The organism is Kistimonas asteriae (assembly GCF_018263925.1).
In the GTDB taxonomy this organism is placed as follows: domain Bacteria; phylum Pseudomonadota; class Gammaproteobacteria; order Pseudomonadales; family Endozoicomonadaceae; genus Kistimonas; species Kistimonas asteriae.
This window is the reverse complement of sequence record NZ_JAEVHF010000014.1, coordinates 57,672-115,342: the sequence shown is the minus strand read 5'-3', so window position 1 is coordinate 115,342 and position 57,671 is coordinate 57,672. Positions and strand designations below refer to the sequence as shown.

Below are 57,671 nucleotides of genomic sequence, written 5' to 3'. Positions count from 1 at the left end.
TCCAGATCTTGCTCAGAGCTGGAAAATGCCAGGTTACCTACAAACAGCTTGTTCTGTTGCATGTTGATTCATCTCCGATGACGTTATTGCTACTACTTTACTGTTACCTTAAACATCGAACGCCACAAAGAGACTCTGCGTTTTCGGGCATCAGTTAAGGGACACTTAATTGAGAGGCGAGTCTAAACTGTTTTATGTCTGGCGTACAATACATTAATCGTCAAATTCGGGAAAAGAATGTAAGGGAATCCGCGCATAAAATGGACGTATTTAGCGGGGATTTCCCTGTTATTTGATTCAATTAAACTGTATTTTACTTATTCAAATAAAATCAGGCTCTGGTGGGTATAGGGCAGGGTGAATAAAGGGTATCAGCGCCAGAATCAGGGCCTGTTCATAAACGCTGCTGCGGGTTAAGCGGTGCCCAGTCAGTAGGCCGATAGCGCCACCTTTCTGTTTTATATTGTGTTCATTGAACATGGCATCCATCGCTTCGCCCAGTTCAGCCCCTTTCTTAATCCTTTGTAACGCTTCCGGTGGTAGTGGCAGGCTGGCGGAGCGAGCTTCACCTCGCTGGTTTACGCTTTCGATGACCATCCAGGCAAAGGTCAGCGGACTTTCTATACCAGCTTCCAGTCCAACCCAGAAATCGGCGTCTGGCTGTTGGCGTCTGGCATTGGTGACCCGGTTGCGTGCACCGGTCAGGGTCTCATCACCGGACAGGGGTTGGTCGGCAACGCCGCTGTCGATGGCAATGCCTTCAAACACCATCTCTTCATGCATAAAGACCTGTGTGAAGGCTTGTTGGACGGCATTGATTTTGGCCGGATTGGTGGAGGCAATGATTACCTTGCGCATCATAAACGAGCGTTTTTCCTTGATATGATTTCTGTCAGAGCCAATCGTTCAACATGACACCGATACTGAGGCGATTGACGCTGGCGTTATAGTCGATCAGGCTCTCGCCGTAGCCATTGAAATATTGTACATAACCCCTGATCCGTGGCGTTAGCGGGAAAGACCAGCCAAGCTCCATGGCGCCCTTGTTATCGCTGCGCAGATTGTTCCTTACCATGACGCTGAGCTTATGCACGCCCAGGGTGTAGAACATCTGAACATCGCCATAGCCGAGGTATTTCTCTATATCAGGGTTGTCGTCACCGCGTGGATCATCAGGGGAGTCCTTGCTGCTCTCGGGAATCCGCCACCAGGGGTTGACTGAGAAATAGAAGTTGTCGTGCTCAAAGACAAAGTTCGCAAACAACCGGTTCCAGCTGCGAGACAGGCTGCCGCTGCGGCCGTTGGACTGATGGTTAATCCCGGCTTGAATCATGCTGAGCTTTAGGCCAAGGACATCGTAATCCGTATTGAAACTGAAAAACGCTTCGGGCTCATGGTTGGTATCCCGGAATGGGCTGGAGTGATCCTTGTTATAGGCCTGCCACCAGGAAACCCCGGTATAGGCAAAATACAGATCGCCATGTCCATTGAATACGCCCTGGGCGACCGGCACCTTGAGGCTGAGCTGGAATTTGACCTCGGTACTGTCGAAATCATCCTCGCTGGCATCAAAGGGCTTGCTGTTCGGGTTGCTGTTGTAGGAAATAGGCAGGAAATAGTTTTGCCGGTGAGGCGTCAGGACAAACAGTTTGTTCTGGGTGCGCTCCTCCTGCTGGACACGCTGTTCCAGCAGTGAATCAGTGTTCTCATCGCTGGCTGCGGAGGTGATGTCAGAGCCTGCAGAGGGCGCGTCAAGGTCGGGCAGGGCATCCACAGTTTGAGGTGGTCGGCAGCGTGCCTGAAGTTGTGCCACGGTAGTGTCCGGTGAAGCGTCATGGAGAGCTTCCAGCAGGCAGGTCTGATACTCCGATGCCCAGAGTGATTGGGGCGTTAAAACAGACAGAAGGCCTGCCGTCATGATGGATGGCAGTGATGCATTTTGCAGACAAGGAAAATCAGGCATACGGCTATGATGTCCTGAAGCGGTGTTATTTGGTGCTATGGTATAGCCCAAGTTGCCTCACGGCTACGGAAAATGCTTGTTTTTATGGGAATTTTCGGTGTTTTAGAACGTTAGGGTCAGACCTTGGTCTAATAGATGGCGGTGTCTTTGGGCCGTATCGACGAAGGTCGAATGGTGATTGTTGACCATTCCGGTATCCTGATAATCATGGAAAAACCGGAAGGAGGTGATTGCCATGACATGCCATTGCAATCTGTATGTGATGAATAATGCGTCACCGTGTGTCAACCGGTTGATGAATACCGTTCAGGTGCAGCCGTTTCTTGAAGAGTTTCCGGGATTTATGAGTGGCCGTGCCGTGTTGGCGATGGCACTTGCTGCAAACTTTTTGGTTAATAGTCGCTTGTACCGAAAAAAATACCGGGCGAGGTCCATGAGTCGTCGAGTGTGCAAGCCCGGTAGGCCTGAATTACTTTGGTTCAGGCGTAGAAAACCCGTTCGTTTGATAAAAAAGCGCAAAGCCTATATCTAACATAGTCATTGCTATTGTCATTCACCGTATTACTTTTTTTGCGTCGTCATAATAAAGGTCAGACGGGCATAAAGGCTGTAGCGGCTTTTTCATTCATAGAATCACCAGTTCCACTAATAACCAATTCACCACGATTTAGCACTGCAAACTGGTCCGCCAGAGGTCCCGGGCAAATTCAAAAAACTGTGCGACCGAACGATTACCATGTTGCCTCTACCCCTTAAAGGGTAATGACAGACTGAATGCCCTTGATGATGTATGGCTGAATACCTTCCGTGGGCTCACCCGGAATGAGTAGTTCTGGCCGGCAGGTCAGTGCCCGGCACATCGCTAATTGCTGCTGGTCACCGGATAAGTCCCCACCCCAGTGATGGTTTTCAACAGGCTCGCCGTCCGGAAGGATCCCTCGTTCGTTATGTCTACCGATGGCGTATCGACTAGCAGAAGCTCTGTTTGCTGTAATAACCGTATGCCGATTTTCAGCCGGATCAGATTCTGGACTTCTTCGATGCGTTGTGTATCAGCGGTGTCTAGGGGATGAAGCTGTGATGTAAAGGGAGAGCGGCGGCCTAACAGCGCCAGCTCCAGACTCTCCCGGACCGACAGCGATTCAATCACCGACGGTTTCTGGAATTTACGCCAGATCCCGAGCTGTGTGACTTCTGCCTCATCATGGCGGGTTCGTTTGATATCGCCTCGGAAAAGTAGTGTGCCGGTATCCGCCAGGCTTCTTCATCTATCAAATAAAGGGGGATTGTTCGGTAATATACCGGTTATTTGTGAGGGAATTACGTTGTCACCGAGAGATGAATGCTGATTCTGGCACTTCAACAGGGCGTGAAACCGTATAAATTCACCCGTTTTTAATTGCCATCGCCCCCTTGTCATGGATATTATGTGCACGAGTCTTGATAATTCGTGAGATAAATGAAACACGCAGAACTGGATTTTCGTTTTGTCAGACATCTTCTATCCAGCTTGAACGAGATCGGCCCTTATCAGTTTTATATTGATGCCCGGGATAAAAAGAGTTTTGAAATTAATCTCGCCGGATCGATGGTTGTTGTTGAAGATGCTGAGTCCGCTTTGATTTCCCTGATGTTCGCTACCAAGCGACTGGGATTAGCTGATGATGTCAAACGCATTATGAATGGTTACCGAAACCGTCAGGGACATTCGTTGTCACTTTCGGATATCAGTGGCCTGGAGCGTTTGTTGCGCATTGCCCCTGCGGGAGAACAGGCTGAAATCTCTCCGGTGTGGGAGCAGAAGCCGCAGCGCCGTCGGTCTCATCACCATGGCAAGCGTCAGCCGTATCGTGGCAACAAGGCAGCGGACGAGAAAAAGAGTAGCCCCAAATTTAATGATGTTGATAAACAACTGGCTGATGCATTAGGTCAGTTCGGTTAAGGGTAATTAATCGTCAGCGTCGGATTCGATTCGTTGAATCCTGAAAGATCATTAACGAATACAATAACGGCAAATATTCCCTTTTCCACCAGGCAGCTATATTTCAGGTTAAGCCTTGATTGATTGCTGCGGGTGCGAATGAATGCAATGGCCGGATTATTATAATTTCTGGGGCAGTCTCAGTGAGCAAACCTTCTGGATAGGGCAGATTGTCGCTGTCCTGTTGCTGATGGGATTTGCTGGCTGGTATGTCCATCGCCTGTTTGGCGCGCTTGAGAAACGGTTTGCCCGCTCACGGGTTGGCTGGGACAGCGCCATGCTCCTGGCAGCCCGATCGCCCGCCCGTTGGTTAATCTGGATTGTCGGCATTACCTGGATCCTCCAGATTATCAACCACGCCTGGCCAATTCCGTTGTTGGATGCCGTCAGAACTTTCCGTCGAACGGTCGTGATCCTGTTGATTGCCTGGTTTCTGCTGGGTTTTGTTAGGCAGCTAAGAGTCAGTGTGCCGATAGACAGCCAGCTTGCCCGTGCCGGTGTTGTTGAGGCCGGTGTACGTATGGCGCAGCTGGCGATTGTGATTATTACCTTTTTAGTGATTCTCCAGACCCACGGTTACAGTATCGCCAGTATTCTTGCCTTTGGTGGCATCGGCGGTATCGCCATTGGTTTGGCTGCGAAGGATATGCTGGCCAACGTATTTGGCGGATTGATGCTCCATCTGGACCGGCCTTTCCATATCGGGGAGCGTATTCGGTTTGTTAATGGTTCCGTTGAAGGTGCGGTGGAGGCTATTGGCTGGCGGCAGACCCGTATTCGAACACCGGACCGTAAACCGGTGTATGTTCCCAACTCCCTGTTTACCAGTCATGCGGTAGAGAACTTTTCCCGGATGGATAACCGGCGAATTCAGGTGACGATTGGCCTTCGTTATGATGACCTTAATAAACTGGAAATCATTGCTACTGAGATTGAAGATTATCTCAAGCAGCATCCCGGTATTGATGATCGTAGAATCTTGCAGGTGTCATTCAGTCAATATGGCGAATCGACCATTGATCTGTTAATTGATTGTTTTACCCGAACGACGGCATTGGTTGAGTATCGTGCCATTAAACAGCAGGTCTTATTGAAAGCTGGCCAGTTTGTTCACCAGGCTGGTGCTGATTTTGCTTTTCCCACTCGAACGATTGAAGGTTTAATGACTGAAAAGCCAATGCTTCCAGAATAAAAGAGGCAACGGTTTGTTTTCCTGGCATGAAAAAGCCGCAGTATCAATTGCGGCTTTTTCATTATTTATCACTGCAAACTTTCGAGAAAGGTGATTGAAGGGGCAAAAAAGGCGCAACCGGTCACGGCCTGGGTGTAGTTCATCAGGTGATCGTAATGACCATGGCCGTCTGCGTGAATCATCTGCTCTAGCATCAGGTCAAATGGTTTTGGGCTTTTACCATAGGCAATGAAGAACAGACCGCATTCACTGCTATCACCGTAAGGCAGGCTGTGGCGCAGAATTTCCAGGCTTTTGCCGTTTTCCTTGATGCTGACCCGCTTGATATGCGCGGTCGGCGCCTTCTGCTCGCTGGTGAATTCAATATTATCGGTCTTGGTGCGGCCGATGATCTGTTCCTGCTGGTCAACCGGTGTGGCTTCCCAATCACCCATGTTATGGATGTAGCGCTGGCAGTTGATATAGCTACCGCCGGTAAACGCCTGGTCTTCATCGCTGATCAGTGCCACCTCCGCACGACCGTCGCCCTGAGGGTTTTCAGTGCCATCGACAAAGCCGGTCATGTCACGGGAATCCCGGTAGCGGAAACCGTGGACTTCTTCCTCAACCAATACGCTGTCGCCCAGTTCACCCATGATCTGACGGCTCAGGTCAAAGTTGACATCCTTGCCCTCGGAGCGGATATGCACGAGGATATCTCCCGGTGTGGACGGTGCCTGACGCAGGCCGTGTTTATGGGCTTTGAAAGGCGCCAGAAGTTCCGGGCGAGGGGCTTCAGGAAACAGGGTATCCCAGGCATGGGCGCCGAAGCTGACCGTGCTGACCAGTTGGCTGTCAGGCTGCTGTGTCGCCATCTCGGCCGTCATCGCGGGGATAGCCGCTACAGTGCGACGGATGGTCGCGATGCTGTCAGCGTCATTGTTAATCAGCAGGGTGATGAAGGTAGCGTTGGTGTTGGCTTCCGGCAAAATGCCTGTTTGGGGTGTTGTCATTCGCGCAATCCGCAACTTTAAGAGACGAAAGTCCAATACTTTACCTGATTCCACCGGTCATTGAATTGTCGCGGCTCAACAGGAGTTCAAAAAAGTGAAAAAAACCGACTGGATCTGGAATGGCGAGGCCGATGGTCAGTCACCGGTTTTGATTCTGGCCCATGGCGCCGGGGCTGCGATGGACAGTGATTTTATGAATACCATGGCGGAACGCCTGGCAGAGCAGAGGATTTGTGTCGTCCGGTTTGAGTTTCCCTACATGCAGGAGCGCCGTAAAACCGGGAAAAAGCGGCCGCCTGATCGTCAACCGGTGCTGTTGCAAGCCTGGCGAGATGTGATTGCTCTGGTCAGGGAGACGGCTGGTGTCGAAAATGTTTTTATCGGCGGCAAGTCCATGGGGGGACGGATGGCAACCCTGCTGGCAGCAGAGATGTCTGAAACAGATTTGTCTGGTGTCGTTTGTCTGGGTTACCCGTTTCATGCACCGGGCAAAATGGACAAACCACGTATTGAGCATTTGATGGTATTCCCTGTGCCGCTTCGCATTATCCAGGGTGACCGTGACGCCATGGGCAACCGGGAAACGGTTCAGGGTTATGGATTGCCCCGCCAGCTCGATATTCAATGGTTGCCGGATGGCAATCATGACCTGAAGCCACGCAAGGCGTCTGGTCATACCCATGATGAACACCTGGTAATGGCCGCGGAAAAGGTTGCTGAATTTATTCGAAGCCAGTAGGCTGTGGCGCCTTTTCTGGACGCTAAAGCCGCTGTTTCTGACATGTCATTGAATCATCTTCTGCTTTACTGCCGCCCGGGTTTCGAGTCTGACTGCGCCAATGAGATCCAGTCTGTCTCCGCCCGGCTGGGTATTTTTGGTTATGTGAAGACCCGCGAAAATGCCGGGTATGTTACGTTTATTTCCCACGAGCCTGACGGTGCCTTGCAGATTCAGAAGAAACAGCGTTTCTCAGGACTGGTTTTTACCAGGCAGTGGGTGGCCGCTGGTGAAATGATTGCGGATCTTCCAATGAAGGATCGGGTGGGAGCGTTGACAGCGGTGCTGGCCGATTTTCCACAGTGCGGTGAAGTCCGTCTGGAGACTGCGGATACCAACGATGCCAAGGAACTTTCGGTATTCTGTCGTAAGTTTGCCCATCCCCTGCGGCAGGGATTACGCAAGGCAGGACTTCTGACCAAAACCGAGGATTCCCGTAAACCCTGTCTGCATCTCTTTTTTATTGACTCCTGTAACCTTTACGCAGGTATTTCCCGCCCCGGGAATAACAGCCCCTGGCCCATGGGTATCCCACGGCTGAAGTTTCCGAAAGAAGCTCCCAGTCGTTCGACCCTGAAGCTGGAAGAGGCATTTCATGTCTTTGTGCCGCGGGACGAATGGGATACCCGACTCGCGCCGGGCATGAAAGCGGTTGACCTGGGGGCGGCGCCTGGCGGGTGGACCTGGCAGCTGGTCAATCGCCATATGTTTGTGACGGCGGTGGATAATGGTCCCATGCATCGCGATCTGATGGAGTCCGGACTGGTCAAGCATCTGCAGGAAGACGGATTTATGTTCCAGCCCGCCAAGCCGGTTGACTGGATGGTCTGCGATATTGTCGATAAACCCTCACGTACAGCGGGTCGAATGGCCGATTGGTTGGTCAATGGCTGGTGTCGTGAGGCGATCTTTAATCTGAAGCTCCCCATGAAGCAGCGTTTTAGTGCGGTGGAAGCCGCGGTAGACAAGATTCAGTCACGCATGGCTGAGGCAGAACGGCGTTGTTCGCTCAATATAAAGCAGCTTTACCATGATCGTGAGGAAGTGACCGTACACGCAAAGTTAGAACTATAGTACATGTACCATGGTTCTAACTTTATGATAGTAAAGGATTTTTTTGGTTTTGGTTGATTGCGAAACTGTGACGGAGTCGTTATTGTGAGCGGGCAGTTAACAATAACAATAAGAACGGCAAGCAATAATCATGAAATCACAGAGCGCAGTTCATGCGATCTGGTTCCTTCTGCTATCCATGTATGCAGCGGTTTTGCACGCAGCACTGGCGCCTATTCAGGATGATGAGTTGTCTGATATTACCGGGCAGGCGTTCATCAAGATGGAAACTGATCAGATTGGCAGCACGGAGTATACCCGGGTCAACCTCGGGGTCAGCGTTGCCACCCAAACCAATATCGATAAATTAACCCTTGGGCAGTATGACCGTGCTGGTGAAGTGGCAGGGTCTGCGGATATCGATATTGATCACTTCTCCCTGGGCACTGTCGACGACAATGGCAATGTGGTGCCTTTCTATATCAAGGATCCCTATCTCGAGTTTGCCTATGAAGGTGACAAGATGGTGGGTTTCCGGATTGGTTTCAACGAGGCCAAAGGCGATCTCGGCGGTACCATTAATACATTGACCGGTAATGTGCCGGTTTTGATTGAAGGTACGGCTGAACCCATCCTGGATAAAGCCAATGGCTGGCAAAAGTTTTTGCTTGGTATCGCAGGTGTCACCGATAGCACAGTACTACGTGCTAACGCACAGTTGGTGACGGAAAGCGGCGAAGCCGATCCTGTCAGGGCAACACACGTCGGTATGGAAAATGGCCAGACGCTGGACCATGTTTCCGGTGGCGGCGGTGGCTGGACGGATGCACTGTTGGGACTGTTTGGGTCCGACGATTGTGAAGTTACAGGTCTGGCGACGTGTTTTGCGTTGTCGGATTATAAAGCGCTCTATATTGGCCAGGAAAACGTTGCCAATCCGACTGCGTCAGAGTTACCGGATCTTGCCTCTATTGATGGCGCTGCCAAGGGCATGTTCATCTCCGTTCAGTTTGAAGATGGCGTGGCCTGGCGTGATCTGGAAGATCCGGCCAAAACCATCAATACGGTGCTGGGAGCCTTTATGAATATCCCGGAAACCGATGGTACGCCCTCTATTGTCGTTGATTTCAATGAAGCTTTTAATGGTACGGCATCCAAGGATACCTGTGCCGGCTCGGCCATGGTGGGTTGCTGATGGAGAAAAGGATGCTCATAAACAGGAACAGGCAGTCCATTCTCATTGGATTGCTCATTGGCTCATTATGGTCGTTTTATGTCAATGCGGACGTTGAGCCATTAGCTGATGATGATCTGGCTTCTGTGGACGCACGGGGTATCGGTATCGCACTGGAAGATTTTATTTATGATGCTTCCAGCGCCACGGTCACTATTACCGATATTGGCGGTACTGACAAAATTGAGGTGAAGGAACTTTATATCAAAGGTGCCGGCAGTCATCAGGGTGCCAATGATGTTTCGGCCAATATAGGATCATTGGATAATCCTATCAGTCTGGATATCGAACAATTGGGGCCTTACCAGGCGCTTGCGTTACGTTTTCCTGAGAGTGCGTTGCCTTCATCGTCTGCCGATATCGGGGTGAAATACCAGTTCACGGTAACGGGGGGGCGTGTTGATACCCTTGATGTTGACGCCACCGGTTTTGATATGGACGACAGCGTCCTGCGCTTATGGGGAGACGGCAATGAAACGGTAGGTGATGCGCGTATCAAGGTGTCGGCAGATACACTGGATATCAATACCTGCGATAATACGATCAACTGTCCTGATCAGGCGACCCGCGATGATCACACCGTTTACATTACAGGTATCCGGGCGGATCTTAACTTGGGCTACAGCGATGTGCAGCCGGTCAATTTCAGTGTTACGCCGGACGGACAGTTTCAGATCAGTGCACCAGCCGTCGGAGAAGGTATCAATAAGGCGGTCAACGACAACCGTTATAACCTGGATACATCCTCAGCTGATTACCGACAGCAGACGATTGACCGCTATTATCAGGAACTGCCGAAGTCCAGTATCACCATTGATAACCTGACGGCCGGCGGCAGTCGTCCTTCAGCGGGGGCGGTACCGATGGGTGGCGTCAATCTCGGGTCTTCATCCCTTGAAGGCATTCGAATCCAATACTTGCAGATGACATCCCATGACCTTCCCTGACTGGCTAAAGCCACTGCCTGGTTTAATGGCGATCATGGCGACACTGCCCCTGTATGCTGAAATGGTGCCGCTCTCCGAAGAAACCCTCAGTGCAATGGATGGGCAGAGTGGACTGGCATTGTCGGGTTCCTTTGATCTGAACACTGCCGGTGGGCCGCTTTGGGATGTTGAGCGTAACCCTGATGGTTCGGTCATTCTGGACAATGGTGAAGCGAAATGTTCAGTGAACGACGGGCGCTGTGGAGCCCGCTTTACCCTGCAGGCCACCGAGGAGGGGGGCTGGTTTGTGCTGGATAACCTGAAAGGCGGCATTGAGTTTGGTGAGTCGGTACCCGGTGGCCAGCCGTTGGAAATTCGTGTTGAAGAACGTGATAACAATGCCGGTGAGACCCAATCGGTTATTGCCGTCAAAATGAGCAATGTTCTGCGATACAGCGATCTGAATTTTACGGTGGCAACTGCCGATGGCCCGGAGTCAACGGCGAACCAAACCAACATTTATTCACTGCAGATTGATGGTGATGTGATTGGCAGGGGCAATATTCTGATATTCCCAACCGATTAGTGGTCTGCCTGAACGTTGAATCGAACAATAACAAAAGAAAGCGTAAGCATGACACAACGACAGGACGTGTTATTCACAGGGTGCATACTGTTGCTGCTGACAGTCAGTGGTATCAAACCCGTTTCGGCTGAACTCCGGGCACTGGACGACGATGGCATGTCGGCAGTAACCGGGCAGTCGGGCATCACTATCGAGATCACTCAGACGGATAGTGTGACATCTGCGCCAGCGGTCAGCATTGATCAGCTGACATGGAGCGCTGCTGATCAGGTGGCGGGCAGTAGCCTCTCACTTGATGGCATCACCGTCGACAAAATCAATGGCTCGGATCCTGATTTGAATACGGTGGTCGAGATTGATGTCACCGAGGAGACGGGGTTGAACATTGGCATTCGCCAAAACCACCGACGTCTGACGGTTGATGAGGTCAGGCTCGCGTCGTCGTATGAAGACAATCAATCGTATTCCGGCAAAGGGTTTGGGGGATGGCAGTTTGACTATGCCCTGGATGCCGATTTGGCGCTTTCTGCGACAGGCCCGGGTCTTCGTTTGAAAGGCGGTCTGCAGTTCAAGGATGGCACCGTTATTTACAGGGATACGGGGGATGGTGCGTTGCATCTGGAAGGTGTTGCAATGGAACTGAATGCCAGAGGCAGTGATGCCGGGCTTGATTTTGTTGTGCTGGAAGACGGTAGCGGTGATTTTATCCGTATAGCCATGAATGACCTGTATTCGACATTTTCAGTGGAAGGTATCCGGCATACCACAACCAGTGGCGGTCTCAGTGACAGTGTGGGTGCGCTTTCCGGGGCGTTTGGTCTGGCAGGTATTCTGGATATACGACCCGGTGGTGCCAATCCCGGCACGGGGATGACATTGGTGCCGGATCTCAGGATCAACTGTGCCGATGAATGTCTCAGTGCTGTGGATACCTCCCATACGTATTCCCTTTACTATTTTGATGGTGATAGTTCGGATACATCCAACCCATACTTGGGACTGGCGGATTTTTATGGTCGGCTGGCTTCGCCCGGTATTACGTTGGATCTGGTCAAAAATCGTGTTTCAGGCGGTAGGGGAGATTATCTTCAACTCGGATTTACCGGGATGGATGTCACCTTTGGTGCTGACAACCTCTACATTGGCAGTGATGCAACCAGCCTTGGTGAAATCTACGGTCAGACGCAGTTTGGCCCCAGTCTGTTGAAGCTGTATGCCGGAGGTGCGGATGGCGCCAGTGGTGTCACTATGGACGTGGACTGGACACTGACGGACGGTAATATCCGCTATGCCGATGATGGTAATTATGTCTGGTTAACCGGGCTGACGGCTGCTGTTCAGGGAACGGCGGCTGTGGATGTTGTGTCTGCTGCGAATGGTTATCTTGCTGACGGTATCCGTATTGGTCTGGAGGATTTTCAGGGGGGGTATCAATTCAAGGGATTATATGTCTCGGATCAATCGGCGTTGCCTGATGAATCCGTACTGAGCCAGGAACGGCAGGGAGGTGTGGAATTACTGTATGCGCTGGGATTGTATCAGGCGCTTTCATTTTCGGAGCTGGATGGTGCGCTCTACCTCAGTGGGGGTGGGGCATCCGGCCAGGGTCTCACGATCAATGCTGACTTTGTGATCAATGGCGCGACCGGTGGTCTGTTGATTGACTATGACCGTACGGGTTGCGGGCAGGGTTGTGGGATCTGGTCGTCGGATGCCACGCTGGTCAGCCATGTACGCAATATGACGTTTGATGTGGAAGACCAGCCGGCCGACGTCAATATGCAGCTATTGGATGACAGTGGCAGGTTGTGGTCTCTGGCTCGCAAGGCGGTGGTGATCCGCAGCCTGAATTATGGCTATAAGGCGATTGGCAATGTTCATATTGGTCATGCGGCAGTACTGGGGGGCTCGACCAGTCTCGGGGGGCTGAGAATTGACAGCAATATTCGCTCAACCCTTGCTCTGGCCAGTGGTGGTGATCCCACGCGCGGCAATCAGGGCGTTACGGTTTTCCTGAAGAATGAATACCTTGCTGCGGATGGTAATGGGCAAAATGCTATCCGCTGGACGGCGGACAGTGGCGATGAGAACACGGCGGATGATGATCGTTATCTGGAGTTTGTTGGCCTGGAAACGGATCCGGACAATGTGTCCGGTGATGGCTATGGCCTGCAGACAACCTTGAACATTGACGTACAGAACAACAGCAGTGATCAGCTGGGTTTTGCTGTTAACGCCATGAGTCAGGCGCAACACCTGCGCCTTGATGGCATCAATGTCGGCCAGAATCCGATCATGCGTGAAGCCAATCTTTATAACATGCGGGTTCAGGCCAATATGATTGCGACGCCGGTGCCCTGAGCAGGGCATTTGCAGGTTCGCTTTTCAGAACCTGCCTGCATAAAAGACGGATTGCATATTGTTAGTGCTTCTTTAGTATGGCGGCGATAACACGCAGTTAACGGTTTCGGGGGCTCCTTGAACGTCAGTTATCGTCGGGTCTGGCACTTTGCCTGGCCGGTCACTCTTTCCAATATTACCGTACCGATGCTGGGGCTGGTGGATTCCGCGGTCCTTGGGCATTTGCCGTCTACGACGTATCTTGGCGCGGTTGCGATTGGCGCCAGTCTGTTTACGTTTGTCTTCTGGGCGTTCGGTTTTCTGCGGATGGGAACCACGGGGCTGGTGGCGAAAGCGTCTGGTGAAGACGATAGCCAGAGAGTCCGCGATATTCTGGTTCAGTCCCTGGTGCTGGCGGGGGGGATTGGTTTTATCTTGATACTGCTGGCGCGCCCAATTCTTTCTGCAGCGATTCCTTTTTATCAGCCAGGGCCGCTGATTACGTCTGAGCTGGAAACCTATTTCCTGACACGTTCTCTCTCTGCACCTGCGGTACTCGCGAATTATGCCATCCTGGGGTGGTTGCTGGGTGTGCAGATGGCGCGGGCGCCGCTGATTCTGCTGACCTTTGCCAATGCCATCAATATCGTGCTGGACCTGTTTCTGGTACTGGGCCTGGGTATGAAAACGGGCGGTGTGGCGCTGGCGACGGTTGTGGCCGATTACAGCACACTGATGCTGGGTCTTTACCTGGTCGCAGGACAGCTAAGGACATTGCCCGGCTGCTTCCGCTTCCGTGAGGTGATCCGTTTTGATGCCATGCAGAGTTTGTTGCTGGTCAACCGGCAGTTGTTCGTCAGAACGCTCTGTCTATTGTTCACCTTTGCGACATTCACGGCATGGGGTTCACGGTTAGGGGATGATACCCTGGCAGCCAACGCACTGTTGCTTAACTTCCTGATGCTGATTTCCAATGCCCTGGATGGTTTTGCCTTTGCGGCGGAAGCGCTAGTGGGGAAAGCCTGTGGTCAGCGCAACCGGTCAACGTTCCAGTCGGTCGTCATGGCGACAGGCGTCTGTTCGGTCATCATGGCGTTCGGCTGTTTTCTGGTATTCCTGCTATTTGGGCAGAATATCCTGGGTCTGCTGACGGATATTGACGGACTTGATAAGATGGCCGCCGAATACCTTCCCTGGCTGATCGCCATGCCGCTGGTAGGGGTACTCTGCTTCTGGCTGGACGGTGTCTATATTGGTATGGGCAAGACCGGTCTGATGCAGAACCTGATGGTACTGTCGACAGGCTTGATCTTTATTCCGGCCTGGTACCTGACCCGTGAATCCGGTAATCACGGCCTGTGGTTTGCCTTTACGTTGTTTATGGCGGCAAGAAGTGTCGGCATGGCGGCAGTGTTTGTCCCGGTGTACCGGAACTACTGCCGCACACTGGGGGAACCGGTCAGCGCTTCAGTACGGTGATTTTCTCATCGAAGACGAGCATGGGGTCCAGTTTTGCCTGCAACGCCTTGCGGTGTTCGGATCTGAGCCATTGCCGCCAGGTGTGCTCGTTGTCCCAGAGACTGAAGGTGACCCGGTGGTTGGGGTTGTTGCAGTCTTTCAGTGACTCACAGCCGAGAAAGCCCGGAGCTTTTTCGACCAGAGGGGTCGACTGCTGGAGTATGTCGTCGTAATGGGGGCCGAATCCTTCGGCGATGGTGCGATCAATAATGACTTTGATCATGAGCCGCTTTCCCTGTTTCTGTACGGACTGATAACCTGTATTTTTATCTTAGTATGACCGGTTCATGTATGCACCGGTGTTTAATGATTGACTGCTCATCCAGTGTGTCGCGACACTGTGACCGTGTGATGACAGATGCTGTTGATGGATACGAATGATTGAATCAAGCATTGCCCCGACTGACCTGGTGATTGACCATGTTCTTGATACCACTGGCCTGATCTGCCCGGAGCCGGTCATGATGCTGCATGGCAAGGTGCGGGATATGGGCGAAGGGGATGTGGTGGAAGTGATTGCCACTGATCCGTCAACCCAGCGGGATATTCCCAAGTTCTGCGCCTTTCTGTCCCATGAGCTGATTGGCAATGAAGCGCGGGAGAAAAAGTTTTACTATTACATCCGCAAGGGTGGCGGTGAATCCTGATCGCAACCATTCTCGGCCATAAGGCTTGTAGCCAGAGATAAATCGTAGGGGGAAGGTGCGATGCAGCGTCCGGTTGTCAGTATTCAATATTGTTCTCAGTGTCAATGGTTATTGCGTTCCGCCTGGTTGGCCCAGGAACTGCTGAGTACGTTTACTACTGATTTGGGTGAAGTCCGTTTAATTCCCGGGACCGGTGGCATTTTCCAGATTGATGTGGATGGTCATCTGGTCTGGGAACGTAAAGCCGATGGCGGGTTTCCCGAAGCAAAAATATTGAAACAGCGTGTCAGGGATTGTGTGGATCCTCATCGAGATCTTGGACATAGTGATAAATAACAAAGCAAAAAAGACCTGCTTATTGTGAAAGGGGCAATGACATAGTGTCTGCTCCTTTCTGGCCGTCGCTCGCATAGTCATGATCGGCGGCGTTTTTTCTGTCAGGTTTAATAAGGTTGATGAAGCGAGATAGGAATCTCGATCAAGCAGTCTTTTTTCCTGACGTGATAATTCAATCAAATCAATCTCTCGATAATTATTGTGCCTGCATTGCGGTGGGATAGAACCCCGTGCGCGTATTCTTTGCTCTTTTTAACCTGAAATAATTCCAGATCTTTTCATGGAAAAAATAGGCTACGGTATTGCAGGTCGGTTCGATCAAAGCGACGAGTCCACCAATCGCAAGGCTTCCTGTCAGAAGATAGACAATAGTGAAACCAATAAAAAAATGGATGGCAGCAAACGTGAGGGTCTTGGTCATGGGGCCAATCTCGTTATTCAGGGATTGGATAAATGATATTGATTCTTATTTGTCTGATTAAGTTAATCTATCCTATCGAACCCATTAGGGTTTTTAATGGGCTGGGTGAGCCAGCCCATATGTCAAGCGGTATCAGATCCAGCTGGATTTCTTTTTGGGTTTCAGTAATGGCCCAAACAGGCCAAGCAGAACACCGATCAGCAGGGTCAGGGCGCCATAGAGGTACCAGCGCTGATGCGTGCTATCCGAGAGTTGCTGGTTTTCCACCTGCAGGGTATTGAGTTGTGCTTTCAGCTGCTCATTGTTCACGACCAGTGTCTTGTTGCGGTTGTCGATTTCCAGGCTGTTGGCGGACACTTCCCGAATACGGGTCAGCTCCTGTTCCAGCTTTCGGACTTTCTGGGTGCTGCTGTTGAGCTTGTCCGTCAGTTCCCGGTTGCTGGTTTCAAACGCGCCCAGCTGCTTACGGTATTCGGTGTCTTGTGACACCAGTTTCCCGTTTTCTTTCTGAATCCGTTCCAGCTGGTCTTTGGCGGGTTCTTCTTTCAGCAAGTATTGAACAGGGATATAGCCTTCGTTACCGGTACGGGTACGAACCTTGGCGTACTCTTCACCATTATCGGCGCTCGCTTCTTCGAGGATTTCCAATGCCGTACCGGTTTTTAGACCACGGTGAAGAATCCGGTACTCGTTTCCGGGACCGGCCCGAAGGGGGACATACAGGGTATCGGAGATGTATCGGGTTTCGGCCTGAACGACGCTGGCGGTCATGATGGCCATTAAAAAAGGAATCAGTCTTTTCAAGGCTGTGCTCTCTATCGGGCTGCCAAAAGTTGGAACTATGACATAAATCTGGGCAGTAAAACCACAACACGTCGATAGTGATAATACGTGCTGCGGCTTTACTGCTGCAGTGGCTTGGCGCAGGGTCTGCTTACAAAACGACCTTGAACGGTTTTACGGTCACTTGTGCGTAGACGCCCGCTTCAATATAAGGGTCGGCGTCAGCCCAGGCCTGCGCGGCCTCAAGGCTGTCGAATTCAGCGATGACCAGGCTGCCGGTGAAACCGGCATCGCCTGGTTCGGCTGCATCAATAGCTGGGTGTGGCCCTGCTGTCAGCAGGCGGCCTTCGGCGCGCAGGGCTTCCAGCCGGGCGAGGTGAGCCGGTCGTGCTGTCTTGCGCAGCGCCAGGCTGTTTTCAATATCTTCACTGATAATGGCGTAATACATCGTGTACTCCGGTTAACACAGGGCGGCAGCTTTCGTTGTTCAGGAAAGGCTGGCGTTTGTGTCAGGTGGTCTTGTCCGTGTCTTCCTGTTTGATATAGCGGGCCAGAAAGAGAAACTGGATGATCACAAAGGCAAACGTCAGGCCGAGGCTGCCGAATACCTTGAAATCTACCCAGATGGTCTCAAAGGTAAAGGCCACGTAGAGGTTTGCTGCACCCAGCAGAATAAAGAATATGGCCCAGCTGGTGTTGAGGCGTGTCCAGATGGCATCGGGCAGGCTCATGGCATGATCCAGCATGCGTCGGATCAGCGGCTTCTGACCAATGAACTGGCTGGCCAGGAACGCCAGGCCGAATATCCAGTTCACGATGGGCGCCTTCCATTTCAGGTAGGCCTCTTCATGGAACGCCAGGGTCAGCGAACCAAACAGCAATACGGCAACGAGTGTGATCAGCTGGCTCTTTTCCAGGCTTTTCTGCTTCAGGTAGAGCAGGCCATAGACAATGACCGTGGCAACAATCAGCATCATGGTGGCGCTGAAGATACCACCGAACTCAAATTCATGGCCTGCCAGGCTGACGGGGCGGGGATCAATCTTGTAGACAATGAAAAAAATCAGCAATGGCAGGAAATCGATAAACTGCTTCATAGGTGAATTGGCTCGTCCTGTTTCTGGTCTGTTACCATGCATTGCTGCTACGTTGTTGAACTTGTAGCGGCAAGGTTGGATCAAAAGATCTAGTTTACTGGGTGTCTTCGTCAGGATAAAGAACACAGATGTATAGTCGTGCTGACCTGCATTGTCATACTACCGCCTCGGACGGTGTGCTTTCACCGGGGCAGCTGCTGGCTCGCGCCCGGGAACAGGGGGTGGATCTGCTGGCAGTGACAGATCATGACACGGTGGACGGTGTCAGGCATCTGCTGTCTCTGGATGAGGATCCCGGATTAACGCTGGTTGCAGGTACAGAGCTATCCTGCCTCTGGGGAAACCTGGAAATTCATGTGGTTGGGTTGGGGTTTCAGCTGTCCGAGCCGGGCGTTGATGAGTGTCTGATGCGTCAGCATCAGGCCCGCAGGCAGCGTTGTGAGCGAATTGCTGAAAAGGTGGCTAAGCGGCTGCCGGGCATTACGGCAGACCAGATCCTGGCCGGCGCAATGGCGTTGGCCAGAGATGCCCAGCTTGCCAGTGGTACCGATTTTGTGCCCGGTCCCGATGCGCTGCAAATAGGTCGCCCCCATTTTGCCGACTGGATGGTGCAGGAAGAGATCGTCCCTCACCGTGAGGCGGCGTTCAAGAAATACCTTGGTAACAAGCACATGGGTAACGCAAAGTCCCACTGGCCTCACATCACAACGGTGGTTGACTGGATTCGCAGCTGGGGCGGTGTACCGGTACTGGCGCATCCTGGAAAGTACAAGCTGAGTGGGATGAAGTTACAGGCACTGGTTGAAGATTTTGCCAAAGCGGGCGGTCTTGCCATGGAAGTGGTCGGTTGTCTGCAGCCATGGGGTGAGCGAGACAAATTGGCCCAGTTGTGCGGTAAATACCATTTGGCAGCCTCGCTGGGTAGCGACTTCCATGGTCCCTGGTCAGACCGGATTGAGCTGGGCCGACTGGGACCGATTCCTGAGGGCTGCCAGCCGGTCTGGGAACTTTTTGATGACAGAGTCTTACCGGTTGCCTCCTGAGTTGGCATATAATCGCGGTTCACCTTCCAATGATTGAAGCCTAGCCGTGAGCCAGTTTTTTCAGATTCACCCAGACAATCCCCAGGCACGCCTGATTCGTCAGGCCGTTGATATCGTGCGCTCCGGTGGCGTCATTGTGTACCCCACGGATTCCGCCTATGCCCTGGGTTGCCGTATCGGGGAAAAAAAAGCCATTGAGCGCATTCGTCGCATCCGGCAGCTATCGGACCGGCATAACTTTACGCTGGTCTGTCGTGACCTGTCCGAATTGGCGAACTATGCCAAGGTGGAAAACAGTGCGTACCGCTTTCTGAAAAGCAAGACCCCGGGGGCCTGGACCTTCATCCTGAAGGCGACCAGCCAGGTGCCGAGGCTGGTGCTGCATCCCAAGCGTCGTACCATCGGTATCCGGGTGCCGGACAGCGCCATTGCCCAGGCATTGCTGGCCGAGCTGGGGGAGCCGCTGGTCAGCACTACACTGATCCTGCCGGGGGATGATTATCCCATGATTGATCCCTATGAAATCCGGCAGGTGCTGGAGCATCAGGTTGATCTGGTCATTGATGGCGGCTTTTGCGGCATGGAGGCGACCAGCGTGGTCAGCCTGGTGGAGGAGACACCGGAGATCCTGCGTCATGGCAAGGAAGATACAACAGAGCTGGTGGACTGACGCCCTGTTCTGCGGCGTTCCGGCATACCCGGAACTTTCAAAACCGGATACACTCTGACGTTATTAGAACTGACTGAAAAAAACGGACTTCCTGGAGATCCTCTTGAGCGCCACAGACCCCGGTTCGCGGGTATTATCAGGCATGCGGCCGACCGGACAGCTGCACCTCGGCCATTATCACGGTGTGTTGAAAAGCTGGCTGACCCTTCAGCATCAGTATGACTGCTTCTTTTTTGTGGCGGACTGGCACGCCCTGACAACGCACTACGACAATCCTGGTGATATCGAGAGCCATGTGCTGGAAATGGTGGTGGACTGGCTGGCGGTGGGCGTCAATCCCGGGCAGGCCACGCTGTTTGTTCAGTCAAAGGTGCCGGAACATGCGGAGTTGCATCTCCTCTTATCCATGATGACACCTTTGTCATGGCTGGAGCGTGTGCCCAGCTATAAAGATCAGCAGGAAAAACTGCGTGAGCGGGATCTGTCAACCTATGGTTTTCTGGGATACCCGTTGCTGCAGAGTGCGGATATTCTCATCTACCGCGCCGGGCTGGTGCCGGTTGGCGCTGACCAGGAAGCCCATGTTGAAATTACCCGGGAAATTGCGCGGCGTTTCAATCATATTTACGGGCGGGAGCCGGGGTTTGAAACCATCGCAGAGCAGGCTATCGGCAAGATGGGGCGCAAGCAGGGTAAAATGTATCGCAGTCTTCGCAAGGCGTACCTTGAAAACGGCGATCATGAGGCGTTGGAAACCGCTCAGGCATTGTTGAAAGAGCAGCAGAATATCACACTGGGTGACCAGGAACGCCTGCTGGGTTATCTTGAAGGGACCGGCAAGATGATTCTGCCTGAGGCTCAGGCTCTGTTGACGCCCATGGCGAAGATGCCGGGACTGGACGGCCAGAAAATGTCGAAGTCCTGCGGTAACACCCTCGGCCTCCGTGATGACAGCGATACGGTGGCGGAAAAAATTCGTCGTATGCCGACCGATCCTGCCCGGGTTCGGCGCAATGATCCGGGTGAGCCGGAACATTGTCCGGTATGGAATTTCCATAAAGCCTATTCTGATGAGAAAACCCGTGAATGGGTGCAGTCCGGTTGCCGCAATGCAGGGATTGGTTGTGTTGATTGCAAACAGCCGGTCATTGAACAGGTGATCAGTGAGGTCGAGCCGATTCGCCTCAGGATTGCAGATCTGGAAGACAACCTGGATGAAGTTCAGGGCATTATTGCCGAAGGGAACGAGCGCGCCCGTGATGAAGCGCAGGATACCCTCAAGGATGTACGCGAGGCTATGGGACTGGCTTACCGTTAGGATATGAGTATGGATGCGGACATTATTGATCAATCGGCGACACCGGATGAACCTGTGACGGAAACGCCCGCAGAAACCGTCGAAGGTGCGCTTGAGCAAAGTGTGCGTCTGGCGGTTTTCCGTGGCGAGGTTCTCAGCAAGCTGCCGGATGATCTGTATATTCCGCCGGAAGCCCTGGAAGTCTTTCTGGAAGCCTTCGAGGGGCCGCTGGATCTTCTGCTCTACCTGATCAAACGTAATAACGTCGATATTCTGGAAATGCCGGTGGCGGATATTACCCGGCAATACATGAGTTATGTGGAGCTGATGCAGGCGAACCAGTTTGAGCTGGCGGCAGAATACTTGGTGATGGCGGCAACGCTGGCGGAAATCAAATCCCGTATGCTGTTGCCTCGCCAGACGCAGGTCGATGATGAAGAAGAGGATCCCCGGGCTGAATTGATTCGTCGCCTGCAGGAATATGAGCGCTTCAAGGTTGCCGCGGAAGACCTGGGTAGTCTCCCGCGTCAGGGGCGGGATTTTTACCTGGCCAGCGCAGAGCCACCCAGGCTGGAGGCGCAGAAGATTCATCCGGATGTGGACCTTCGTGAAGTCTTGCTGGCGTTATCGGAAGTGCTGGGCAGGGCTGATATGTTTGAAGACCATCATATTGAGCGCGAAGCACTCTCCACCCGCGAACGGATGGCCCAGGTATTAAGCCAACTGCGTTCGGATGGTTTTACCCCGTTTGTTGCCCTCTTTACCGTGTCGGAAGGGCGATTGGGTGTGGTTGTCACATTTTTGGCTATTATGGAATTAATAAAAGAATCTCTGGTCGAGCTGGTTCAGACCGAGCCCTTTGGTCCCATTCATGTCAAGGCACGCACGGAATGAGTAACGAAGAGCCATCGGTAAAGCTGATTCTGGAAGGCGCCCTGCTGGCGGCAGGTAAGCCCATGAATCTGGAGCAGCTTGCCCAGTTGTTTGATGAGCATAAGCGTCCGGACAAGCCCACCCTCAAGGCGGCGCTGGAAGCCATTGCCGCCGATTGTGAGGGGCGGGGGTTCGAATTGAAGGAAGTGGCCAGTGGTTGGCGCTTCCAGGTGCGTCAGGCGCTGAGTCCGTGGGTCGGGCGGCTCTGGGAAGAAAAACCCCAGCGTTACACCCGGGCGATGCTGGAAACCCTGGCGCTGGTTGCCTATCGGCAGCCGATCACCCGGGGTGAAATCGAAGATATCCGCGGTGTCAGCGTCAGTTCCAATATCATGCGTACCTTGCAGGAACGGGACTGGGTGCGTATTGTGGGCCATCGCGATGTGCCTGGCCGACCGGCGATGTTTGCAACGACACGGCAGTTTCTGGATTACTTCAATCTGCAGAATCTTGATGAATTGCCACCGCTCAGTGAAATCCGCAACCTGGATGCAATGGCCGCTTCGCTGGAGGGTGATGTTGCAGCGCTGCCTGAAACCGTACAGCAGGCATTGCAGGGGCTGGATACGGAAGGCGGTGGCTCTGAAGAATCCGTCAGCACTGAACAGGCAAGTAAGCCCGAATCCCTGGTGGCAGTGGCCCAGCAGTTTCAGGAAGAAAGCGAGCAAAACGTTGTGCGGTTATTTGCCGAGTTGGATGATCTTGAAGATGGCCTGAAGACCACCTTCACCGATTTTAACCCCCGCGATCAGGATGATGTGCGTAACGATGCTGAAGGGATTGAAACCGATGAAGCAGTTCGTGTTGAGATAACCTATGATACACACGACAGCGGTGATGAAATTCAGTCATTTGATGAGCCAGAGCAGGATGAAGAAGACTCTTCTTCCATTGCTGATCTGCGGGACTGACACCTATTAACCATGAAAGAAAATTGACCGGGGTTTTCGGCCTGATGCCGGAACCCCGGTCTTGTTTTTGACAGCAGTAATGATTATGACAGATATCAAAGAGATCGAGTCACCTGTTGAAGGTGAGCGCCTGCAGAAGTTGCTGGCTCGCCAGGGGCTGGGCTCACGGCGTGAAATTGAAGGCTGGATTGCGAATGGCCGTGTCACCGTCAATGGTGATAAGGCGACGCTGGGTGTGCGTGTATTCGGTGCGGAGGATATCCGTGTGGATGGCCGCCAGGTGAAATGCCAGACGACGCAAACGCGTCGTGTATTGGCCTATAACAAACTGGAAGGCGAGGTGTGTACGCGCCAGGGAACGGATAATCGCCCGACGGTGTTTGACCGTTTACCCAAGCTGAAAGGTGAACGCTGGGTCAATGTTGGCCGGCTGGATATCAATACGTCCGGTTTGCTGCTGTTCACAACGGACGGCGAACTGGCTAATCGCCTGATGCATCCTTCTCACCAGATTGAGCGTGAATATGCCGTGCGTGTATTCGGAGATGTCTCCCAGGACAATATCAGTAATATGTTTCGTGGTGTAGAGCTGGAAGATGGCCTGGCCCGATTCACTGATATTGTCGATAGTGGGGGCGAGGGTAGAAATCACTGGTTTCATGTCTGCCTGCTAGAAGGGCGTAACCGGGAGGTGCGTCGGTTGTGGGAATCCCAGGAGCTGGCGGTTAACCGGTTGAAACGGGTGCGTTATGGTAGTGTCATTATTCCTGATCACCTGAAGCAGGGGCAGTGGGTAGAGCTCGATCAGACGACAGTGGATGCGCTTGCGGCATTGGTAGGATTGGATTCGGTTCCCGTGAATGTCAACAGCAGTCGTGAAGAGGCAGTGCGAATGAAACGCTTGCAGGGTAAGCGTATTGCGCCCGTGGCGCGAAAGAAAAACCGCAATCCCAGGGCCGCATCCGGCGTTCGCTAACGGCTTTATAAAATCATACTGCCGCTTATGCCATGCGGCAGTATGACCTCTATCAAGACAGTGTCAATGATCAAAGGTAGGCGGCTGCCCGCATCTCGAAGATCAACTTCTCTGCAGCACAGACAAAATCAAAGCGTGCCTGAATGCAGGTTTCCAGGTCTGCCTGGGTGATGTGAGTGCTGACGGTGCAGGGATCGCTTTCAATACTCTGTGCCAGCGTCTGCAGCTTGACCAGCCTTGCTTCCGCCTCTTGCTGACTGCCGGCTTTGATGGTCAGTTCCGTGGCGGTATCTTCTTCCTGGATCAGGGTGCCGATATCCATGCAGTTGCAGGCGGTGGTGTTTACTTCAGTCATGGTGTTTCCGATCTATCACATTCAGGGTGGCAGTCTAGAGGGTCTGTTTCTGGGCAGTGCATGACCTGGATCAACGAAACACCTGAAGACTGATGAGTCTTGTATCGTATTACATTCCAGGGGCTGGTCGGATTGGTAGAAATGGCTACAGATTTAGCAATACCGTAAGGCAGGAGTGTGTTGACGTGTGCGGCAGCTTTCTGCGTTAAGATTTACTCTGACGCTACATTCTGCAGAGCACCGTACAGGTTTTTCCATTCCACTAAAGGGTCACTGAAATCCTGTATCAGGTGATCCGGCATCGCATCAAGCCGTTCCAGCATATTGCTGTATTCGTCCCGAAAGTATCGGCAGACCGTGTTGCTCAGTGAAATGTTATGCAGGCAGAGGTTGCCATAATCATCAATGCGATGGGCTGCCGCTGAATATTCAGCATGATAGCTGTAAGGGTGCTCAGGATTCTTCTCATCAGAAAAAGCAATGAGAGGTATGAACAACAATGCGGACAGAAGCGCTTTCCAGAACATCTTTACATCCCTGTACAGCTATGCAATTAGACTGCAGTTTGCATGTTTTCTTAAAGCTTTAGCTCACTCCTAGTTTAGTTCAGAATCAGGAATAGCTTTTGAAAAGGCTGTAACGTTTAATTGAGTGACAAAATTCTAACGTAGAGTCAGAGATCGCAATTTGGGACAAAGATCACTGACAGAAACGTGGTATTCAGCTGGCTGCTCAGATTCTGGGAGTAAGAGCGGGTCAGTGTGGTCTTGTTCTTGCAAATTGGAATCTTCTGAATCCGTACTGTGTGTAAAAGCCTGCGTCAGGATTGTCAGGCTGGCTAAAAAAGCGGGAGCTTCGAATATCGCCACAAGACCAGCTAGAGGAGGGCCACCAACCATGCCGGCTAATAGGATGAGGCTTGATGCGATAAGCAAAGTGGCAACTGCGATTCCTACGGCAATCGCTGTTTTTCTTTTTTCCATGTTATAGGAATCATATCCTTCTTTCAGGGCTGGGAGCACACCTTCATCATGGCTTTTTGGCAAGGCAATACGAAGTTGATAAATGCCTATGCCTATGCCTGCGACTGCACCGATCATTAACCCCGGTAGTGCTGCTGCAATACTGACGAGAAACCCGGCAAAATAACCAATACCGCAAAAAATTGCGCTAGCAATCTTGTTGTTACCACCAAGATCATGCCCCAGTTGGCCGAGCTTAATTATCGGAGTACTTACGGCTATTTCGAACCCTGAAGCTGCTGATAGGACAATGTGCATGAGTATATGGGGTACAATGACCAGAGTGGCCGATACGATGCGCCTTCCGAACGAGCGTGAGCTGTGTGTTTTTAAATTTGGCGTTTTCGTCACGTCAATGGGATGTGTAGATCGATCAAAGCTCAATGTATATGCCATGTCACTGCTTCTTTAGAATCTGTTTTACTTCTCGTTATATATATGGACCGTAGGCAGGCGTTATAGTTCGAGTTTGAATCTCATAGAGCCATGAGAATATGAGGTTTCAGGAGTGCTGAATGACTCCTGAAACTGCTCTAACTATTTGTTAAACAAGGATATTCATGACGAACATGGAAAGAAATGCATTAATCAGGCAGATGGCAAAGAGAATGGGAAATCGGCGAGCGTCGGTGCCGATAACGCCAAGAATCCGGCCTGCATACTGGATCAATGAACCCATCAGGTAGATCGCTGGTGCCAGGATGGCCAAATGAGTACCGTTCAGGATGCCATCGGAAAACAGGCCGACTGCTACGCCTATCCCACCGCCCATGGACATGAAGGCGCCCATGAGTACAGCCGCGGCCTCGCCAGGAAGGCCTACCAGCGCCATGACAGGGCCAAACAGCGCGCCCATCAGTTCCATGGCGCTGGTCACGTTCAGGGCCTTGATGATGACAAAAGCCATCATGATATTGGGGATGGTGCTGGACGTGGCGATGCCCCAGCCCTTGCGTGCGCCTTCGACGAAGACGTCAGTAATCATCGGTTTCTTAGCCTGTTCAGCCATGAGCGACGTCTCCCTTGATGTTCGTGTGATCAGTGGGTTTCTTCTTGCCTTCGGTCAGGGTGATGTACAGACGCATCAGGTTGGCGCCAAAGACTTTAAATACCAGCATGACCATGAAGCAGAGACCGATGGACGCGGGAACCGCAAGCTCCCCGTTGGCGTCAGTCAGGGTGAACAAAATGGCACCGGAACTGAAGAAGTTGACGATCATTGCACCTGCCGAGAATTGGAAGGCTGTGAACACGTCAGCTTCTTTGGCGGTCAGGTCCTTGTTATCGATCAGGGACTTGGTCATGGACGCGCCGGCATCGGTGCTCTGCAGGCTGGCGATCAATGCCAGACCGGTATTGCCGGGAATACCCATTAGCGGCTTGAGCAGTGGGGTCATCAGACGACGGGCGGCCTTAAGGGCACCATAGTGCTCAAGAATGTTGACCATGGCCAGTGCGAACATGACTGTTGGCACAAGACTCAGGGCAAACATGAAACCATCCCGGGCGCCACTGCCACCGGCACCGCGGAAGGTGGAGCCCGCAGTGGTCACCACGCCTTCGGCATTTTCAGATACGCCAGATACCAGCTTGCCAAACGATCCGTTCAGGGTTGTGAAGTCGAAGACTCCCCACCACTCGTTGGATTTCATCAATCCGGAAAAGAAAACGACAGCGAATGCCAGTGCGACGTAGCCGCCCCATGACACCTTGTCCTGAGAGCCCTCAGTGTTACTCATTAACGATTACCCTGTGTAGATCAATACGGGTCAGCCGGGATATTCAAGAGGGAATATGGGCCTGGTACCTGCTGCACGGGCGAACCTTGGTCTCTGTCACTGCAGCCGGTCAGGCGGTCCAGGTGGTGAGATACATCGGATCGTCGGGCAACGGGGCAGGCTGGCTGCAGGTGGGGGATGATAATAAAAAGACATCAAGTTGCTGTTGACTTGTGTCAAGCCTGTTATTGGCTGCTGTTTGTTTTTGACTCAATCCGGAGCTGCCCCTTGACGCCGTTCATGCGTTGATTTTAGGTCAGCACTCAGCACTCAGCACTCAGCACTCAGCACTCAGCACTCAGCACTCAGCACTCAGCACTCAGCACTCAGCACTCAGCACTCAGCATTGACACAAAGTGTTTTTTGAAAGTTTGAGAATACGTGCAATAACTTCGCGTTTCTCAGCTACCAGGAATTCGACTGCTTCATCAGTGGAATCCCCGGTAGTTGAGTTGGCGGTTTTAGTGGAATTCAACTATTCAGGAGTGAATGACGGGGACTATTTTTTGATATTCATAAATTTTGTCTATTTCCATGCCTTTGCCGATGTATTCCAGAGCCTCGGTTAGATCCCTGCCTGTTATGCCTGAGAGCTTTGGGTTGCTGCTATATTGGTCGAGATGCTTTTTTCCAATAATGATTATTTTTAGGTTTTCTATGTCATCCAGAGCGTCTAGTAAAAGGCCGGTAAGCTGCGGCATCCCCCCACCAGGAGCGCAGCAGAGTATGTATGGGCAATGCAGAATTTGTTGTTCATTCAGGCGTTGAAGTTGTTCTTTAAAGAGTTTGATCGCGTCAATGTCAAGGGCGAAATAAGTTGTTTTGATCTTATTCGCTTGGAGTATGGCTGAAATGCATGCATCAGTTGCAACGATGGCAATGCCTTTGTTATGCAATTCATCAGCGAGTAAACCCTTGCCTGCATGAATTTCAAGGATAAAGGGCGGTAAGGGATTTGATCTCAGGTGTTCTGCGAATTTTTCAATAAGATTCTTGTCCATTGCTACTGTAGATCTTGCCATAATCCGTAGAGGCAAATCGGTTTCTATACATTGCAGTGTTGGCCGGGCTGTAAGTAATTCGTACCATTTCCATTGTTCTTTGCAGAGTTTTAACATCTTTTGGGATGGGAATTTTTCAGGCAGAGTGTCTTGCTCAATAGCATTCAGAAGGTCTAATGTTCTGGTAATGGCTTCATGTGTTTCAGATTGGCAGGGCACGGTTGTTATTTTTGTTTGTAATAACGATTTTAGCTGGGTTAATTTTTCAGGGTTTAGCGCGGAGCAGCATGCGTTGAAACCGACGTCAGCTTGAAAAAACGGTGTATTAAAACAAGACCTAAAACAAGGTGTCATTTGTAACTGACAACAGGCAGATTCAAGAATTGACCTTGTTGACTCTTTGTTGCTTGCTGATTGCAGGAGGTGATTTATTTCACGGAATACTTGAGCAGTGTTTTCTTTATGTTGTTTGAGTGCGTTAAGTTGGGATATTAAGGTCTCATCGATTTTTCTTAGTTTGAATGCTGCAATGTCAGGCATGTCGCTGGCGGTGCTAGAGTCCTGAACCTGAATGACGGGGCCAAGTGTGTCTGGATGGCTAATCATTATAGTGCGTTGTGCTTCAGGTTTTAGAGAAACACTGGAATGCAATGTTTCTCCGGTTAGATATGATTGTTCTGGGTTGGCAGTCCTGATGCCCGTTTTCGGTAATGTTTCTGGCTGATGGGCAGGGAAGAAGGAGGCCTGGGGCAAAGTTTGCTTGCGATGAGTGCTGGGAGATTCCATACATTATTACTCCTTAATTACTGATTTATTTTTGCAATGAATAACGTTGCGAGAATTAGAGTAAATGCTTTCTGCATAGTTCAAAAACTGAACGATGTTGCGTGAGCTTCCCTCTGCTTTGTTAGCGGTCTTGGCAAATCCGCCAGATCAGGTTACAAAGGGCTTTGTCAATCTGAAGTACTTGTTGAACCAATCCGGACAGGAATGAAGGTTTATGACCAGTGAGCAGTCTGCACTCAAAAGCAATGTCCACCTGATGGGGGAGTTGCTGGGCCATACCATCAAGGCCCATTTGGGTGATGAGTTTCTTGACCGGATCGAGCAGATCCGCCACTTGTCCAAATCCGGTCGTGAAGGCAATGAGGCTGATCATGCCAAGTTGGTGAGCCTGCTGAAAAACCTTGACGATAGTCAGCTGGTCCCGGTCACACGTGCCTTTACCCAGTTTCTAAATCTCGCGAATATCGCTGAACAGTTCCACACCGTTTCCCGTCAGTGTGAGCAGGATGTCTGTGTACCGGACACACTGGACGACCTCTTTGTTCGCCTCAAGGCTCGACAGTTCACACCGGAACAGATTCGCGACAGCGTAGCGGCAATGACCATCGAGCTGGTGCTTACCGCCCACCCTACAGAAGTGACTCGCAGAACCGTTATTCAGAAGCACTCTGAAATTACCGAGTGCCTGACCCAAATGGAGCATTCGGATCTGTTACCCAGGGAGCGTGAACGCCTGGTCAATCGCCTTGAACAGTTGATCAGTCAGATTTGGCACACCGAGGAAATACGTAGCCATCGCCCAACACCTGTTGATGAAGCCAAGTGGGGGTATGCCACGGTAGAGCACTCACTCTGGCATGCGCTACCCGAGTTTGTAAGGCAGCTTGATGAGCGACTGTATCAACATACCGGGTACCACCTGCCTCAGGATGCCATGCCGGTTCGGTTCGCCTCCTGGATGGGCGGTGATCGTGACGGGAATCCGAACGTTACGGCGGCCGTTACTCGTGAAGTGTTATTGCTGAGTCGCTGGATGGCGGCGGATATGTTTCTCCGGGAGCTACAGCCGTTGATCAGTGAACTGTCCATGGCCGAGTGTTCGTCGGAGTTGAGTTATCAGGCCCGTGGCAGTCATGAACCTTATCGCTTGGTGCTGAAGGAATTACGGGAAGGCCTCAAGGCGACACGGCGTTATTGTGAACAGAAGCTGGCTGGTCGTGATGCGTCAGATGACGGTATCCTGGAGTGTGATGATGCGCTGGTTGCGCCACTTCAGCTTTGCTATGACTCCCTCTGTGATGTGGGGCTGTCGGTCATTGCCCGTGGTCCATTACTGGATACCCTGCGGCGTGCCCGTTGTTTCGGGCTGGGACTGGTCAGGCTGGATATTCGTCAGGAAGCTGGGCGTCATACGGGGGTTTTCTCGGAACTGACCCGATATCTTGGCCTGGGTGATTATGCTCAATGGACCGAGCAGGAACGGCAGACGTTTCTGCTGACAGAACTGGACAATCGTCGACCGTTAATCCCCCTGGACTGGCAGCCGTCCGATGACGTGCAGGAAGTATTGGATACTTGCCGTGTGATCGCGACACAGCAGCAGGAGCGCCTGGGATCCTATGTCATCTCCATGGCGCGTGAACCGTCAGATGTGTTGTCGGTCATTTTGCTGCTTCGGGAAACGGGCTGTCGTTTCAATATGCCGGTCGCCCCGCTGTTTGAGACCCTGTCGGATCTGGAGCATGCCGAAACCGCCATGCAGACGCTGCTGTCATTGCCATGGTACCGTGATTATGCCGGTAATCGACAGATGGTTATGATCGGCTATTCCGATTCCGCCAAGGATGCCGGTCAGATGGCGGCCGCCTGGGCACAGTACCGGGCAATGGAAGGGCTGACGGCTATCTGCGAGAAAGCAGGCATTGGTCTGACACTGTTTCATGGTCGTGGTGGTACCGTAGGGCGCGGTGGTGGCCCGGCACATGCTGCGATCCTCTCTCAGCCACCCGGTTCTGTAGCCGGCTACCTGCGGGTGACAGAGCAGGGTGAAATGATTCGGTTCAAGTTTGGTTTCCCTGCGATTGCAGTGCAAAGTCTTTCTCTCTATGCCAGTGCAACGCTGGAAGCAACACTGCTGCCACCGCCTGCCCCTGAACCGGCATGGCGCCAGCTCATGGATCAGATGACGCAGGATTCCCTGGCGACTTACCGTGGTATTGTCCGTGAGGAGCCGGATTTTGTACCGTATTTCCGGGCGGCGACACCAGAGCAGGAGCTGGGTAAGTTACCACTGGGGAGTCGTCCGGCGAAGCGTCGTCCTGACGGTGGTGTTGAAAGCCTGCGGGCCATACCCTGGATCTTTGCCTGGACACAGTGTCGTTTAATGTTACCCGCCTGGCTGGGGAGCGGTGTGGCATTGCGTCGCGCTATTGAGTCAGGCCACAAGACTGTGTTGGCAGAAATGATTCGTCAATGGCCCTTTTTCCGTGCCCGTCTGGAGCTGCTGGAAATGGTCTATCTGAAGTCTGATGCTGAGACTGCGGAATATTACGAAGAATGTCTGGTACCGGAAAACCTGCGTTATCTGGGGCAGACGCTTCGGCAGTTGCTGGCCGAGGCTGTGGCGGTGATGGTTGAACTCAAGGATGGCCATCCATTTTTGGAGCAGGATCCCTGGGTGCGTCAGGCGATAGAATTACGCAATCCGTATTCAGACCCTTTGCATGTCCTGCAGGCAGAGCTGCTTTTCCGTGGCAGGCATCAACCGGATTCTGTTAACCCGGCTGTGGAAAGGGCGCTCATGCTGACGATTGCCGGTATTGCTGCGGGTATGCGTAACACCGGTTAACACAGACGGCGATATTCCCCCGGCTTGGCCGGGGGAATATTTGACGAGTATTAACCCGCATATTGATGGCTGCTCTGGATAAATACTATTTGCCGATACGGTTATTTTGAATGAGCCCTGTGTTGTATTTATAGGATCAATTAATAGGCTTCGGATCTTATCGAGATAATATACTGTTGAATTATCTCTCTAAAGCGAACTTTTGAATGATTCATCAGAGTTGATCACGAGATAAAAATAGTCGCCGTAGTTTTTATTGATGTATGTTACTACGACGACATTTTTTTAGTCTTTGTATATATATGCTATAGCTCTACTCATTTTACTATTACTCTTTCGAATGCGTTCAAGATAAGCTTTGACTTTTTCGCCTTCCTCAGGTGATTGCTCCATCCAGAAACGGAGTGCTTCTTTATCGGCCTTGCTAGGTAACCTGTCAATATTTGCGCTTAGTTTAAGTAACAGCATAATCCGACGTTTATCATCATCTTCTGCCGCGGCGAATCTGCCATTACAAAATGCCATTATAATGTGGCTTCCTTCATGTATGTAACACCCGTCTGTAATACCATCAAGTTGCCAGATTCGTTTTGTTTTAACCGGTTGTGTGCTCGTGCCGGGTTGTGGGGATCCATCTTGAGGGGGCTGCAATACAGTTTCTGTCGAGTGATCGTCCAGATATTGCTTTACTCGCTTCATGTCTTCAATATCACCCACAAATAGCTTGTCATGGGCTTCACCCTCACATTGGAAATACATCGCGTGATCAATGGGTTTGTGATATTTTTTATTCATTGGTTCGATTGTGCCAGGTTTGAATCGGCTCGCTTTTGCAAATTGTATTGTATTAGGGCCAAAATAAACCTGTGTGCTTCCAACACGGAATTCCGGGGTTTTGTGTTTTGTCCAATCCAGGAAGTTGCCATCCCAATGAACAGGTTCATAAATCTTGTAGTCTAGTTCTAATGGGATTGCAACGGGTGTTACTTCAACTTCAACTTCCTGCTCTTTCTCCTGGGTGACAGTCACTTCTGATGTTAAATCAGCAGCGTTGCTGATGACCCCCGATAAGGTTTCAAAGGTTTTGGGTAAAACAATCATTGCAATGAACTCATCATACTCCCTACGTAACCTGGCTTGGTCGAGATGGGTTCTAAGGTAGGAATGAACTGATCTCGCATCATTGATTACAGGGATAAACTGATTAAATACCCGGTCAGCCATTTCATCCAAACTAATAGTGACTTGCTCACTTCCAAGAAGGTCCAGTGAACTGGTATGTGTTAACGGTACCAGAAATTCCTTCGTTCTTTTAACAAGCTTTACTATTGATCTCTCACTAAAGTTTATTTCGCGTGGGAAGTCGGTATAAAGTACCTGTTCCAGCTTTGCTCGCATAAAGTTACTCAGTAGCGGAACCGCTTGTTTCATCATGCGCTGCCCTTCGACCCTGGCCAGATAACTAACCAGTACACCATTGGTACAATCTCCTTCAGGTTTGGATGATTCGAATTCCGTTTCGTCCGCGCCTAAGAGTAATGCTTCCTGTTCCCTCATATAGGCAAGCTCCACAGACTGGCCTTTCTGTAGTTGTCGCATCCTTCCGGCTGCCTGGATCATCAAGGAGAGGTCTGTGGTTCTATCAACTGTGACTACGCCATGTGCGTCAAGGGACATTTTCCAGTCAGTCCCTTCGGCCTTATTCTTTTGCATCGCGATGGCAACCCTATCTGGTGCGATACCGCAATTTTCAAACAATACCAGCTTGCCACCAATACGCTTTTTGACCCAGGCAACGCCATTGTGATCGAAGACCAATATGCCGTCTTTTTTCGACATTTCGGAGCTGCTGCCCTTTATATAGATTTCATCATGCAGGCAATCAGCAATCTCGTGGTGACTGAGGGAACGGAAGCAATCACCGGCATCGATGATGACAGTGGCATTGGGGCATTGTCTCACGATATTGAGAAGGCGTTGTTTCTCATCATCCGTCGCATCAATGCGCAGTGCCGGCTTATCCCATTTTCCTTGCAGTAATTGCATAAGGTTCGGGATGGGAGCCTGTTCCGCCTCAAGGGTCATCAGTTCTTTTGGAAGTACATTGACTTCAACGGTACCGGATGCTGTTTTCAGGCGGGTACAGAAGCTGACAATAGAGAATGATGAACTGGTCACCTTTCGCTGATACATTTTCATCGCTGGCAATATGACATCGCAAATGTATTCCAGCTTAAGTTCAAAGCTTTCAGGCTTGTTTAGATAGTCGCAGATGTGATCAAGGTCAATCGTTGTCAGGTTGGATGGAATGGCCGCGCGTAATGATTTGCATTGCTGAACTATTTTGAAGAACAGTTGCATCTGGGTATGATCCTGAATCTCCTCAAGTGGTAGATCTTGCTCCAACTGGCGTAGTTTAGTGGTCCAATGACTTATCATGGTTCTATTGATTGGCGTGAACAGGAATGCCTGTACCGTCAAAATTGTATTAACCAGTGGAGAGCCAAACTCAGAGGTAGGCTTGGGTACGCCATTGGTATAGGGGACAACGCGTGTGGATTCCTCATTAAGACCATAACTGTCATCCACTTTACGGCAAAGGGTATTTCCCATTTTGGTCCCTACCACTTCACGCACAGTAGCATACAGCGGCCGCTCACGGTGACGGTCCAGAAATGCAGTGAGTACGCTACGCTCATTATCTGGATCCAGATGCTGCATGGTTAGATCAAGGAGCATTAATCGAGACAGAGTCTCCTTAATATTGCGTGCATCTTGCTCAGAGAGTGGCACGGTAAAGTTTTGTCCAGTGTCGGCCAGGCAATCCAGCAGTTTTTTATTGCGACTCAACTCATTTACGGATTGTGTTAAGAAAAGAGGAATTAAATTCTCTGCGAGTTTTTTACTAACCGTTTCACTGTACACATCAGCTGTAATGATGGTTTGTCCAGTATTCATTGCGCCCATAAAGTCCAGCATGTATTCATCTTTTAAATGTTGATGAATGACCTGGAAAATATGTTTCATTGCAGCCTGTGTGACATCAGACTGTGGAACCTGTTCGCCCACTGCGTAATCGTAACTGTGATTGGGGTTAAAATTGGTTCTGGATTCATCAATTATGAAGTTGCAATTGTCTTCAATGAAACATTGTAATTCATCAAGCTTTCTTAGTGCGTTATTTAAAATGGTTTTATCGCGGTCAGAAAATGCAATCTGGAAGAGTATTTCCTTTTTCTGCAGACAAATGATTGAATGGAGTTCATTCATTCTGCAAAGAATGATGTGCTTTTGGCGATAATCTGTTTTAAGTCGATTAAGCAGCGCATCGATATAATGTGGATCACGGGCACGTTCCCTCTCGAAATGCAGTTCTGAGAGGTCGGTATCAAACATTTTGCACAGCCCATGCTTCAAAATGCCTTTTTGTTGTTCGATCAGCTCTGGGGGGACGACCAGGATGGGAATCTTTCCATCAAGATAGGCTTTGTAGCAGAGATAGGGCAAGATTAATGTCGATTTTCCAGAGCCTGTAGGAATTTCAGCATTGACTCTGATATGTTCATCCAGTTTTTTGCATGATTCAACCTGATCCGCTCGAATACGGATGTTCATGATGTACTCAAACAACAGGAATTCTAGCCTGGCCTGGTTGTCTGCCGAATCACCACAGTAGGCCCTGTCCTGCACCATCAGGCTGACCAGTTGCTCCTGGAATAGTTTCGCTTCATCGGTGAGGCAGTCCGAACTTGTCTCTTTTTCGATCTTAGTGATCAATGCCTGCATTTTGGCACATTGAGGCAGAATACGTTCCATGTGCTGTAACTCGGTACTATGGAGCAAGTATTCGATGCACTGCAGAAAAATCTGATGACGTTTCACGTCATCCCATTCAGGGTGCAGAGCGGCCAATTGACTCTCACGGCCTTTACCGACAATGGAGGCAAGTTCTAGTATGGTTATTGGTTTGAATGTTTTGAGTCGATGACGAATAGCTGTATCCAGGGTGTCAAAGTCTCTGAGTTGTGCCAATAAATCCTTTTCAAGTTTCTCAACTTGATCTCTCAGTTGTTCTGAACGCTCTTTGATGTGCCTTTCGAGCCTTGGCAGAGAGGTGTTGATCTCCGTACACGTTGTGCCCAGGCGGTAACTCCTCTTTGCCTTGTCTTGTGCAATCTGCGACTCATGTATTTCCAAGCCTTTCACTAAGCGATCAAGCGGGTATTTAAGGCAAGGATTAGGGGTCTTGTCGTCGTCATCAGAAACATCGTCATCAGAAGCATCGTCATCAGAAGCATCGTTAGCTGTTTTAATCTGTCCTCTGAGCTCTGCGGCTTTGTCCATTTTCGCTTGCAGTTGTTGAGCTTTTTCCCCTGGATCAATCGGGGTGAGCAATGCTATGCAGCCTTGGGCAAGATGACCATGCTGGGCATGCAAGTTACCAAGCGCTGTCTGGAATGAGTCAGTGGCATCACCCTCGCGGGATTCCCACACCAGAGGCTGGTATTCAACGAGTTCACAAGGTGGCGTGTCAGTATAATTCAAGCGATATTTTCCGATGCCCGGCAATCGCATCCTATGTTGATTACTGAGCAGGTGTGAACGGTCAAATTCCTTGAGTTCCACACGTGCTTGAAGCTGTTCCCCATTCTGTCCATAAGCTTTGTAGAAGTACCAGGACAGCCTCCCTAATGGTTTTTGGCGATACTCATGGTATTCGCAGTCACGGAGATAGGCCCTGGCCTTGGGGTAATAGGGGTCTTCGTCACGGTAATTGCGCGTGAACTTCCTTTCATAGGAGTATCGCCAGTACCTGCGCTTATAACTAACAACCTGATCATCATAATTTGCGGGCAGATTGTAGTTCTCTGGTTGAGGGGCGAGATCACTTCCGGGTGGGAGTTCTGCAGGGCCAAATTTTGAGGGTTTTTGAAGCACTAACTGAAGAAACAGGGTTAAATTTTGTACATACTGATCTCCCACAACAATCTGGTCCAAAAACTGTTTAAGTTGTGGGCGTTCGGGGTGCCTTCGATTTCGGGCGATTTCGTAGTAATGAAGCGTGTTACTGAGGAACCCTTCGCGATCAGGCGCTAGTCCAGCGCCTACCGGTCTGGGTAATGGTTTATCTGCTTTCCTGCCCCAGATGATGTCCATTGTATGTTGGCTTTGTAGCATATGGCTGGGTAAAAGGCTTAAATCATGTTCCCAGTGTTTGTCTTTAGGCCATGTCCTGCGCAGTATGCTGAATCTAGGGCAGCAGCCATCCCGAAAAATATCAGGAAACTCTGGCATGATGAACGGCCAGTGGCGGAGTTGGTTGTACAGTTCATTATCAAGGCAGCGGCTACGCTCAATAACGAGTTGAGAGATAAGGTATGGCCTCTGTTGAAGATCTCGTTTGCGGTAGCGTTTGGGGACCAACTGTTCGTTAGCCTTGTTTGCCATGGCCTGCAGGAGTACTTTTTCTTCTTCGATTGTTAATCGATCGCTGACATTCAGGCTTGTTCTTTTTGCCAGGTAACCGACATACATTTGCTGCATTCCGAAGACTTCTTGATATTCAAGCTTATATGCCAGCCGCTCTGGATTGTTCAAGTATTGGCAAGCTGCCAGTTTGAGGACAAGTAAGCATACAAAGGGCTTGCTTGTTAGGCCGCCATTGGAAAACAGCGCATTGAGTTCTCTTTGCCAGTCATCCTCAAATACCCAGCTCGATTGTCTGAATTCTGCAATAATCGATTGGCATTGAGCGATGTAATGGTAATCAGTTTGACCAGGCTGCTTAAATTTATAGAACAAGTAAGCTGCCATGGATTCATTGCCATCAGGGTATCCAGAGATATTGCCGTTACCATCCATGTCATAGCAGAAGTAACGTCCCTTTTCTTTTAAAATGAACTTTCTTGCATTGGGATTATTATCTGCGGCAAGGTGCAGTGTAGTCGTGGTTATCGATGTAACAAAATAACCGGGATAAGCATTGGTTTCCCAACGAGTATTGTCCTTTACCTGAAATTGCCATTCACCGTTAAGTGTCTCAAGAGCAACAGGCTTGTTTGATCGTCTGTCAGTCCAAAGAATACAGACACTGTCGCGCCCAGCGGGGCGCGCAAAGTCGCTGATCGTTTTATAATCATTACTGGCTCTACTGAAATTCCTCCTTGCTTCCGGGAACTCGGTAGCGCCTTCCCTTATGGGAGTGGCTCTTAATAGTTTACCTGACCGAGTGTCAAACGTAGCAACAACAACACGGGTGTCCGTGTTGACAATGAAAATCGTGTCTGGCTGAGACCGATCGGATGGATGGCGACAGTAAGACAATGTTGGCAGTGGCGCTGAACTTTTAGCATCACTCATGGCCTCTTTCAGTTCAGCAGGCACTTTGTACATTGGGATTATTGTGTAAGTATCAGGGCCAATGGTTAGTTCTGTTTGTTTTAGGGCTTTTCTTGGTTTTTTACGAGACGTTGCATCGGCCTGCTTGATGTAGTCGGGCTCAATATACCGTATGGCACGTAATGCGGCATTAGCCTCCTGTCCCAGCAGTCCGCTACTGTATTTTCTCAAGTAGGTTGGGAAGCTGACATCCCACGTGTTGTCATGGACAATCAGTGCCAGAATATCGACTGCTTTGTTTTGCACATCTTCAAAGCCGCAGGGGTAAACATCGGCAAGGGTTCCCATCAGGGCCATGCAGGTGTGATTAAACGCTTCGTGATCTTTAGGGCTTTGTATGTCTTGAGGCAAGTTGTCGACTTCCTCATCCAAGATGCGGATATACAATCCCTTTACCTGTTGTATGACATCCTGAGATATCTGTGCATTGGGGTGGAATGACATATGGTTTATGGCGCCAGCGACTATTTTCAGGACGAATAATCTCGAGGCATTGACTAACTGACCGTAGCCGCCTGTATATTTTTCCCTGTCAGGATTGGTTTCATTAATCTTCATTTTTTTGAAGAGCTCAGTCATTTGCTCGATGAACGTTATAGCATCCTGGTTTTTGCGTATGACGAGATCCATTATCGTTCTTGGTTCGGCGGGATCGGTATAGTCATCCTCGGTGTCATCTTTACGGCAATCACCAAACCAGGCCAATTCAACGAGTGCCTTGATGGTAGGGTGTGACAAATAGGGCGCGAACTTGTCCATGAAGCTCAGAAGGTGCTGATGGTTGTCAACGTAAGGCACCTGGAACACGCAGCGATACTGTAAGAGCATATCACGGGGGATATCCTCAGAGGATCGAGTTTCATTCGAATAATAGAAGCTCTCACTCATTCTCATTAAGGGTTGTTTAAGCTCGCGGTCCCCCTGATATAATGCATTTTGAGTTTTTCCTATATGGTGTTGCATTATGTCTTGAGCAGTTTCTATCGCCCTCGAACGTGTATGTACACGGCGCTTATTGGCCAGTTTGCTGGAGGCGTTTGTTAAATAAAATTGTGTGTTAAAGTCTGTGTCATCGGATTCACCTGTTTTATAGTGTTTGAAGCTGTATTTTACGGATATTTCTTCTGCGTCACCTTCTTCGGTGTAACGGTATTCCGCTTGTTTGTCTACGCGATAATGACGCATTGAATTGCGTTCATTAGGTCCACATACTAGCACTGTGGCGTCTTTTAGTTCCCTGAGTACATAATAATTGGCCAGTTCTGCAGGATACTCTTCATAAATTTTTGTGAAGTAGCCATCAAGTTCCAGGTTGCCATGTGAGCGCCATGACATATTGGTGCATGGTCTTCCGGTGAAGCCCTTGGAACAATAAAAATAGCGAGTTAGACAATCAAAAAGCTTCGGATTATTTCTGATAGACTCAAAATCTCTATTTAGATAGTGATACATTATTTCAGCATCTTCATCGCACGAAAATAGCTTGAACCTTTTCATTTCATGATAATAAGTTTTCGTATAGTAAGCTGGGTCTATTTGTGTTTTGACGTATATTTCGACAGCGAAAGCAAGGTGCCTGTTTAATAAATCCGTCAGCAAAATTATGTCAGTATTACCTTTGGGGGTCGTGCCCGGCGGGGGAGCACTGATTGGACCCAATGCCATGACTTGCGGTATGCTCCAGGTCTCCATGGGGATCTCAGTCCTCATTTTAAGACGTAAGAGGTTCATATGATCGGCGGGGCTCAAAAGTACATATTCTTTATCAGGCTTTCCTTTTTTAAGCTTGGCAAGGCCTCTTATGCAATGCAGTGATGTATGGAGGGTTTCCCTATCTTCAATGGATGTTAGTGCCACATACTTTCGTATTTTTTCAAACTGATAAAGCATGTCTGTGGCGTAGTGATGCACTAATAGTTTGCCATGCCTCATTGTATCATCAGCGAGTTTCTCTTCACTTTTACCATCATAATATTCCATACGCAGCTTCAAGGAGATGGCGAAGAGTTTGAAAACAAGTACTGCTTCATGGGCAGAGGGTTCTTCGATACCGTTTGCAGAGACAAAGCTGGTTGTAAGCAATTGTGTCAATGTCGTAAATAATGGCTTGAAGTCCCTTACCTCGGAATAGTGGTCTTTATTCCATGCGGGACTGGAGGCATCCGGCAGTTGTTCGCACAAACAGAGAAGGGCTTGCTGCGTGTGGAATTCTTTAAACGTACCGCCATTGTGAGTAATTGACGAGTGTCTGGACAATACATCAAGGGCTGTGTGATATCGGCCAAGATAATCAAAAACATTCTCACCAGCTTGATAGGTGGGTAGTGTTTGCCATTTTCCAGCTACGTAATGTCGATTGTCATATCTATAGGTGTGTCCTGCAGAACCTGTATCCACCATTGGAAATACGACAGTCTTTTCGTTACTGGGCAGGCGGGCAGGGAGTGGCACGTGACTCTCAGCAATGCTGCCAAATGATTCGGTACGTGCAAAGAGGCGTTGTGCCAGCCTCTCTCTCAAATCGACAGGTATGCTCGCGTGTCCGGCTTTATCAAGGGTGGTATCCACTCTTCTGTAATAGCAAACGAGCTCAGGTATGTTAGATTGCCTGCTTTTCACAGCCTGCGCAGCAATAGGTATTCTTTCCAGTGTTTGGTCTATTGTGGCTTCAATGTCTTCATAAAGCTGCGCTTTTATAATGGCTCTTTCCCTGGTTGAGAAATACTCTTTGATTAATGGAAGAAAATAAGCATACTGATAGCGTTTACAGGTGTGTTCCTCTCCATCAAATGAGGTGTCTCCCGGCCATGATGCGATCCATTGTGAAGACTCTAATTGACCTAGCAGTAATATATCCATGAAGTTGGAGTCTGCCAGTTTCTTATAAGCTACAGGCTCCAGTGTGATGCTTTTAATTCTTGCACGTTCTTCCGTGATCTCAATCTTGCGTGTTTTTACGGTTTCGTCATGTTCATCTTTCTTTATTTTAATATTGAGTATTGTTCCCCTGATCATCGGTTTTTTGGGGTTGCTTCGATCAAGTATTAGCTGAAGAAGATCATTGCCGTTGTTGCAGGGAATAAACAATAGGTTGTGTCTGTCGAGGTCGACTACCATCTGGTTTAATATTTGTCGCTTCATTTTGACAAATTCCGCATGCTGTTTGTTTTGTAGCTCTGTAAACCAATGGTAATAATTCTGCGTGCAGGCTAATGCGCTACAAAAAATGCCGGCTTGATAATCTTGAATGTAATGTTCTCTTCGGCACGTTTCTATAGCACTGATGATGAAATCGAGTACCCGAATAGGTTCTTTTCTGCCGTTTGGATCCTGTATGTTTTGAAAGGGGGAGGCTATGTCCAGTGCATGCATCAAGGCAGGAATGTTGACTGGAAAGGTTTCGGGTATTTCGTAACCTATTTGAGATAAACTGGTTTTTAATCCTTTAAGTTTTCGGGGAATGTCTTCAATGTTTATGGGCTCATCAATTTCTGATTCCTTGACAATTTTGGCACTTGTTAACATTGCCAAGGCCATCTCAGGAGGTATTGGTGGTTCCTGGTTGCCTAAATAAAGGGTAATCATTTTTCTTAGCGGAAGTGGTTCTGTTTGACCGATTTTCCTGAGAACGTCAGGAATCTCATCATAGGTTATTACGTCAGGTATTTTTAATGTTGTTTGTGCATTGCGCAGATCACGCTCATCCACATGCAAACTGTCCAAAATCGCTGGGAAATATTCGTCGGCCACCACCTTCAGGCCTGAGATACCGCGGCGCAATTTTTCCTCTTGACTGTCAGGGTGGGTAGGTCTGGGCAAAGCCGGTAATTTTGTCGGGCTGACATCGTCCGGTGTCAAGCATGTGTGATGTAACTCATCAGGGTCTGCTGTTGTAAAGGGAGGTAGACCCTCAGATGTTGGCGCTGGTAAGGGATGACCTGACTCTGTTTTAACCGTTGGCTCCCGCTTTTCTTCAACCGCACCAAGGAGGAACTTTTGCAGTTTACACAGATGAATAGGAAACTCTTCTTTATCATAATCGTCTGCACCCAATTCTCGACACATTCTACAAGCTAGGGCAATAATTCCGATAACCAGTGCAACGTTTGTAATGATTTTAATAATCAGTGCTTTAACGGCTTCTACGACGACGACCAGTTTTCCTGCAAAAGAACCTAATAGGTTTTCGGATTGCGGATGGTCAATAGGAGTATCTTGAATGCCTGGGGTCTGTTGTATAACGACGGGTGAGTTATCCATGGATCGGTTTCCTCTTCCTATTAGTTAAAGAGTAAATAGGTAAAAAATTGTGAGTAATAGTTCTGATTTTTAATTGGTGGTTAAGTTCACCCGGAAAATTTATTAAAGAAGAGGGGTTTCTGAATGTTAGGGTTTTTGTTGGGCTGGCTGTCGATTGAGTCAGCCAGCCTAACATTCGGGAGCAGGCCGATTTGACGCAACCTTCGTTTTCGTTTGAAAACGTTGTTGCCTGTAAGTGGAGTTGACGTAATTGTTTGCGTCCAGAATCAACGCTACGCGGCACATGTTTGTCACTGCCATGCAACCTTTCATCGGTTGAATACAATGTTTTTTCATGACCTTGTGCTGATCATCGGTCCTGTGTATCGTTAGCTGTTTTTGCTATCGTCAGCTTTGCTGGACATTGAGTGGTTTTTATCACGCACAGTTCTGTTTCAGCAGAATGGGGGCTGAGGTGGTAAAGCCGTACCGGTCACATCCGAGGAGCATTTTACATGCGTGTCATTCTGCTTGGCGCACCTGGCGCTGGAAAGGGGACTCAGGCCCAGTTCATCTGTGAGAAGTTTGGTATTCCCCAGATTTCCACGGGCGATATGCTGCGTGCTGCCATCAAGGCGGAATCGCCGCTGGGGCTGAAAGTTAAAGCCGTGATGGATGCCGGTCAGCTGGTGTCGGATGAAATCATCATTGATCTTGTCAAGGAACGTATTCAGGCGGATGACTGCGCCAAGGGCTTCCTGTTTGACGGTTTCCCCCGCACCATTCCTCAGGCTGAGGCGCTGCGTGATGCCGGCGTGGCCATTGATAACGTGCTGGAAATCGCGGTGGAAGACGAAGAGATCGTCAAGCGCATGAGCGGTCGTCGTGTTCATCCGGGCAGCGGTCGCGTGTACCATGTGGTCTACAATCCACCGAAAGAAGACGGTAAGGATGATGTCACCGGTGAGCCGCTGATTCAGCGTGATGACGATAACGAAGACACTGTTCGCAAGCGTCTCGCTGTCTATCATGAACAAACTCTGCCGCTGGTTCGATTCTATACTGAGATGGCAGAATCCGGTGCCGACGCACCGCGCTACTCCCGCGTAGAAGGTGTTGGTTCTGTAGAAAATATCACTGCTGCTGTTCTTTCCGCACTGCAGTCTTGATCGAGTGTAAAGGGCTGGCGTAGTGTTCTCTACGACCAGCCTTTTTTCTGCGACTGACATGGATGATACGTTTGTCATCGCCGTTATCAACGCCAACCTGCTTGTTGTTTAATCCCTTATCGGCCTGATCGTTTTTTCAACGTATAATCCGCCGCAATTATTCCCGGAGTGAGTGTAATTATGCCCAGGATTCTGGCACTGGATACGGCCACGGAAGCCTGTTCCGTCGCCCTTTATCTGGATGGCGAAGTGCGCGAACACTTCGATATCCTGCCCCGGCAGCACAGCCAGCAGATACTGCCGATGATTGAGGCGATCCTGGCTGAGCACGGTCAGTCGATGATGGCGCTGGATGCCATTGCCTTTGGCCGCGGGCCGGGAGCGTTCACCGGGGTGCGTATTGCCACAGGTATTGCCCAGGGGCTGGCGTTTGGGGCGGATCTGCCGGTGATCCCGGTATCCACCCTGGCGGCGCTGGCGCAGCTGGGATTGCGCCAATATGGCGCCCAGCAGGTGCTGGCGACGATTGACGCCCGTATGGATGAAATCTATCAGGCCTTTTATAGTGCGGACAATGGCGTCATGGTGTTGCAGGGGGCTGAGCAGGTTTCCCCACCGGAAGCGGTAACCGTAGAAACTGTGCCGGATAACCTGGTGGGCGTTGGCTCTGGCTGGCTCTACCGGGATCGTATCGCGGTTCCCGTCAGCCAATGTTATCCCGATGACTATCCCCATGCGGCGGATATTGCCCTGCTGGCCTCGGTCGCTTTTGCGCGCAGGGAAGGCGTCGCCGCTGAGCAGGCGCTGCCCGTGTATCTGCGCGACGACGTGGCCAAGAAAAAACATGAACGCTGAGTGATGGAGCCTTAGCTGTGGAAACACTGCATTTGATTGTCCTGGCATTGATCCAGGGTTTAACGGAATTTTTACCGATTTCCAGTTCCGCGCACCTGATTCTGCCCTCGCAGCTATTGGGCTGGCCTGACCAGGGACTGGCATTCGATGTGGCCGTTCATCTGGGGACGCTGCTGGCCGTGGTGGCTTACTTCCGGCAGGATTTGATCCGGATGCTGGTCGACTGGAGCAAAAGTGTCACCGGCGGCCCATCGACCCAGAACAGCCGGATGGCCTGGTACCTGGTCTGGGCGACGTTTCCCGCCGTGATTTTTGGTGGTTTCCTGAGCGTAACAGGATTGGATGATGCCATGCGCTCAGCCACCCTGATTGCCGGTACGACCCTGATCTTCGGTGCGTTGCTCGGATGGGCAGATCGCCGGGGGACGTTGTCACAGCCCCTTGAGAAACTGACCCTGAAGCAGGCGCTGATTATTGGCTTTGCCCAGGCGATTGCCCTGATTCCGGGAACCTCCCGCTCCGGCATTACCCTGACCGCCGGCCTGTTCCTGGGATTGACCCGCGATGCGGCGGCCCGGTTTTCCTTCCTGCTCTCGATTCCCGTCATCGTGGCGGCCGGCAGCCTGAAAATCCTGCAGTTGGTATCAGCGAATGTGCCTGTTGAATGGGGGATTTTAATCAGCGGTATCGCCATTTCGGCGGTCAGTGCCTTCGTGTGTATCCACTATTTCCTGGCTTTCATCAACCGTATCGGTTTGATGCCATTTGTCATTTACCGTCTGCTGCTGGGGTGTGTGCTGCTGGGTGTGCTCTGGCTATGAGTCGCTTGAAGCTGGCGGTGATGGCTTCACCGGCTGCCGGTATTCATGAGCGGATGAGCCATCTGGCTCATCAGTTAGGTTTGCCGCTGGTGGCCGATCAGCCGATGAAAATGCTGGATACCGTTGATGCCGTCCTTTACGAAAGCGAAGCGGGGCTGGGCCTGCAGCTGACTGGCAAGGGCGCGCCCGGGCCGGTGAGGGTCGACTTTGTTGGTGGTTCCGCCGCCCATCGCCGCCGCTTTGGCGGCGGGAAAGGGCAGGATATCGCCAAAGCCGTTGGCCTGGCGGATGCCGGTAAACGGCAGCTTCATGTGCTGGATGCCACCGCAGGCCTGGGGCGCGACGCCTTTGTGCTGGCCTCCCTGGGGTGCCGGATGACCTTGATTGAGCGTTCTGACGTGGTACAGGCCCTGCTGATTGATGGCTTGCGCCGTGCTGCGGATGATATTGAGGTCAGCGCTATCGTTCAGAACATGACCCTGGCGCCCGGTGATGCCCTGAGTGTTATGGCAGCCATGGCTGACAAGGAAACGGCGGATCGACCGGATGTTGTCTACCTGGACCCGATGTTTCCTCACCGTCGCAAGGCGGCGGCGGTCAAAAAGGAGATGCGTTTATTCCAGGATCTGGTAGGGGAAGATGTCGATGCCGACGGGCTGTTGGCGCAGGCACTGGCCCTTGCCCGTTTCCGGGTGGTCGTCAAGCGCCCCAGGCAGGCGCCTGACCTTGGCGGAAAAATGCCAAATTATCGTCTTGAAGGGAAATCCGGCCGGTTTGATGTCTATACCCTTGCCAGTATCCGCCAGGCTGAGCCCGCATGATGGGTTGTCAGCCCCATTGACGGTGACAGGGTGGGTTCCTGTATTATTCATTTTCATTGATTTACGCGTATTCGAGAGACAATGGCACGTACAGCGGCAGCAATGCACATCCTGGTTAAAACCGAAAAACAGGCCCTGGAGCTTCTCAAGCAACTGGAAAAGGGGAGTGATTTCAGTCTGTTAGCGAAAAAGTACTCGATCTGTCCCTCCAAAAGGCGGGGTGGCGACCTGGGAGAGTTTCGGAAAGGGGATATGGTCGCTTCCTTTGAAAAAGCGGTGTTCTCAGGCGATCTCCTCAAGCCAATCGGGCCTGTAAAGACCCGATTTGGCTTTCATATCATTAAAGTCCTCTACCGTAGCTAATAGTCGCATTTATTCAGCAGCAGGGAGGCTGTGGATAAGGCAATCGAAAATCAGTGATTAAATGGCCAGTAATAAATAGTTGACGTTTTTTGGGTAAGGTCGCCTTTATTAATAATCAATGCCATTTAATTAGCGAGTAATTCATTTAAGGCATTGAAAGTGATTTAAATTCTCTGCTCTTTTATTTGCTGTCAGCCATCCGATGGGAATTTTGGATACAGAATCGGCTAGGCTTTTACTTAGTTGCGGAAGAGAATTTTCCGGTTCAGGAATGCGATCTGCAGGATAATCGCTCGATTGGAAGGGAATCTGTATGTTTAATCTTTTTATGAATAATGTGAAGCTGAAGTTACAGCTTTTCATTATTATGGGATTTGTTTTTGTTCTAACACTCGGAAGCCTGGGTTTTACGGCAGCTTGGTTGTTTCAAAGAACACAGGATTTAAACCATGCAGACCTTCTGTTGGAAAAGTCTGAAGTTGATTTTGCGATACAGATGGATGAATGGAAAAACATCCTGCTTCGCGGGCATGATGATCAGGCGTATGAGCGCCATCTTAAACGTTTCCAGGATATGGAAACGTTGACGATCAAGCATTTTAATGAAGTTCGAGACATACTCGCTGAGCTTGATGTAGACACTAGTGGTATTGATTTACTGATTGAGCATCATGACCTATTAGTTCTCCATCATAAGGAGTCACTGGCGGTCTTTGATCGGCATGATCCCTTGAACTTTAGAGAGATTGATGCCAGAACGGCTGGAGAGGAAGAGGCGCTTCTTCATGAACTTGAAGCGCTGATCGATGAGATTGAAGTATTGGTCAAGTCTGAAACAGCAGCCATGATCAGGATTTTATTATTTGTCTGTCTCGTTGTTATTGGAATGGTGATACTGATCATCATTATGTACGCCAGGGTGCTGACGGGGCGGCTTGATAAGGTCGTTGTGGCGACAGAGGAGATATCCAAGGGTAACCTCTCAGCCCGGCTTAACCTTTCTGGCGATAATGAAATCGCTCTGCTCGGCCAGTCGTTTGACAATATGGCCAACAGTATTTCTGGGCTGGTCAATAATGTGCAGCAGTCGGGTGTACAGCTTTCCAGTTCCGCCGTCAGTATCAGTGCAACGACCAAGGAACAGGCGGCTTCTGCCAAGGAGCAGGAGGCCACGACCCATGAAATCATGGCAACCTCCCAGCATATCTCGCAAACGGCCCGTGATCTGGTCAACAACATGGATGAAGTGGCCCGGGCGGTGGATGAAACCTCCGGTCTGGCGGAGCAGGGGCATGGTTCGCTGACCCGTATGAGTGGCACTGTCGAGCAGATGGTGCAGGCTTCCCAGAATATTTCCGACAAACTCACGGTTCTCAACGAAAAAGCCAACAATATCAATGCAGTAGTCACCGCTATCAATAAAATTGCCGATCAAACCAATCTGCTGTCCGTGAACGCGGCTATCGAGGCGGATAAAGCCGGTGAATACGGGGTGGGCTTCAGTACGGTTGCCACCGAGATCCGGCGCCTGGCCGATCAGACCGCTGTGGCGACTTACGATATCGAAGAAATGGTCAAGGAAATGCAGGCTGCTGTATCCGCAGGGGTCATGGGCATGGAGAAATTCTCGGACGAGATTCGCCAGGGTGTGGATGATACCCGTGATGTCAGCGGCCAGCTCAGCCTGATTGTTGAAAAGGTCCAGACACTTGCACCGCACTTTGAATCCGTGCATAAAGGCATGCGTTCACAATCGGACGGTGCTGAACAGATTCAGGAAGCACTCTCCCAGTTGGGGGAAACGATCCGCAATCTTAACGATTCCATGCGGATGTCAAACAGTGTGGTGGATGAATTGAATCAGGAATCGGATCGTTTGCAGCAATCAGTGTCTGTATTCCGGTTTGATGAATGACAGTGATTCATTCAATAGCAATGCGTGGTTGAACAATGTTTCAGTGTTTGATGGGCTGAAACTTGAAACAAGGATGTTTTCAGGAGTGAACTAATGAGCGTGTGGAATCGCCTGGACTTCAAGCGAAAGCTACTGATTATTTTGATTCTTACAGGATTGGTTCCTGCCTTTACTGTTGGGTTTGTCGGTCTGATGATTAAAGCCGACGCCTTGGAAAGTAATGCCTTTGAGCATCTGGAAGCCGTAAGAACCATAAAAGCCCACCAGCTTCAGAATCTGATACAAAAGAACCGTGATGAGATTGAAACGCTGGCAGACGAACTTACCCTTCAAATAGAAAGTGAGGGCCTGAAGAAGGCACGTCGCCATTTCGATGAAATCGGGATGCGCATTTTTTCACGATACATCGAGCGCAATGGCTACTATGACCTGTTTCTCATCGATTTAACGGGTTACTGCTTTTTTACGGTGACCCATGAGAGTGATTACCAGACCAATCTGCTGACCGGCAAATACAAGGACAGTGGTTTGGGCGAAGCTGTCCGGATGGCGATGAATACGGATACATTCGCTATGGTGGATTTCGCCCCCTACGCACCCAGTGCCGGCGCGCCAGCAGCATTTATTGCCATGCCGGTGAAGGCCAAGGGCAAGACGGTCATGTTTCTTGCGCTGCAACTGTCCCTTGATGAAATCAATAAAGTCATGACTGAACGCACGGGGATGGGGATAACCGGAGAAACGTATCTCGTTGGGCGCGACCAGTTGATGCGTTCTGATTCCTTCTTGGATCCAGTGAATCATACAGTGGTGGCCTCCTTTGCCAATCCAGCCCTTGGCAAAGTCGATACGGATGCCTCTCGTGCAGCTTTATCAGGTCAGGCGGGTTCGGGCATTGTCATTGATTATAACGGTAACCCTGTGCTGTCCGCCTATGAGCCGGTGAAAGTGGCTGACAACATCACATGGGCCATACTGGCAGAAATTGATGAGGCTGAAGCCTTCCAGCCCATACGGAATGCACAATACACCATCTTTATCATAGGTCTGGTGGCACTGGTATTGATTATCTGTCTGGCGATTTACCTGGCCGGTGTGATTTCGAGACCCATCAAGGCCATGGCGGATATGATGGTCAGCATTGAGGAAAGCGGTGACCTGTCCCGACGCCTTGACGTGATCAGTACCGATGAAACCGGTCAGGCCAGCCGGGCTTTTAACCAGATGCTGGAAGGGCAACAGAAAGCAATTGCCGAGGTTCATGAGGTCATGGCTGCTGTTTCGGCGGGTGACTTTTCCGAGCGGGTGACGCTGGATGTGAATGGCGACTTTGCCACGCTTAAGGATGGCACTAACCAGATGGCCGATAACCTGGCCGGTATTGTCGACAATGTGCAGAAATCCTGCGTGCAACTGTCCAGTTCCGCCGTCAATATCAGTGCGACGACCAAGGAGCAGGCAGCGTCTGCGAAAGAACAGGAAGCCACGACCAATGAGATCATGGCGACCTCCCAGCACATCGCGCACACTTCCCGGGAACTGGTGAATAACATGGATGAAGTGGCCAGGGCGGTGGATGATACGTCGGAACTGGCAGAGCATGGTCATGAAGGGTTGACCCGGATGCGGGGCACGGTGGAACAGATGGTGTCTGCCTCCCAGAATATTTCAGACAAGTTGACGGTATTGAATGAGAAAGCCGGCAATATCAATGCTGTGGTGACCACCATCAACAAGATTGCCGATCAGACCAACCTGCTGTCGGTCAATGCCGCCATTGAAGCAGATAAGGCCGGAGAGTATGGCGTCGGGTTTAGCACCGTAGCTACGGAAATCCGTCGCCTGGCGGATCAGACGGCGGTGGCAACCTACGACATCGAAGAAATGGTCAAGGAGATGCAGGCGGCGGTGTCTGCCGGTGTCATGGGTATGGAAAAATTCTCGGATGAGATCCGCCAGGGGGTGGATGATACCCGCCAGGTGGGTGATCAATTGAGCCAGATTGTTGAGAAAGTGCAGACACTGGCACCGCATTTTGAGTCGGTACACCAGGGCATGCGTTCCCAGTCCGATGGTGCTGAGCAGATTCAGGAAGCCCTGTCACAACTGGGCGAGACCATCCGGAATCTGAATGATTCCATGCGGATGTCCAACAGTGTGGTGGAAAAATTGAATGAAGAATCAGAGCGGCTGCAGCAGTCGGTTTCGGCCTTCCAGGTCGACGACAGTAAGCAGCGCTGATCTGGCGAGAGCCAGGGAGATTTGACGCAGAGCGATCAAGTTACGATTTAATCATTAGTCAAGGAATGACGCAGTGCAATGATTTACTTACGCTTTGAAATAGCCGGGCAAATTTATGCCCTTGCCAGTGGCGCTATCGTTGAGGTGATTCCCTGTATCCCGGTCAATGGTATGGCGCATACCTCACCTGCTGTCGCTGGAACCCTGAATTATCGAGGCGCCCTGATACCGGTGATTGACCTGGCCATGCTGTTCAATGAGCAGCCCAGCGCCCGGTATACCAGCACCCGCGTCGTCATTGTCAACTACCGCGAAATTGCCGGTGAGACCCTCCATCTGGCGTTGATTACCGAACAGGCGACGGAAACCATGAAACTGGATGATGACGCCTTCAACCCCCAGGTGATTAATAACGGGCATATTCCCTATTCAGGCGCCGCCACGCTGGAGACGGGCCAATTGTTATACCGCCTCGAGGTGCATGATATTTTGCCACCGGATCTGCAGGGCCAGCTCTATCCACAGCACCATTTGGATGAGGAGTCAGTGAGTCATGTCAATTAACGCGCTGACTGGTCTGTTGCGGCAACATATTGGGCTGGATCCTGAGTCCATTGGCCAGGAGGCCATTGAGCAGAGTATCAAGCGCAGGATGAGCGCTGCCGGATTGGACAATCCCGACCTTTATTTCATGAAGGTGACGGGAGACCCTGTGGAATTGACCGCGCTGGTGGATGAGATTACGGTCGGTGAAACCTGGTTTTTCAGGGAGTTCAGGGCGTTTTCCGTGTTGCAGGAAAAGGCGCTGAGCAGCCGGAGCCGGCTCAATGGCCTCTCGCAGTTCCGGGTCGCCAGTATGCCTTGCAGCAGTGGTGAGGAAGCGTATTCCATTGCCATGGCGCTTTTTGATATCGGGTTGCAGGAAGACCAGTTTGTGGTGGATGGTTATGACATCAACACGGACGCCATGAGCAAAGCCCGGAAGGCCGAATATGGCCGGGTTTCCTTCCGCGGCACCATGCCTGATTTTTCCAAACCCTATTTCAAGCAGCACGGCGATGGCTTCAGCCTGAAACCGATGGTGAAGCAATGTGTCAGTTTCCACCAGGCGAACCTGCTGGAGCTGGCCAATAATGCCGAACCGCGGTTGTATGATGTGATTTTCTGTCGGAACTTCCTGATCTACCTGGATGCCCCGAGCCGTCGGCGCATGGCAGAAGTGCTCCAGCGTAGCCTGGCCGAAGACGGCATCCTCATGGTGGGCCATTGTGAGGCGCCCAGTATTGCGCAGCTGGGTTTCCATACCCTGGCCCGCGATAAACGCTTTGCCTTCAGCAAGGCGTCCCGGGACGCGCTGGCGGTCAATGTGATGCCGCCACTATCAAAATCTGTGGCGACACCAGGCACCAAACATAAACCGGCGAAACTATCCACTCAGCCGGGCAAGCCAGCGTTGCGTTCTGGGGTTGAATCACCGAAAACCTCCGCTTTTTCATCCACGACAAATAAGTCATCTACGCTGGCGTTTTCTCGACAGACCGATGAGCTGGTGCGTCCAGCGGTGAAGACTGCAACCCTCCGGGATGCACGGACAGCCAAGCCGTCAGAGACTGCCGATAGTGTGGAGGATCAGCTGGATGCGATTGAAATGCTGGCGGACAGCGGCAAGCTCGAAAAAGCCAAGGACGCGTGCCGGCAGCTGATGCGTCGACATCCCGAGAATGTTGAAGCCCAGTTCCTGATGGGTGTGATCAGCGAAGCCGCTGGTGAATGGGCATCGGCCTTCCAGTATTTTCGTAAAGTGCTTTACCTCCATCCCGAACATCATGAAGCGCTGCTCCATGGCGCTATGGTGTGTGAGCGGCAAGGGGAGATGGCCAAGGCTGAAAATCTCAGGTCACGGTTAAGCCGCTTGATCGGTTAGGTATTTTGACAGAGGACATCGCAGGGCAGGTGTGCTGTAAAAGGAGTTAGGTATGGCGGAAGAAGAGTCATCTTCGGAATTGATCCAGACAGATGCGGATTCACGGGAATCCATTGATGCCTGCTGGCAACGAATCGGCGTCTGGGCGACGAATGGCGCCACCTGCCCAGAGTTAAAGGACGTCATTCACTGCCGTAACTGTCCCACCTATGTGCAGGCCGGCCGGCATTGCCTGGCCGGGCAGGCACTGGCCGATGAGCAGGAAATGCAGCAGTACAGTGAACTGTACCGCAAGGCCAAGGTCCAGACGGAGGCGGGATTGCGCAAGGTGACCCTGTTTCGCCTGGGCGATGAGTGGTTTGCGCTGGATACGGCCATGGTGGGCAATATTCTGAAACCGCAGCCGTGTTGTTGGGTGCCGCACAGGAGCAACAAGGGGATCAATGGCATTGCCAATATTGATGGGGATGCATTGGTTGTAGTTTCCCTGGCAAAGCTTCTGGGTATTTCAGCCAGTCAACCACAGGATACCGATAACGGGCCGGGAAAAATCAACAAGGCCTACCCCAGAATGGTGACACTGGGAAAATCAGACAAGCCACTCGTTGTTGAGGTGGATGAGGTCTGGGGACAGTCGAGGTACAGTGCTGACAAAGTCATGCCGTTACCGTCCACGGTCAGCAAGGCGGTGCAGAAATACAGCATCGGATTGTTGGAACTGGAGGGCACATTGGTGGGTTTACTGGATGCAAGCCTGCTGCTCTATGGCCTGGAACAAGCCATGAAATAATGGACAAAGTGTTATGACAGACAAGGACGCCAAGAAACAGGGCAAGTCAAAGAAAAACAATCCGGCTATGGCTGCTCGTAAGCTGCTTCAGACTGAAGTTGACAAGCAGACCAGTAAGTTTCAGGAACTCTTGAAACTGAAATCCAGTGCCGGGATTGAGCGGGTCGACCTGACCGAAATGGCCACGTCGGTCCGTACGGTTCGTGGTGGCGCCAAACTGGCCAAGGTCACCAATGCCATGGGGTTGCTGGACGCGATGCTGCAGTGGTGTGAATTCTACTGTGAAAACTGGTGTCAGGATGTCTCAGAGGCGCGCAGAGAGCAGCAAGCAGCCATCAAAAAACAGTTACCTACCTTGTCCAAGGCTTGCGACTGCCTGTGCGCCATTGCCCGTGAAGCGGTCAGCAAGGAGAAGATCAGTGTTGAACTGATTCGCGAAGCGTCGGATCTCAGTTCTCAACTGGCGACAACACCGGCAACAGCCCAAAAGGCGCCTGAAGCTGCTGATTCGAAGGCCGTGACGTTACCTGATGATGATTCGTCGCAGCAGGTGGAGGCTGAACAGGAAACAACGGAAAAGGGTGCGGAGCAGGCTGAGTCTGCGCCTTCACCTTCAACAGAAGAACCGGTTGCAGAGCAACCACCTGAACCGGCACCCTCAAAAGAAGTCACGCCGGCCATTTTGAAAATGCGCTCTTTTTTCTGGAAAGAGCTGGAAGAGCGGGTTGAGGTGCTGACCCGGCACCTGCTGGAACTGGAGCAGGGGCTGAATTCGCCGCAACGGCTTGAGACCATGATGCGTATGGCGCATACCATCAAGGGTGGCGCCCGTCTGGCGGATATCGATCCGGTCATGCAGTTGGCGCACACCCTGGAAGATATCTTCGTCAGCGCCCAGAAACAACAGATTACCATTAACAGCAACCATACTGATTTACTGCTGAAAGGTGTGGACAGCATTGTGCAGCTGTCAGAGCAGGCGACGCAGCAAAGTGGTATTGATCAGGCGGCCATGACGCAGTACCAGTCACTCAATAAAGAGCTGGGCAAGGTGCTGACAGATCCCGGGAGTTTCAAGGCCAAAGAAGTCAGTAGTGAGCGTCAGCCGGCGCCAGACGTCGTTGAGGAAGTCAGTGAATCCAGTGATGTTGGCAGTGCGGATGGCGAAGAAGCCGTCGCAGAACGTGTCATCCGTGTAAATGCTGAAAAACTGAACAAGGTCATCGGACTGGCTGGTGAGTTGTCCGTTGAGTCCCGCCAGCTGAAAAAGTTCTGGCAGGAAAATATCAAGCTGCGACGCAATGCCCGCACCATGAACCAGGTCGTTGAGAAGTGTGTCGCCTTGTTGAAAAGCTATCAGATTGATGAGAGTGACCGGCACTACCTGACAGAACTGATGCGGGAATCCCTCGCAATTGAGGAAGCGGTCGATCACAACTGTGAGGTGCTTGAGGATTATGAGCGCAAAACCACCGGGCTGACCGATAAGCTGGTGCGCGAGACGCTCGGACATCGTATGCGTCCTTTCAAGGAAGGGACACAGGGATTGCTGCGTCTGGCGCGTACGGTATCCCAAAAACTGGGTAAGAGAGCCCGCCTGGAAATCCGGGGGGAGAACACCCAGGTTGACCGGGATATCCTTGAACGGCTCAATGTACCACTGACCCACCTGATCCAGAATGCCCTTGATCATGGGCTGGAAACGACGGATGCACGCCTGGCGTGCGGTAAGCCTGAAGAAGGCCACATCGTAGTTGAGGCGAGCCATAAAGCGGGCCTGTTAGTGGTGACTGTCAAGGACGATGGGGGCGGCGTGAATCGTGAGAAGCTAAGGGCTTCCATCCTCAAGAAGAACATGGCGACCGAAGATATGGTGGCCAATATGTCTGATACCGAATTGTATGAATTCCTGCTGTTGCCCAATTTTTCACTGAAAGACAAGGTGACCACGGTGTCTGGCCGCGGTGTAGGCATGGATTTGATTCATGAGATGGTGCAGGAACTGCGTGGCCGTATCGTGATCCACTCGGAAGAAGGCAAGGGTTGCTGTTTTGAGCTGCTCCTGCCGCTGACATTGTCCATGCTGCGTTGTGTCGTGGTGGAAGTGTCGGGTTTCTATTATGCCCTGCCGGTTGGCCCGCTCAACAAGGTGCTGACCTTCACCTCTGACGCTGTGAACATACTTGAGAACCGCCAGTATCTGCGTGACAGCAGTGGGGTTCAGCTGGGGCTGGTGAATGCCCACCAACTACTGGAGTTAGCCGAAAAACAACACCCTGAGGGTCGACAGGAAGCCATTGTTTTGGGGCGGGGTTCACATCAGTACGCCATGACCGTCGATTCCGTGATTGGTGAAACCACCCTGGTTGAACGCCCCATTGACCCTCGCATGGGCAAAATCAAGGATATCAGTTCGGCCGCATTCCTGGATGATGGGACGCCGATACTGATTCTGGATGCGGACGATCTGGTGATCTCCATAGAGCGTCTGGTTGCCGGTGGTCGGGTGGATAAATGCGACAGTGGTACCACGGATGATGAACGGGCTGCTTCGGCCAAACGGGTGCTGGTGGTCGATGATTCCATGACGGTTCGAGAGCTGGAGCGTAGTCTGCTGGAAGACAACGGTTACCGGGTGGATATTGCCGTTGACGGTGCGGACGGCTGGAATGCCGTACGGATGAATGAATATGACCTGGTGATTTCCGATATCGACATGCCGCGCATGGATGGATTTGAGTTCATTTCGCACATTCGCAGTGAGCACCACATGCAGCATCTGCCGGTCATTATCATTTCCTACAAAGACCGGGAATCTGACCGTAAGCGGGGGATGGAAGTCGGCGCTGATCATTACCTCACCAAGGGCAGTTTCATGGATGAAACTTTTATCAGTACCGTCAAGGACCTTATTGGCAATGCACAGTCTGACGAGACCCGAAGCAGCGGGGATGGCATGAACCCATGAGGATAGGGATTGTCGAGCCGGAATTAGTGCAGCGCGAGAAACTGGCCCGCCTGGTGCGTGATAAACTGGGCTGGCAGGTACTTTGGGAAGTCAGTAATGGCCCTGCCGCAATCCGCCGTTGCCTGAACCAGAAACCTGAGTTGATTCTCATGGCGTTGACGCTGCCAGGCAAAGAGGACGGGGTGGCGGTCACCCGCAATATCATGAAAGACAACCCCTGCGCCATTGTCATTATCACCACTGCGGAGCACAAAAGTGCCGGTATCTTCAAGGCATTGTCTGTCGGTGCGCTGGATGCCGTGGAAATGCCTTCTGATCAGGCGGATAGCATTGCCCATTTTCTCAGCAAGATGAAGTCGGTCAGAACGCTTGTCCAGGATGACGAGTTCGGTGGAACAGGTACCTCCAGAGCCGGTACTCCGGCAAGGCAACAGGTTCCCCAGAACTCAGACATGCTGATAGCGATTGGTTGCTCGACAGGCGGCCCTGGTGCGGTAGCCCTTCTGCTGGCAGAACTGCCGGTTGATTTACCGGCGGCGGTCGTGATTGTTCAGCATGTGGACGAAGAGTATGCCTCCGGTATGGCGGAGTGGCTGAATTCACAAATTCCGATGCCAACCCGTATCATCCAGGGCGGAGAAAAGCCTGAAGCGGGCACGGTGCTGCTGGCAAAAACGAATGATCACCTGGTGATGGATCCGACAGGCAGGCTGGCGTATACCCGTGAACCAGTTGAAAATCCTTACCGGCCCTCCGTTGATGAATTTTTCTGCAGTGCCGGTCAGTACTGGCGCGACCGGATGATGGCGGTTTTATTGACGGGGATGGGGCGTGATGGTGGCAGGGGGCTACTGGCCCTCAGGCGGCTGGGATATCACACTTTTGCCCAGAATGAAGCCAGTTGCGCGGTGTATGGCATGCCGCAGGATGCGATTCAGCGCGGTGCTGCCGATGACATTATGACACCGCAGGACATTGGCCGACGGTTACGTGAGGTGATCACTTTGCCCCGGAACGGTGCAAATAGTCAGGGAGGGAGACGCCTGTGATAACCGATGACAACTCAGCCGGTAATCTGGTTGACACACAGGATCACTGCCTGGTGCTGCTGGTTGATGATGACCCCATGGTGGCGGAAGCCCTGCGTCTGATGGTTGAGGGGGAAGACGATCTGCGCATGCATTATTGCGCGGATGCCAGTACTGCCCTGGATGTGGCCGAGCAGCTCAAGCCAACGGTGATCCTGCTCGATATGGTGATGCCGGATATTGATGGCTTGACGCTGTTGCGTTACCTCCGGGTCAGTGAGGCGACGAAGTCCGTACCGGTATTGGCACTATCGATGAAAGATGATGCCAAGCTGAAAGCGGATATTTTCAGTGCCGGCGGCAATGATTACCTGATCAAACTGCCGGAATCCATCGAGTTATTGGCGAGGATTCGTTATCACTCACAATGCTATATCCGGTTGCTGCAGCGTGATGAGGCTTTCAGGGCACTGGATATCAGTCAGCGTAAGCTGGCGGCCAGTAATATCAAACTGCAACAGCTGGCCAGTATGGATGGCCTGACCGGTATTCCTAACCGCCGTACCTTCCAGGAAACGATTGATACCGAGTGGGATCGGGCAACCCGGGATAGCGCTCCGCTGTCCCTGATCATGATGGATATCGATTTCTTTAAGAAGTGCAATGACCAT

49 protein-coding genes (2 of these 49 cut by a window edge) are annotated in these 57,671 nt (G+C 51.1%); 32 read left to right on the top strand and 17 right to left on the bottom strand.

Annotated elements, in window-relative coordinates; all coding sequences use genetic code 11:
* The 3 genes from KHS78_RS16000 to KHS78_RS15990 form a co-directional block, all read right to left on the bottom strand.
* A protein-coding gene (locus tag KHS78_RS16000) for an RNA recognition motif domain-containing protein (protein WP_211829474.1) crosses the window boundary here: on the bottom strand, positions 1-62 show its start. It extends 247 nt beyond the left edge of the window; 62 of the gene's 309 nt are visible here — the first part of the coding sequence; the start codon lies at positions 60-62; its stop codon lies beyond the left edge, outside the window.
* Between the two features lie 259 nt (positions 63-321).
* Complete coding sequence (gene yjjX / locus KHS78_RS15995; protein ID WP_211829473.1) at positions 322-861, bottom strand: inosine/xanthosine triphosphatase; 540 nt, start codon at positions 859-861, stop codon at positions 322-324.
* A 31-nt stretch (positions 862-892) separates the two neighbouring features.
* On the bottom strand, positions 893-1,963 hold the full coding sequence (locus KHS78_RS15990; RefSeq protein WP_246506562.1) for a phospholipase A: 1,071 nt from the start codon (positions 1,961-1,963) through the stop codon (positions 893-895).
* 135 nt (positions 1,964-2,098) lie between these two features.
* On the opposite strand from KHS78_RS15990, the gene KHS78_RS22505 reads away from it, so the two are divergent.
* Positions 2,099-2,233, top strand: a complete 135-nt coding sequence (locus KHS78_RS22505; RefSeq protein ID WP_281417090.1) for a hypothetical protein — start codon at positions 2,099-2,101, stop codon at positions 2,231-2,233.
* 592 nt (positions 2,234-2,825) lie between these two features.
* Here KHS78_RS22505 and KHS78_RS15985 read toward each other — a convergent pair.
* Positions 2,826-3,113, bottom strand: coding sequence for a hypothetical protein (locus KHS78_RS15985; protein WP_211829472.1), 288 nt, complete (start codon positions 3,111-3,113; stop codon positions 2,826-2,828).
* A 309-nt stretch (positions 3,114-3,422) separates the two neighbouring features.
* Between KHS78_RS15985 and KHS78_RS15980 the strand changes: the two genes are divergently transcribed.
* Positions 3,423-3,905 (top strand): hypothetical protein, encoded by a 483-nt coding sequence (locus KHS78_RS15980; RefSeq protein ID WP_211829471.1) that lies wholly within the window; start codon positions 3,423-3,425, stop codon positions 3,903-3,905.
* 142 nt (positions 3,906-4,047) lie between these two features.
* Positions 4,048-5,136, top strand: a complete 1,089-nt coding sequence (locus tag KHS78_RS15975) for a mechanosensitive ion channel family protein (protein ID WP_211829470.1) — start codon at positions 4,048-4,050, stop codon at positions 5,134-5,136.
* A 68-nt stretch (positions 5,137-5,204) separates the two neighbouring features.
* On the opposite strand, the gene KHS78_RS15970 is transcribed toward KHS78_RS15975, so the two are convergent.
* Positions 5,205-6,128 carry a Dyp-type peroxidase gene (locus tag KHS78_RS15970; RefSeq protein ID WP_211829469.1) on the bottom strand — a complete coding sequence of 308 codons (924 nt, stop codon included), beginning with the start codon at positions 6,126-6,128 and terminating at the stop codon, positions 5,205-5,207.
* Positions 6,129-6,222: 94 nt separating this feature from the next.
* Here KHS78_RS15970 and KHS78_RS15965 point away from each other — a divergent pair, with 94 nt between their 5' ends.
* The 7 genes from KHS78_RS15965 to KHS78_RS15935 all read left to right on the top strand — a co-directional run bounded on the left by KHS78_RS15965 (position 6,223) and on the right by KHS78_RS15935 (position 14,524).
* A complete protein-coding gene (locus KHS78_RS15965) occupies positions 6,223-6,867 on the top strand; it encodes an alpha/beta fold hydrolase (protein WP_343216924.1) in 645 nt (214 codons plus the stop codon).
* A gap of 42 nt (positions 6,868-6,909) precedes the next feature.
* On the top strand, positions 6,910-7,980 hold the full coding sequence (gene rlmM, locus KHS78_RS15960) for a 23S rRNA (cytidine(2498)-2'-O)-methyltransferase RlmM (protein ID WP_246506560.1): 1,071 nt from the start codon (positions 6,910-6,912) through the stop codon (positions 7,978-7,980).
* 130 nt (positions 7,981-8,110) lie between these two features.
* The gene (locus tag KHS78_RS15955; protein WP_211829468.1) at positions 8,111-9,154 is read left to right on the top strand and encodes a hypothetical protein; all 1,044 of its coding nucleotides are present in this window, start codon (positions 8,111-8,113) and stop codon (positions 9,152-9,154) included.
* Between the two features lie 11 nt (positions 9,155-9,165).
* Positions 9,166-10,140 carry a hypothetical protein gene (locus tag KHS78_RS15950; protein WP_211829467.1) on the top strand — a complete coding sequence of 325 codons (975 nt, stop codon included), beginning with the start codon at positions 9,166-9,168 and terminating at the stop codon, positions 10,138-10,140.
* Positions 10,127-10,705 (top strand): hypothetical protein, encoded by a 579-nt coding sequence (locus tag KHS78_RS15945; RefSeq protein WP_211829466.1) that lies wholly within the window; start codon positions 10,127-10,129, stop codon positions 10,703-10,705. The genes KHS78_RS15950 and KHS78_RS15945 overlap by 14 nt, the downstream gene beginning before the upstream one ends.
* Before the next feature lie 48 nt (positions 10,706-10,753).
* Entirely contained in the window at positions 10,754-13,066 is a 2,313-nt protein-coding gene (locus tag KHS78_RS15940; protein WP_211829465.1) for a DUF6160 family protein, read from the top strand.
* 117 nt (positions 13,067-13,183) lie between these two features.
* Positions 13,184-14,524, top strand: coding sequence for an MATE family efflux transporter (locus tag KHS78_RS15935; protein ID WP_246506558.1), 1,341 nt, complete (start codon positions 13,184-13,186; stop codon positions 14,522-14,524).
* On the opposite strand, the gene KHS78_RS15930 is transcribed toward KHS78_RS15935, so the two are convergent.
* Positions 14,505-14,786 (bottom strand): antibiotic biosynthesis monooxygenase family protein, encoded by a 282-nt coding sequence (locus KHS78_RS15930; RefSeq protein ID WP_211829464.1) that lies wholly within the window; start codon positions 14,784-14,786, stop codon positions 14,505-14,507. The genes KHS78_RS15935 and KHS78_RS15930 overlap by 20 nt on opposite strands.
* Positions 14,787-14,940: 154 nt before the next feature.
* Between KHS78_RS15930 and tusA the strand changes: the two genes are divergently transcribed.
* Both tusA and KHS78_RS15920 read left to right on the top strand, forming a co-directional pair.
* Positions 14,941-15,210, top strand: coding sequence for a sulfurtransferase TusA (gene tusA / locus KHS78_RS15925; protein WP_211829463.1), 270 nt, complete (start codon positions 14,941-14,943; stop codon positions 15,208-15,210).
* Between the two features lie 60 nt (positions 15,211-15,270).
* Positions 15,271-15,546 (top strand): Rdx family protein, encoded by a 276-nt coding sequence (locus KHS78_RS15920; protein WP_211829462.1) that lies wholly within the window; start codon positions 15,271-15,273, stop codon positions 15,544-15,546.
* Positions 15,547-15,742: 196 nt separating this feature from the next.
* On the opposite strand, the gene KHS78_RS15915 is transcribed toward KHS78_RS15920, so the two are convergent.
* The 4 genes from KHS78_RS15915 to KHS78_RS15900 all read right to left on the bottom strand — a co-directional run bounded on the left by KHS78_RS15915 (position 15,743) and on the right by KHS78_RS15900 (position 17,847).
* The gene (locus tag KHS78_RS15915) at positions 15,743-15,967 is read right to left on the bottom strand and encodes a DUF2061 domain-containing protein (RefSeq protein ID WP_211829461.1); all 225 of its coding nucleotides are present in this window, start codon (positions 15,965-15,967) and stop codon (positions 15,743-15,745) included.
* 132 nt (positions 15,968-16,099) lie between these two features.
* Positions 16,100-16,771: a TIGR04211 family SH3 domain-containing protein gene (locus KHS78_RS15910; RefSeq protein ID WP_211829460.1), complete on the bottom strand. Its 672-nt coding sequence runs from the start codon at positions 16,769-16,771 to the stop codon at positions 16,100-16,102.
* A 130-nt stretch (positions 16,772-16,901) separates the two neighbouring features.
* Positions 16,902-17,198 (bottom strand): YciI family protein, encoded by a 297-nt coding sequence (locus tag KHS78_RS15905; protein ID WP_211829459.1) that lies wholly within the window; start codon positions 17,196-17,198, stop codon positions 16,902-16,904.
* Between the two features lie 61 nt (positions 17,199-17,259).
* Positions 17,260-17,847, bottom strand: a complete 588-nt coding sequence (locus KHS78_RS15900; protein ID WP_211829458.1) for a septation protein A — start codon at positions 17,845-17,847, stop codon at positions 17,260-17,262.
* Between the two features lie 128 nt (positions 17,848-17,975).
* Between KHS78_RS15900 and KHS78_RS15895 the strand changes: the two genes are divergently transcribed.
* The 6 genes from KHS78_RS15895 (at position 17,976) to rluB (ending at position 23,677) form a co-directional block, all read left to right on the top strand.
* On the top strand, positions 17,976-18,890 hold the full coding sequence (locus KHS78_RS15895; protein ID WP_211829457.1) for a PHP domain-containing protein: 915 nt from the start codon (positions 17,976-17,978) through the stop codon (positions 18,888-18,890).
* 46 nt (positions 18,891-18,936) lie between these two features.
* Positions 18,937-19,560, top strand: a complete 624-nt coding sequence (locus tag KHS78_RS15890) for an L-threonylcarbamoyladenylate synthase (RefSeq protein ID WP_211829456.1) — start codon at positions 18,937-18,939, stop codon at positions 19,558-19,560.
* Positions 19,561-19,663: 103 nt separating this feature from the next.
* Positions 19,664-20,878 carry a tryptophan--tRNA ligase gene (locus KHS78_RS15885; RefSeq protein ID WP_211829455.1) on the top strand — a complete coding sequence of 405 codons (1,215 nt, stop codon included), beginning with the start codon at positions 19,664-19,666 and terminating at the stop codon, positions 20,876-20,878.
* A 9-nt stretch (positions 20,879-20,887) separates the two neighbouring features.
* Complete coding sequence (locus KHS78_RS15880) at positions 20,888-21,751, top strand: segregation and condensation protein A (protein WP_211829454.1); 864 nt, start codon at positions 20,888-20,890, stop codon at positions 21,749-21,751.
* Complete coding sequence (scpB, locus tag KHS78_RS15875; protein WP_211829453.1) at positions 21,748-22,701, top strand: SMC-Scp complex subunit ScpB; 954 nt, start codon at positions 21,748-21,750, stop codon at positions 22,699-22,701. The genes KHS78_RS15880 and scpB overlap by 4 nt, the downstream gene beginning before the upstream one ends.
* 85 nt (positions 22,702-22,786) lie before the next feature.
* A complete protein-coding gene (gene rluB / locus KHS78_RS15870) occupies positions 22,787-23,677 on the top strand; it encodes a 23S rRNA pseudouridine(2605) synthase RluB (protein WP_211829452.1) in 891 nt (296 codons plus the stop codon).
* 70 nt (positions 23,678-23,747) lie between these two features.
* Here the strand turns inward: rluB and KHS78_RS15865 are convergent, their stop codons facing one another.
* The 6 genes from KHS78_RS15865 to KHS78_RS15840 form a co-directional block, all read right to left on the bottom strand.
* Positions 23,748-24,032, bottom strand: a complete 285-nt coding sequence (locus KHS78_RS15865) for a DUF406 family protein (protein ID WP_211829451.1) — start codon at positions 24,030-24,032, stop codon at positions 23,748-23,750.
* Between the two features lie 212 nt (positions 24,033-24,244).
* Positions 24,245-24,559, bottom strand: coding sequence for a hypothetical protein (locus KHS78_RS15860; RefSeq protein WP_211829450.1), 315 nt, complete (start codon positions 24,557-24,559; stop codon positions 24,245-24,247).
* A 135-nt stretch (positions 24,560-24,694) separates the two neighbouring features.
* Entirely contained in the window at positions 24,695-25,450 is a 756-nt protein-coding gene (locus KHS78_RS15855) for a hypothetical protein (protein ID WP_211829449.1), read from the bottom strand.
* 148 nt (positions 25,451-25,598) lie between these two features.
* Entirely contained in the window at positions 25,599-26,063 is a 465-nt protein-coding gene (locus KHS78_RS15850; RefSeq protein ID WP_211829448.1) for a YjiG family protein, read from the bottom strand.
* Positions 26,056-26,793, bottom strand: a complete 738-nt coding sequence (locus tag KHS78_RS15845; RefSeq protein WP_211829447.1) for a nucleoside recognition domain-containing protein — start codon at positions 26,791-26,793, stop codon at positions 26,056-26,058. The genes KHS78_RS15850 and KHS78_RS15845 overlap by 8 nt, the downstream gene beginning before the upstream one ends.
* A 518-nt stretch (positions 26,794-27,311) precedes the next feature.
* Entirely contained in the window at positions 27,312-28,619 is a 1,308-nt protein-coding gene (locus KHS78_RS15840) for a hypothetical protein (RefSeq protein WP_211829446.1), read from the bottom strand.
* Positions 28,620-28,833: 214 nt separating this feature from the next.
* On the opposite strand from KHS78_RS15840, the gene ppc reads away from it, so the two are divergent.
* Positions 28,834-31,467 carry a phosphoenolpyruvate carboxylase gene (gene ppc, locus KHS78_RS15835; protein WP_211829445.1) on the top strand — a complete coding sequence of 878 codons (2,634 nt, stop codon included), beginning with the start codon at positions 28,834-28,836 and terminating at the stop codon, positions 31,465-31,467.
* A 285-nt stretch (positions 31,468-31,752) separates the two neighbouring features.
* Here ppc and KHS78_RS15830 read toward each other — a convergent pair whose 3' ends face one another.
* A complete protein-coding gene (locus tag KHS78_RS15830) occupies positions 31,753-42,126 on the bottom strand; it encodes a DUF3638 domain-containing protein (protein ID WP_211829444.1) in 10,374 nt (3,457 codons plus the stop codon).
* 494 nt (positions 42,127-42,620) lie between these two features.
* Here KHS78_RS15830 and adk point away from each other — a divergent pair, with 494 nt between their 5' ends.
* The 13 genes from adk to KHS78_RS15765 all read left to right on the top strand — a co-directional run.
* Positions 42,621-43,274: an adenylate kinase gene (gene adk / locus KHS78_RS15825; protein ID WP_211829443.1), complete on the top strand. Its 654-nt coding sequence runs from the start codon at positions 42,621-42,623 to the stop codon at positions 43,272-43,274.
* Positions 43,275-43,454: 180 nt separating this feature from the next.
* A complete protein-coding gene (gene tsaB / locus KHS78_RS15820) occupies positions 43,455-44,129 on the top strand; it encodes a tRNA (adenosine(37)-N6)-threonylcarbamoyltransferase complex dimerization subunit type 1 TsaB (protein ID WP_211829442.1) in 675 nt (224 codons plus the stop codon).
* Between the two features lie 17 nt (positions 44,130-44,146).
* Entirely contained in the window at positions 44,147-44,950 is an 804-nt protein-coding gene (locus KHS78_RS15815) for an undecaprenyl-diphosphate phosphatase (protein ID WP_211829441.1), read from the top strand.
* Positions 44,947-45,771, top strand: coding sequence for a class I SAM-dependent methyltransferase (locus KHS78_RS15810; protein WP_246506557.1), 825 nt, complete (start codon positions 44,947-44,949; stop codon positions 45,769-45,771). The genes KHS78_RS15815 and KHS78_RS15810 overlap by 4 nt, the downstream gene beginning before the upstream one ends.
* Before the next feature lie 81 nt (positions 45,772-45,852).
* Positions 45,853-46,134: a peptidylprolyl isomerase PpiC gene (gene ppiC / locus KHS78_RS15805; RefSeq protein WP_211829440.1), complete on the top strand. Its 282-nt coding sequence runs from the start codon at positions 45,853-45,855 to the stop codon at positions 46,132-46,134.
* A gap of 463 nt (positions 46,135-46,597) precedes the next feature.
* Complete coding sequence (locus KHS78_RS15800; protein ID WP_211829439.1) at positions 46,598-48,049, top strand: methyl-accepting chemotaxis protein; 1,452 nt, start codon at positions 46,598-46,600, stop codon at positions 48,047-48,049.
* A 93-nt stretch (positions 48,050-48,142) separates the two neighbouring features.
* Positions 48,143-50,290: a methyl-accepting chemotaxis protein gene (locus tag KHS78_RS15795; RefSeq protein WP_211829438.1), complete on the top strand. Its 2,148-nt coding sequence runs from the start codon at positions 48,143-48,145 to the stop codon at positions 50,288-50,290.
* Positions 50,291-50,368: 78 nt separating this feature from the next.
* Entirely contained in the window at positions 50,369-50,854 is a 486-nt protein-coding gene (locus KHS78_RS15790; protein ID WP_211829437.1) for a chemotaxis protein CheW, read from the top strand.
* The gene (locus KHS78_RS15785; protein WP_211829436.1) at positions 50,844-52,214 is read left to right on the top strand and encodes a CheR family methyltransferase; all 1,371 of its coding nucleotides are present in this window, start codon (positions 50,844-50,846) and stop codon (positions 52,212-52,214) included. Before KHS78_RS15790 ends, KHS78_RS15785 begins: the two co-directional genes overlap by 11 nt.
* 52 nt (positions 52,215-52,266) lie before the next feature.
* Positions 52,267-53,004 carry a chemotaxis protein CheW gene (locus KHS78_RS15780; RefSeq protein WP_211829435.1) on the top strand — a complete coding sequence of 246 codons (738 nt, stop codon included), beginning with the start codon at positions 52,267-52,269 and terminating at the stop codon, positions 53,002-53,004.
* A gap of 13 nt (positions 53,005-53,017) precedes the next feature.
* Complete coding sequence (locus KHS78_RS15775; RefSeq protein WP_211829434.1) at positions 53,018-55,972, top strand: hybrid sensor histidine kinase/response regulator; 2,955 nt, start codon at positions 53,018-53,020, stop codon at positions 55,970-55,972.
* Positions 55,969-57,021, top strand: a complete 1,053-nt coding sequence (cheB, locus tag KHS78_RS15770) for a chemotaxis-specific protein-glutamate methyltransferase CheB (RefSeq protein WP_211829433.1) — start codon at positions 55,969-55,971, stop codon at positions 57,019-57,021. Before KHS78_RS15775 ends, cheB begins: the two co-directional genes overlap by 4 nt.
* On the top strand, positions 57,018-57,671 hold the 5' portion of the coding sequence (locus KHS78_RS15765) for a diguanylate cyclase (RefSeq protein WP_343216923.1). Its footprint extends 390 nt past the window's final position; the window shows 654 of its 1,044 coding nt (coding positions 1-654); it begins with the start codon at positions 57,018-57,020; its stop codon lies off the right edge, out of view. The genes cheB and KHS78_RS15765 overlap by 4 nt, the downstream gene beginning before the upstream one ends.

Bases quoted from the DNA above. Each gene is read 5' to 3' on its own strand.
- yjjX (WP_211829473.1), bottom strand. From the start codon at position 861: ATGATGCGCAAGGTAATCATTGCCTCCACCAATCCGGCCAAAATCAAT.
- KHS78_RS15990 (WP_246506562.1), bottom strand. From the start codon at position 1,963: ATGCCTGATTTTCCTTGTCTGCAAAATGCATCACTGCCATCCATCATG.
- KHS78_RS22505 (WP_281417090.1), top strand. From the start codon at position 2,099: ATGGCGGTGTCTTTGGGCCGTATCGACGAAGGTCGAATGGTGATTGTT.
- KHS78_RS15980 (WP_211829471.1), top strand. From the start codon at position 3,423: ATGAAACACGCAGAACTGGATTTTCGTTTTGTCAGACATCTTCTATCC.
- KHS78_RS15975 (WP_211829470.1), top strand. From the start codon at position 4,048: ATGCAATGGCCGGATTATTATAATTTCTGGGGCAGTCTCAGTGAGCAA.
- KHS78_RS15970 (WP_211829469.1), bottom strand. From the start codon at position 6,128: ATGACAACACCCCAAACAGGCATTTTGCCGGAAGCCAACACCAACGCT.
- rlmM (WP_246506560.1), top strand. From the start codon at position 6,910: ATGTCATTGAATCATCTTCTGCTTTACTGCCGCCCGGGTTTCGAGTCT.
- KHS78_RS15955 (WP_211829468.1), top strand. From the start codon at position 8,111: ATGAAATCACAGAGCGCAGTTCATGCGATCTGGTTCCTTCTGCTATCC.
- KHS78_RS15950 (WP_211829467.1), top strand. From the start codon at position 9,166: ATGCTCATAAACAGGAACAGGCAGTCCATTCTCATTGGATTGCTCATT.
- KHS78_RS15945 (WP_211829466.1), top strand. From the start codon at position 10,127: ATGACCTTCCCTGACTGGCTAAAGCCACTGCCTGGTTTAATGGCGATC.
- KHS78_RS15940 (WP_211829465.1), top strand. From the start codon at position 10,754: ATGACACAACGACAGGACGTGTTATTCACAGGGTGCATACTGTTGCTG.
- KHS78_RS15930 (WP_211829464.1), bottom strand. From the start codon at position 14,786: ATGATCAAAGTCATTATTGATCGCACCATCGCCGAAGGATTCGGCCCC.
- tusA (WP_211829463.1), top strand. From the start codon at position 14,941: ATGATTGAATCAAGCATTGCCCCGACTGACCTGGTGATTGACCATGTT.
- KHS78_RS15920 (WP_211829462.1), top strand. From the start codon at position 15,271: ATGCAGCGTCCGGTTGTCAGTATTCAATATTGTTCTCAGTGTCAATGG.
- KHS78_RS15915 (WP_211829461.1), bottom strand. From the start codon at position 15,967: ATGACCAAGACCCTCACGTTTGCTGCCATCCATTTTTTTATTGGTTTC.
- KHS78_RS15905 (WP_211829459.1), bottom strand. From the start codon at position 17,198: ATGTATTACGCCATTATCAGTGAAGATATTGAAAACAGCCTGGCGCTG.
- KHS78_RS15900 (WP_211829458.1), bottom strand. From the start codon at position 17,847: ATGAAGCAGTTTATCGATTTCCTGCCATTGCTGATTTTTTTCATTGTC.
- KHS78_RS15895 (WP_211829457.1), top strand. From the start codon at position 17,976: ATGTATAGTCGTGCTGACCTGCATTGTCATACTACCGCCTCGGACGGT.
- KHS78_RS15880 (WP_211829454.1), top strand. From the start codon at position 20,888: ATGGATGCGGACATTATTGATCAATCGGCGACACCGGATGAACCTGTG.
- scpB (WP_211829453.1), top strand. From the start codon at position 21,748: ATGAGTAACGAAGAGCCATCGGTAAAGCTGATTCTGGAAGGCGCCCTG.
- rluB (WP_211829452.1), top strand. From the start codon at position 22,787: ATGACAGATATCAAAGAGATCGAGTCACCTGTTGAAGGTGAGCGCCTG.
- KHS78_RS15865 (WP_211829451.1), bottom strand. From the start codon at position 24,032: ATGACTGAAGTAAACACCACCGCCTGCAACTGCATGGATATCGGCACC.
- KHS78_RS15860 (WP_211829450.1), bottom strand. From the start codon at position 24,559: ATGTTCTGGAAAGCGCTTCTGTCCGCATTGTTGTTCATACCTCTCATT.
- KHS78_RS15855 (WP_211829449.1), bottom strand. From the start codon at position 25,450: ATGGCATATACATTGAGCTTTGATCGATCTACACATCCCATTGACGTG.
- KHS78_RS15850 (WP_211829448.1), bottom strand. From the start codon at position 26,063: ATGGCTGAACAGGCTAAGAAACCGATGATTACTGACGTCTTCGTCGAA.
- KHS78_RS15845 (WP_211829447.1), bottom strand. From the start codon at position 26,793: ATGAGTAACACTGAGGGCTCTCAGGACAAGGTGTCATGGGGCGGCTAC.
- KHS78_RS15840 (WP_211829446.1), bottom strand. From the start codon at position 28,619: ATGGAATCTCCCAGCACTCATCGCAAGCAAACTTTGCCCCAGGCCTCC.
- ppc (WP_211829445.1), top strand. From the start codon at position 28,834: ATGACCAGTGAGCAGTCTGCACTCAAAAGCAATGTCCACCTGATGGGG.
- KHS78_RS15830 (WP_211829444.1), bottom strand. From the start codon at position 42,126: ATGGATAACTCACCCGTCGTTATACAACAGACCCCAGGCATTCAAGAT.
- adk (WP_211829443.1), top strand. From the start codon at position 42,621: ATGCGTGTCATTCTGCTTGGCGCACCTGGCGCTGGAAAGGGGACTCAG.
- tsaB (WP_211829442.1), top strand. From the start codon at position 43,455: ATGCCCAGGATTCTGGCACTGGATACGGCCACGGAAGCCTGTTCCGTC.
- KHS78_RS15810 (WP_246506557.1), top strand. From the start codon at position 44,947: ATGAGTCGCTTGAAGCTGGCGGTGATGGCTTCACCGGCTGCCGGTATT.
- ppiC (WP_211829440.1), top strand. From the start codon at position 45,853: ATGGCACGTACAGCGGCAGCAATGCACATCCTGGTTAAAACCGAAAAA.
- KHS78_RS15795 (WP_211829438.1), top strand. From the start codon at position 48,143: ATGAGCGTGTGGAATCGCCTGGACTTCAAGCGAAAGCTACTGATTATT.
- KHS78_RS15790 (WP_211829437.1), top strand. From the start codon at position 50,369: ATGATTTACTTACGCTTTGAAATAGCCGGGCAAATTTATGCCCTTGCC.
- KHS78_RS15785 (WP_211829436.1), top strand. From the start codon at position 50,844: ATGTCAATTAACGCGCTGACTGGTCTGTTGCGGCAACATATTGGGCTG.
- KHS78_RS15780 (WP_211829435.1), top strand. From the start codon at position 52,267: ATGGCGGAAGAAGAGTCATCTTCGGAATTGATCCAGACAGATGCGGAT.
- KHS78_RS15775 (WP_211829434.1), top strand. From the start codon at position 53,018: ATGACAGACAAGGACGCCAAGAAACAGGGCAAGTCAAAGAAAAACAAT.
- cheB (WP_211829433.1), top strand. From the start codon at position 55,969: ATGAGGATAGGGATTGTCGAGCCGGAATTAGTGCAGCGCGAGAAACTG.